This window comes from Corynebacterium matruchotii (assembly GCF_011612265.2).
Taxonomy (GTDB): Bacteria; Actinomycetota; Actinomycetes; order Mycobacteriales; family Mycobacteriaceae; genus Corynebacterium; species Corynebacterium matruchotii.
Genome location: NZ_CP050134.2, coordinates 461374 through 519044 on the forward strand (window position 1 = coordinate 461374; position 57671 = coordinate 519044).

Sequence of the window (57671 nt, forward strand, 5' to 3'; positions counted from 1 at the left end):
GGCTACAACTCACCACGTCCGTGATTATCGAGGCGTTCCTGGTGGGGATTATTGGGTCTGGTACGGGGATTGGTGCCGGCATGGGATTGGTGCGGGGGATCCAGTTTGCCCTGAAATATTTCAATATGTCGATTCCCGAGGTGGGGTTGGGGCTCACCACCACGTCGGTGGTGGGGCCGCTGGTCCTAGGGGTGCTCGTGACCCTGATGAGTGCCTGGTCGCCGGCCCGGCGCGCGGGTGCGGTGCACCCGGTGGAGGCGATGCGGTCGACAGAAACGGCGGCGGAATCGCCGTTGAAGCTGCGGACGTTTTTGGGGTTGGTGCTGCTCGCTGCGGGTGGTGCGGCGGTTGCGGCCGCGGTGCGGGCGTCGATTGCGGATTATGACACGCAGACGCGGGCGTTGGCGGTGGGGGCCGGTGCGGTGTTGGTGACCATCGGGGTGTTTATGGTGGCGCCGGCGTTGTCGATCCTGGTGGTGGGGATCATTGGTCGGCTGTTGGGGCTGCCGTTTCGGGCGGTGGGCAAGTTAGCGGCGACGAATTCGCGGCGGAATCCGCGGCGCACGGCGACGACGGCGTTTGCGTTGACGTTGGGGGTGGCGTTGGTGACCACGATTGGGATGCTGGCAGCGTCGATGCAGCAGTCGGTGAAGGATTTGGTGAGTTCGGGGGTGCGGGCGGACTATGTGCTGTCTAGCCCGGGCGATGGGCGGTTCCCGATCCCGGACGATGCGGTGCAGAAAGTGCGAGAGACCGCCGGGGTGGGGGAGATTACGGGGTTTTCCCGGGTTCCGGTGTCGGTGGGGGTGACGCCGGATTCGTTTATGGTGGCCAATGGCATGGCGAAAACGTTGGTGGCGGATAATGATTTGACGAAAACCCTGGAGTTAGAAGGTGTGAGCGGTTCGATGAATTTGGCGGATCCGAACGTGTTTGTGGCTTTTGATGATTATGCGCATAAGCAGGGTTGGAAAGTGGGGGACATGGTGCCGGTGAAGAATTTAGCGGGGGATGATGTGGTTGAGGCGAAGCTCATCGGCACGTATGAGGAGAACCAGGTGATTGGGGATGTGGTGTTGTCGGCGTCGACGGTGGCGAATACTCCGTATGCGCGGGAGCAGGTGTTGACGTGGCTGATGGTGGTGGGCAATGGCGAGGTGTCGAAAGAGCAGTTGCGGGCGAATTTGCAGGCGGCGGTGGCTGATTATTTGGTGGTGCAGGTGCAGGACCGACAGGAATATGCTGGTGAACGGGCCGCGATGATTAATCAGATGCTATATATCCTGTATGCGCTGTTGGCGTTGTCGGTGTTGGTGGCCACGTTGGGCATTGTGAATACGTTGGCGTTGAATGTGATTGAGCGCAGGCAGGAGATTGGGATGTTGCGGGCGGTGGGGATGCAGCGTCGGCAGATTCGGTTGTTGATTACGATCGAGTCGGTGCAGATTGCGTTGTTTGGTGCCGCAGTTGGCATTGGGGTGGGGGTTGGTTTGGGCTGGGCGTTTTTGAAGGTGCTGGCGGGGGAGGGCCTGAGCGCGTTGGTCATTCCGTGGCCGCAGCTGGGGTGGATGTTTGGTGCTTCTGCGGTGGTGGGTGTGATTGCGGCGTTGTGGCCGGCTAGCCGGGCGGCGAAGACCCCACCGTTGGATGCGATCGCCCACTAGCATGCTTGTCGACGGTGGCCTCACGGGTTAGGTCATCATGGTTCCGATGGTGAGGCCAAGTTGAAGGGCTGCCAGCCCGCCGATGATGGTGGCGGTGAGGTAGCCGGCGAAGAGCCGGTAGTTATGGGTTTTCAGTAGATGGCCTAGTTCGTTGGCGAGGGTGGACCAGGTAGAGAGGGCGCCGGCGAAGCCGATGCCGCCGGCCGCGTAGGCGAAGGAATGCGCTTCGAATAGGTGTGCGATTATCCCGAGGGTGAGGCAGGCGCACATGTTTGCGATAAGCGTACCAAGGTAGGGTGGCAGGGCTTTGCCTAACAGATACCGGGTGATGCCGCCGAGGATGCCTCCGGCGAAGACGAGGATAATGGTCATGATGCGTGCCACCGGTGTCGGAGGGCGTCGCCGATGGCCCAGGCGCCCAGGCAGCTAGTGATGGTGAGCACACTGTAGCTGAGTGCGGCGGGCAGGCTGGTGGTGGCGGTGGTAAGCGCGAAGGTGGAGAAGCTGGTGAAGCCGCCGAGGAGACCGGGGGCGAAGAATTTTTGGGCGACATCGTTGGGGAAAACCCAGGTGGCAATGAGGAAACAGCCGATCGCATTGATGATAATGAGCGCCGTGGGGGCGTCGTAAAGCAGGGGCGTGAGCTGCATGCGTAGGGTGGCGCCGCACCCGGCACCGAGGCCGACGGCGAGTGTTTGTTTCATAGTTATGCAGCTTAATATGTGTGACTTTGTGCTGGAACTAGTGCGCGGGGGCGGAAAAAGGTAGAAGATGGAAAGTAGCTGTAAATTTTTCGTTTCTGTGAGGAGTTTTTTGTATGGCTCATGAGCGTGCCGGCCAAGTTGCATTGCCGGAAGACCTTATTGATATTGCGGAAGTGGTGACGGCGTACTACACCCGGGTTCCGAATCCCGATAATCCCGACCAGCAGGTGGTGTTTGGTACATCGGGGCACCGGGGGGCGTCGTTGGATAATGCGTTTAACGAGAACCATATTTTGGCAACCACGCAGGCCATTGTGGATTACCGTAATGCGCAGGGTATTGGTGGCCCGATTTTTATTGGGCGGGATACGCATGCGTTGAGCGAGCCGGCGCAGATTTCCGCCATGGAGGTGCTGTTGGCTAATAACGTGGAGGTGCTTGTCGACGACCGGGGCCGCTATACCCCGACGCCGGCGGTGTCTCATGCGATTTTGGCCTATAATTCGCGCCTGTCGGGTGGGGTGACTGGCACCGATCCGAAGCGTGCCGACGGCATTGTGATTACGCCGTCGCATAATCCGCCGCGGGATGGTGGGTTTAAATATAATCCGCCCAATGGTGGCCCGGCCGACACGGATGCCACGGACTGGATTGCGGAGCGTGCTAATAATCTGCTGCGCGGCGGCCTGAAGGACGTCAAGCGAGTGAGCGTGTCTGGGGTGTTGGATCCCAAGGCCACGAAGTACAACTATATGGACACCTATGTGGCGGATTTGCCGAATGTGGTGAATCTGGATGTGATCCGGGAGTCCGGGTTGAGCATTGGTGCGGACCCCATGGGTGGTGCGTCGGTGGATTATTGGGGGGCGATTGCCGAGGCCCACAAGCTGAATCTGACGGTGGTGAATCCGCTGGTGGACGCCACATGGCGGTTCATGACACTGGACACGGACGGTAAGATTCGGATGGACTGTTCCAGCCCGAATTCCATGGCGTCGCTGGTGCGGAACCGCGACAAGTACGACATTGCCACCGGTAATGATGCTGATTCGGACCGGCATGGCATTGTGACCCCGGATTATGGGTTGATGAACCCGAACCATTACCTGTCGGTGGCCATTGATTACCTGTTTGCGCACCGGCCGGGCTGGTCGACGGATGCGGTGGGCAAGACCCTGGTGAGCTCGTCGATGATTGACCGGGTTGTGGCCGCGCTGGGTAAGAAGCTGGTTGAGGTGCCGGTGGGCTTTAAGTGGTTCGTGCCGGGGCTTATCGACGGTTCCATCGGGTTCGGCGGTGAGGAATCCGCCGGTGCCTCCTTCCTGCGCCATAATGGGACGGTGTGGTCGACGGACAAGGACGGCATCATCCTGGACCTGTTGGCCTCGGAGATCACCGCGGTGACCGGCAAGACCCCGTCGCAGCGTTATGCGGAGTTGGCCAGCGAGTATGGTGCGCCGGCCTATGCACGTACGGATGCGGATGCAACCCGGGAGCAGAAGGCCATTTTGAAGGCTCTGTCGCCAGATCAGGTGACCGCCACGGAGTTGGCCGGTGAGCCGATCATTGACAAGCTGACGAAGGCACCGGGTAACGGGGCACCGTTGGGCGGCCTGAAGGTTGTGACGGAGTCCGCTTGGTTTGCGGCTCGTCCGTCCGGCACGGAAGACAAGTACAAGATTTATGCTGAGTCGTTCCGTGGCGCGGAGCACCTTGCCGAGGTGCAGAAGGCTGCGCAGGAACTCGTGTCGAGCGTTTTGGGTGTCTAAAACATTCGGCCAACTGAAAGGGCAAAGGGCCGTGACTGCCTAGCGCATGTGCTGCTGCCGCAAGGGCGCTGCAAGCCGCGCTAGGCATGAGCCCACCATCATAGTTTGTTGATGTATTAACTTTATGGTGGTGGGAAACAGGGGGAATGAAGCTGCGGTTTTGCCTACATGTTCGCCAAAGCTACCAATGAATAGATAAGCTTGGTGCTTATGACGAACGCGCAATCCACAATCGTTGCCGATGACAACGACATCGACGACACCTCTATCGAAGCAGACGCTGTGGAAGAAAAACCGCAATCCAATCGCACCACCCTGGTGCTGGACATCATCAGTTTTCTCTCCCGCTTCGGGCTGGCCGCCACCTGGATTTGGGCGGGATTCCACAAGGTAGGCAGTGTATTAGAAACCGGCCAATCCATCCAGGCGTATAAAATCTTCACCCTGGAATGGTCCGTGTTCCTGGCCCAAATCATTGGCCCCCTAGAGCTCATGGGTGGTTTTATCCTGCTCATCGGGGTGTTTTTCCGGCAGGCCGGTTGGCTGTCAACCATCGTGTTGATGCTGTTCATCATCGGTATCGGCCAAGCATGGGCGCGCGGCCTGGTGATCGACTGCGGCTGCTTCGGCAAACAAGACCTGACCGACGGCGGCATGGACTACCTACAAACAATCCTGCGCGACGTGGTGCTGATTGCCATGTCCCTGTGGACCGCGTACCGACCATATCGACGATTCGCCATCTACCCATAGTTGTCTCGCGTTATTATCGGTGGCGCCCACGGATGTTTCTCTGCCGGTATTCACAGAATTATGTCAGCATGCTCCTAGCAAAAGGGAAGCATAACTGGCATAATTCTTAGTTTGAATTGACATCATCCCCCAACCCCAACAAAAGGTGGAAAAATACATGAGTTCCAAGACCACAAAACGAGCCAAAATCCAAAGTCCCAACGAAAATGGTTCCGGGTTCATCTGGGCCATTATCGCTGTCGTGCTCGTAGCTGTTGCGGTCATCGCCTACGTGATTATTTCCGGCAATAAGTCGCAAGAAGAAAAATTTGCCGAAACATATAACGAAACCACCGCCTTTAATAACAAGGTTGATGGCTCGGCAGTGCAGTTGGTTTCCGACAAGGCCGACAAGGCCAAAACCGTGGACATTTACGAAGACTTCTCCTGCCACTACTGTTCCCAACTGGCCAAAGAAACCGACGCGGACATGAAGAAGCTCATAGAAGATGGCAAGGTGAAGGTGAACATCCGCACCATGAACTTCCTGGACAAAGGTGAGATCGGGCACTCCAATAAGGCCGGCACCGCCGCCTACACCATTGCCAAGGATGATTCCGCGCAGGTGTACTGGAACTTCCGCACCATGCTCATGACTGAACAACAAAACATCTGGGGCAAGAAAGAACTCAAGGATCTCGCCGACATGGCCAAGATCCTTGGCGCCAAGGATGAGACCGTGAAGAAGATCGCCGACGGCACCTACTCCGACGAGTTTAAGAAGATTGCTGACGACAACGCCAAGAAACTAGAAAAAGATGGTGACGGCCAAGTATCCTCCCCACGCGTCTTTATCGACGGCAAGGAGATCAAGGAAAACGCCACATGGCCCAGCCAAATCAAGTAAAAAATAGTCGCTGCCAGTGGATTTGTCGGCAACCAGTTCTGTGCGGTAACCTGTAATCCGTTGCTGAAAAGCACGGGGCTATGGCGCAGCTGGTAGCGCATCACACTGGCAGTGTGGGGGTCACGGGTTCGAATCCCGTTAGCTCCACGTTTAACCCCCAGGTTCACATGTTGGACCTGGGGGTTTTCATTGTTTTACCTGGTCTTCACGAGAAGTCTAGACGGGATTAGGGGCGGTTGGGTAGGGTTGAAAATGGTTTTACTTACTTTCAGAAAGCAGTCATGCATGCTAATGCTCGGGGAAGTTAATCTTTATTTCCCTAACCGTTGAATAAACTTCAAGCCTCAAAATATTAATTCTCTAATTGTTCTAGGGAGAGCCATGGCATATTCAATATATAATTTTTTGCGAAATACTAAGGAAGAAACCAAGGCTTTGGATCAAATGGCCTCGTATATTCATCACAACACCGATATGAAGGTCTATCTCTTCCTTACTTTGGAAAACTATGCCGAATTTGAGGCGATACAAGAGCATTATCATGGGCGCGTCGTATGGGCTGTCAATGCCGCTGATACAGGCCCCTTTGGGGCTCTGGACCCTTATTCGTTTGACGGGCTTGTGGAATTTGATGGTAAAGATGTCGATATTGATCCTGGTGGCGCGTTCTACTCCACAGATTTTTCGTTTGATGGTTTAGCCATCATGGCTGATATGGTTGATTTCCCCGAGAAAGTCAAGGAAGTTTTAGTCTCAGATGCTGCTGATTTCCCGGAATCTTTCGATGATTATTTACTTATGGTTCAGGAACAGGATGATGATCCAGATCCCATTGAGGCTAAGGTACTAGCAGCCGGCGCGTTATTGGTGTATTCGCTAAATATTTCTGACACGGTGCAAGGTGAGACTCCGGGAGAGTTGTTTCTTTCAGAAAGCGTGTGTATTGGTGATGCACGTGGGGAAGCGTTCATGTACCAATTCTTCGACCCCAACGATGCTGACCGATAACTACCGGCAATGAACATATCGCAGTAGCCTATTTAGCCTGTCAAGCGTCAGGTTTTGTGGGTACTTGTAGGAAGCTTATTCAGTCGCTGGGGGAAATAGGGTTCGGGTGGCGGTAACATTACGTCAAGCACACTTAAGATGCTGCCAGTGCCTCTGGAGATGGTTGCTTGGGAGATTGCAAAAATGCCGGCTAGGGTTTGTTGCCGTACATTTGGTGGTGCGGCTGGGTTTCCCAACAGCTGAATAAGCCTCAAAATATAATTTTCAGGAGGGAGCTATGGAGTATTCGCAACATAGGTTTCGGCGAATTGTAGCAGAGAAAACGAAGCCGTTAGAGCAAATGGCGTCATACATTCACCAGAACACTGATATGAAGCTATATTTACTCCTTACTCTGGAGGACTATGCTGAATTTGAGGCTATACAAAAACACTATTATGGGCGGATTCAGTGGGTTGTCAACGGTGCTGAAATAAGCCCTTTTGGTTCCATACTTCCGCCTTCATTTTATGGCTTGGTCGAATTTGATGGAAAAGACGCCAACATTAATCCCGCCAAAGCGTTTTATTCTACCCGTATTTCCTTTGATGGTATGGTCATTCTGGCTGATACGCCCGATTTTCCTGAAAAAGCGAAAGAAGTGTTTTTCGCAGGTGAATTCCCGGAAACTTTTGATGAATATTTACTAGCCGTCCAAGCGGAAGAAGGCAATCATCCTATTGAACCTGATTTATTAGCAGCTGGTGCGTCATTAATTTATTCTTTAAATTTGTCTGACACCATAACGGGTGATGCTCCAGGGGAAGTATTTCTTTCTGAGAGCGCATTTATTAGTGATGCGCGGGGTGAAGAGTTAATGTACCAATTCTTCGATCCTAACGACACTGACTACTAAGCACCTGTGATGAACATGCTTCAGCATGGTAGTTTCCCAGGATATGCCGGCGCGGGAAGCAGGAGTCAACCCGATTCCAAAGGTTCGTCTTCGAAGGCAAGCTGCTTGACCAGGTAAGTGAGGGGCTCCCGGACTCCTTTACTTCCCGCTATTCCGGCATACCTACAGATGTTGAGCACCTTTGGGCGTCGTCAAGCGGGGGAAGTGAAACGTTACTCCAGCTCAACCGGGCCGGTAATACGGATCTCTTCGGTGTCCAACCGCTCCTGAATCGAATGCAGCACATTCATGTCGATCACGCCCTCGTTACGCAGGCGCTTGAGCACCTCACGCTGGTGACCAATGATCGCCAGCCGGAGCATCCGCACCTGGCCCTGCAACGTTATGGCCTGCAGCTCCTCGGGGGTGAGATCGGGATTATCCTGCAAAAACCGGCAGGACTCAATGCCGGTATCATGCTGGAAATCCAGTTCGTAGCGAACATACGCCAACGCCTCTGGGCCGACATCATTCTGGGCGGCAAGATCCTCCAGGGCATCATAGGCCTCCTTATTCATGGTACCCACCGCGTTGAGGGTTTCCTGGTGTTCAGTGTCGTCGGCGGGAATCTTCGCCCACCGAATAATCGCCGGCAGAGACAGGCCCTGCACCAGCATCGACACCATGACCACGGCGGCCACCATGAAGATAATGAAGTCCCGGTTCGGCACCAACGTACCCACCGACAACGCCACTGCCAGGGACACGCCACCGCGCAGGCCAGCCATGGTGCTCACCACCCGATCCCGGTAAATCTCGCTCCGCACCTCAGGGTCCCGCATCGCAGCCCGGATTAGCCGGCGTAATTCATGCCGTTCGCGCAGCGGACGCTGCTCCTTTGCCTGCTCGGCCCGGTACTGTTCCTCGGCGCTAGCCTTAATGTCCGACAGCATGGCCGGCCGCATAAACAGGAACCGCACCAACAGGCTGACCAGCCATATTGCTGCCACCATGATGGCCGCGTGTGACTGCGAATAGGCGGCATTATTGTGCGCAACCTCGCTAATGTTCTGCCATGCCTCCGGCAGTTGCACGCCGACCAACACGAAAATCGCACCATTCATGAGGTACGACATGTAGGCCCAAATGGGCAACCCATAGAACCGATTCTGCGGCTTAATGGTGTCCACACCGTAATACGTCAGGTAGAACGCGGAAACCACCACCGCCACCACGCCGGAGCCCTTCATTCCCTCGGAAATCTCGATGGATTCCGAGAGCAGGAAAGCGACAAACGGAATCGTCATCATATAGATCACAAAGTTCATGGGATTGGCGATGCGGGCACGCAGCCGGTTTGCTACCCAGCCCACGGCTAGTCCCACCGCAATGCCGCAGAGGAACGAGAACGCCAGCATACCACCCGCGTGCGACACCGACAGATCCGTGCCGCCCGCAACCTGGATGGCCAGGGCAAACACCACCAGCGTGGTCCCGTCGTTAATGAGCGATTCTGCTTTGAGCACCGTGATGGAACGCTTGGGCAGTTTCCCGTTGAGCGTGGCCACGGCCGTAGCATCCGTCGGGGCCAGGGCCGCACCAATGATCAGCGCGGTACCCCAGTCGATATGGAAGAAGTGGGTGAGCACCCCAGCCATGGCGAATGCCGTCACAATGACCAGCACGGTACCAGAGGTAATGATCGCGCGGAGACTTTTCCGTACCTCCCGCAGCGAGGTGTTGCGCGCCTCCCAAAACAGCATGATCGGCAGGAATATTTCCAAAATCACATATGACGGCAGCCCAACCTCCCGCAGCTCATGCATGGCGGGCAGCAGCGCCAACGCCAGCCCGAGGAAAATAAGCAGGATCGCCGGAGTGACGCGGATCCGGTGGGCAAGCGTGTTACCGAGGAAAATCGCTGCTGCTAAGGCAATAATGATTTCAAGCACGATATATCCTTGTCCGAATAGATACGTTCATAATTCGATATACACGTTACCGCTTGACGACGCCCAAAGGTGAGGCACGCCACCAACACGGAACAACCATGGATGATCATCGGCTTCACGCCGGTTGGGCTAGTACCACTCTTGTGCTGTCTCCTGTTGGCCCTGCCATGGTAAGTCGAGCTGGAGTTTGGTTCGTAGCCGGACCAGTTCATCCCTACTGGATCGAGAAAGTCAAGCTCAGCAAGTGTGCTGCGCCGGGGTGCGTGCTGCGATATTGAACAAGTCAGGTTCCTAACCCAGCTTAAAATCCAGATATCGCAGCACAGTAGTAAGCCGCACCACCATCATGATTGCTCGCAATCGTTACAGCCACCCGGCTGCTTCCAACCATTTTCGGTAATGCTTCTGGCTTTGCCGATCCCGAATCTGGGCAGTGGCGAGCACCATGGCCAGCGGGGCCTTCGGGAACGGTCGTTTCCCCTTACTCAACCGGTGTAGCTGATGCTGCACCTGCACCAAACTCGCATACGAATTAATAGCCTTATCCTTAAACCGGGGTGTGGGCATTGTTGGTGCCGTGGCCTCCCGAACCCGCCACGTGTTCGGCAGCCCCGGGTCCAGCGACAACGCCGTACCCATGCCCACCATATCCACCTCGGTCGCCAACACCCGCTCCGCGGTGGCGCGCCGGGTGATCCCACCGGTCACCATGATCGGCATGGGGGCAACCTTAGCGATCTGCTCCGCGAACGTGAGGAAGTACGCCTCCCGATCCAAGGTTCGCTGATCCTTGGCGACCCCCTGCATGCCCTGCATAGCGGGGCTTTCGTAGGTGCCACCCGACACCTCCACAAGATCCACACCCAGGTCACCCAGCATGCGGACTACTGCTGTGGCGTCGTCAACATCAAAACCGCCGCGCTGAAAATCCGCCGAATTCAGCTTCACCGCTACCGCGGCACTATCCTGCACGGCCGCCCGGATTCGGGTAATGATCTCCCGAAGCAGGCGGCTACGATTCTTCAAGTCGCCGCCCCACCGGTCGGTTCGCCGATTCACCAGCGGGGACAGGAACTGCGACAATAAATAGCCGTGCGCCGCATGCACCTGCACCCCATCGAAACCGCTCTCAATCGCCCGGGTTGCGGTGGTCACAAACATGCCGATGACTTCTTCAATCTGCTCTTCCGTCATGGCGATTGGGGTAGCAAAAATTTTCGAATGGGCACCCATGTTCACGGGGATTGCCGACGGCGCGAGCTTAATGCCAGGCAGGCTGGCTGGTACCTGGCGGCCCGGGTGGTTAATCTGCATCCACACCTTCGTGTCGGTCGTGCCATTTGCGTGGGCGGCTGCGGCCCACTCCTGGAATGGTTCCAGTAGGCTGTCCTCGTTGAGGATAATGCCGTCGCCATTGGTGACGGCCCGGTAATCAACCATGACGTTCCCGGTGATGATGAGCCCCACCCCGCCGCGCGCCCACGTGCGGTACAGGTTGAAAATCCCCTGGCTGGGCAGCATGTTTTCGGTGCCCAACTGTTCCTCCATTGCGGCCTTAGCCAGTCGGTTCGGCAGTGGGCCACCATGCTTGAGAGGCAGCGGTTCGAAGATCGAGGTCATAAACGGTGTCCTTACTATTAGGGGGTGTCGGGTTCAGAATGCCTCGCGGGGTCGCCAGGCGGAGGCACGTTGTTAGCCGATATCGTCGAGCAGGCAGTGGGCGAGGGCTTCGCTGGACGCCGGATTCTGCCCAGTGTACAGGTGGCGATCCTGCACAATGAATGGTCGAAACGGGATGCGCGCCTTGTGGTAATACACGTCGATTTCCGCCAGCCTATCCTCCAAATACCAGGGGATTTTCCTACCGAAGGGGTTCAGCTTCTCCTCCACGGTGGATGCTCCCGTGACCTGGTAGTCGGCGAACGGCGACGGCGCGCGGGGATTGTGCGGATTCTTCGCCGCGAGGATTGCCGCCACACCATGACCCAGCAACGCCAAGGGCTTACCGGATCGCAGGCGCCGGGTAAGCAGACTGCTGGATGTTTCATCGAAAGCCAGATCCACCATGACCCCATGGCCGCCCGGGTAAAACACCAGATCATACTGGGTTTCATCCACCCGATCCAGCGGAATGGGGTGCGTGAGATCCGCCGCGATAGTGTCAAGATAGGCGGTGATTCGCCTGCGGTGACCGGGCATCCCGCCAGCAATGCCGAGACTAAACCTCTCTGCTGTGGGCGCGACACCACCCGGGGTCGCAATATCAATGCTCCAGCCCGCTTCGCTGAAAATACGGTGCGGCATGGCCAGCTCCTCCGCCCAATAGCCGGTAGGGTGGCGAGTGCCGTCGGTCAACTCCCACATTCGCGCGGCAGACACAACGAAAAGCACAGAAGTCATACAACAAAAGTGTAATAAGCATCAGTGCTTTACGCTTTACGACGGGTGGGTGGGCGGAGTGGCTGGGGTGGGGCGTAGCCTAGGCTCTACATAAAATAATGTGTTTTATACCACCATTATTGGGGGATTTCCTGCACATCTTGGTGCACGTGTGCACCACCGTTGACAAACGTGTTAAATCCTTTTATTCTAAAGGCAGCTCATCTACCATGTGTTGAAGGAGTATCCGAGGCCGTTTGTTTGCAAGCGGCCTCCGCTTTGTCAAACTTCCCAAAAGTTATCATGCTCTCTTGCTAACTTTCTTTGTGTATGTTTTTGCGAAACAGAATATGCTGTTATCAATAATGTGTAGTCCGTTCTTTCCTCATATACAACAACGTAGGAAAGATCACTTTTTGCTAAAAGGTATCGTACAGCACCATTCCGAGATGACTTCCACCATTTAATAGGATCTTCTGTGGGATTTGGATAATGATCTTTAAACTCTTCATATGCTTCCCTGATCCAATGAAGTCTGCGGCATCTTTCAAAGTTAATTGTTCGTGTTTCAACTCTTCCATGACCACTGGATATAATATGCCAAAATGTTCGGTGATAATTTCGGACCTCGGGTAGTCGACGAAGAACAACAGGTTTGTTGTTGCTTGGCCATATTAAGTTTGCTTCTACTAGTTGCGCTTTAAAAAGTTGGTAAAGGTTATGGAGGTAATAATCTTGATCAACATCTAAGTCACGAAAATGAGGGGAAAGAATAAAAGGCATATTGTTGTCTTTACCGAGGTTGGGGTTGCCAGACAAATACATTGAACTTCTCTTCACTGGGCAAGGTAGATTTTGTAAGTACGTAACCAGAACGGTCTTTAATCCTGTCAACTAGTGCGAGTTTTGCCTTATTTGTCAGTGTAATTTTTGCCTTGTCTGTATAGTTCATTCGGTTCGCATAGTTGACTGCACCTAAGATTAAATCTGCTAACTGTAGCTGGATTACATGGTGGGATTCAACTATTTGAATTTTCTGTATGATCTTTTTGTCAAAGTCATGGCAACTATTGGCAATGACATCATGAAGTTTTTGGATTTTCGCTCCACCACGAGTATCTTTTTTGTCTAAATATATGTTTGTATGTGCAGAAGGTTTGAGTAATCCTCTGATGAGGTAAAACATCATTTTGTAGTACCAATCATCATGCGTTTGATTAAACTTCTCATGCTGAAGATTGTCTTTTGAGGCGACAACTACTCGGAAACCTAGATCGTCATCATCAAAGAAATAATCAACTAAATCTTTGTAGAACTCTAGTTTCCCATTAGAAACTTTTGTCCACTTGATCTCGAAGTTGTGATCCATCTGGTGCTTTTCTTTAATCTCGAAGAGTCTTTTTGCTATCTCCCTTGTTTTAGATTGTGGGCAAGAGATACCGCCCAATACGAGAAAGGGCATTTTGTCAGCGAGGAGGTGAGTGCTTTCGTCGCAGTAAATGTTAATTGCTTCCATGGTTAGAACATCTTCAATCGGACTAGGTGAATAACTTATTTTAGATGCTAGCACTTATGTGGAATTTCTCCCGCATAGACTGCACTCCACTAAGCTAAATGCGTGCTTGCTGCTATTGCTGAAACACCCGGTCCCATCGACACCGTGGTAATCCGTGATGTCCCCGAACCTGGGGAACTCCGCTCCGGGGAAGTGGTGGTGCGCATGCTGGTCAGCACCTTCAACCCCTCCGATGCAGTGACGGTCTCCGGTGCATATGCGTCCCGCACCACATTCCCCCTTGTCCCAGGTTTTGAAGGCGTTGGCATCATCGACCGCATTGGCCCCGGCGTCCCTACCAGCGCACTTGGCCGACGAGTGCTACCCATCGGTTCACCCGGTGCGTGGCAAGAATACAAACGCATCGACCATTCCTGGTGCATCCCCGTTCCCGACGACATCCCCACCGATGTTGCATGCTTCGCCTACATTAATCCCCTCACTGCATCCCTCATGGTCGAACGCTTCTGCGACGGGATACAGTCTGTGCTTGTCGACGCTGCTACGACCACCATTGCTAGTCACCTGAAAACCCTATTGGAACAGCGGGGCATAGAAACGGTGACGGTGAGGCGGACGTGGGGAACGGTGGGCGTCGATAAGCAATTCGATGTTGCTTTCGACTGTGTTGGTGGGGAGATGGGTCGTAGGGTGGCGAAGGCGGTCAAACCCGATGGTGTGGTTGTGCACTATGGTTTGTTGTCGGGTGAGCCGTTGGGGGAGACTAAGCGGCGGGTTGAGATGTTTCGGCTGCGCGATGTGGTGCATGCGTGTCCGCGTTCGGAGTTGCCGGAACTATTTGCGGACGTATTTTCACAGCTACGGGCGGGGCGGTTGCGTAGTCGGGTAGTGAAGGAAGTTGATTTACGGGATGTGCTGGCGGCGTTGCAGGAGTATCAGCCGCGGGAGGGAAAATTGCTCATTAGGATTGGGCATTAAAGGAGGGTATTCATGGCGGCAGAACTGTTTCCGGTTGGGGAATTTTTGGTAGAGGAACTTGCAGCTCGTGGCTTGGTCTCTACGATGATTATTTAGCGTGGCAGGGGACTCAAAGTGCGAATGAATAGTGCGTATCATTCATGACTGCTCTTGTTTGTTTACTACGCTTGTAAAGTGCAGAGCCACTGATGAGCAGGGGATAGTTGTGTATTTGATGGGCTAGATCGAGGGTTGCGATCGTGCTTATCAATGGGTGATTGTCAAAAGGAAGCGCATGCTAGGAACCATATGGTTGCCGCCTATTTCTCGTGACTATGGTGCAGGGCCTTGGAGCAGCAAACGGTAACAATCACGCTTTGCAACATGACGAGAATATAGATTGGCAGTATTATCAGAGGTATAGTTTTCGTGACAAAGAGGATGATGCCACACACTACAGTGCTAATGCTCATCCAAATGATAAAGAATTTCATGGCAGAGCGACTGTTTAAGGCCATGACGGCTATGATTCCCCACAACACAATGGCAATGAAAACCGATAACAAAAATACTATGCCGGAGAATCTTCCATAAGCGGGGTGCCATATCGTGTCTTGGTCACCAAAATCGCTGGGAGCCCACACAGCATTGGCGACAACGGCAAATAGGTACCAGGAAAGACGGTAAAGTTGTGGCATTCGATCAGGATTGCGTTTCTTGAGGTATGTGAGGAAGCAGGTCATTATTGTGCTCTGAATGATGATAATGATGAGCATATAGGGGATAGCCATGATGAAAAATAATCCCAGCCAGCCATCAAGTCCTGAGCCAAGTCGGAATATGAATCCCAGAGAAACTGCTAGGACACTACCACCAGTCCACAGGAGAAAATACTTCAGGCTGTTTATGATGCCCTGTTTGTGTTGATGTAGTGGGTTGTCATGATTTGTGCGTGAGGTCATGGTTTTACTGGCTTCCTATGAGGGCAGCTATGGCGATCCATAATCCGATGGTGCTGAGGGTGGATATTTGAGTAGCAAGGTGTGAGGACTTATGTGGAGGATTGCGTGAACCACTACTTGAAAAATCGGAGGTAGTGATGCAGAAAATAACACTGATTGCAACAGCGAAGAGAACCCAGGAGAGGATGCGAATTTGCATCATCTGGCCAGGGTTTGGTCGGTGCATGTTGGCGAAGAAATAGGTCATGGCTAGGCTCTGGAGAATAACGCCAGCAAAGAAAGGGGAGCGTAGGAAATAATTAATGATGTGAGTGATGCGGATGGCAACCTCGTTAATTTTGGGGGTTTGGTTGCTGTGACTGATAATGCCAGCGAGAAGAATCCCCAGGATAAGCGCTAATATGCTCATTCCAGTCCACTGGAGAAAAAATTGCAGATTAGCATCCATGACGTTCCCGCCTCCGTTTCCTATGAGGGCGGCTATGGTGGCCCACAACCCGATGGTGATGAAGACGGATAACTTGAACATCAGAATTGAAAGGTTGCCCGAATCAATGCCGAGTGACTTGCCGATAGTTTCATAAAATGGATTCCACACCACTCCCTGATCGGTCCCATCCTCTAACGCCCACAAAGCATGGATTACGGCAATAACGAGAATCCATGAGAATGCGTAGATTTGTGATATCTGGTCGGGGCCTGGTTGGTAGGTGACGAACAGATAAGTCATGGCCAAGCCTTGAATAACAAGACCAGCGAAAATTTCTGAGCTGGCGAATATGATAGAAAAGAATCCCCATCCGCTTATGCCAGAGATGGTTCGGAGATAGAATCCCGCGGTAAACGCTAGGATACTGGCACAGGTCCAATATAAGAAGAACTTCATGCCAGTGTTGACGTTTTTATCTAGCAGAAAATATCCCAGGAGTAATGCTATGCAGGACCCACCACCAACACAGTGGAAAAATATGGTAGGTATATCATAATCGTAGGTTTTGCGTTTTGTTCCCATACAATTCTCCTTAGCTTCGTAAATTTATTGTTTGACCATGATGATGGCTATAGCGATCCATACCCCTATGGCACCGAAGGCGGATAGCACGGTAATGAGCTTTGTGAATTTCGTAGAATCAATGCCGAATGATTGGCCGATAAGGCTATAAGGTGAGTCCCTGCGGTCGCCTCGTATCCAGAAGATATGAATGACAGTGGCAAAGAGAACCCATGAGAGAATATGGATCTGTGTCATTCGGTCGGGGTTTGGCTGGTGGATGGCAAATAGGTAGGTCAGAGCCAAGCTTTGAATGATAGCGGCAATATAAATAGGAATGTATTTTATATTGTTGGAATCCTTCTTGTTTGTGAAAATAGAAGTAGATTGAAGGAAATATCCAACAAGAACTGCCAAAATACTGATGCAGGCCCAGCGTAGGAAGAACTTAACAGTGGTGTCCACGTCATCTTTAAGCATGAAGTATGCTGGGAAAACTGCTAAAGGAATCAAAGGATAAATGAGCCGGATAAAGACAGTGATTAGTAAGGTAATCAGCTCGTAAAAGTCATCTCGCTTCTCCATGATGCTTCTGCCTTCATTGCTTTGCCATGAGGACTGCTATGGCGATCCATAGGCCAATGGTGCTAAGAGTTGAGATGATGGCGATTGGACGTGGAAATTTATGTGGTCGATTGTCTGTGTTCAAATCTTCAGATAAAAATTTGTAGGTGGCGCCGTAAAACATACTGGTTGCGGTTGCAAAAAGGATCCAGGAAAGAATATGGATTTGTGACATTTGGTCAGGGTCTGGGTGGTGCATGTTAGCGAAAAGATAGGTCATGGCCAGACCTTGAATGATGAAAACCGCAAAGAAGGGGGTGGACAAGGGGTAGATTGCGCAAACAAGAATACCCATGACGGCATCGGTGGGTTTGAAGGTGCGTTTACGGATATGGCTGACAATGTTGACAAGGCCGATACTCGTGATGAGCGTTAGCATGCTCATTCCGGTCCATTGGAAAAAGAATTTGGTGTTGGCATCCATGGTGTTCCCGTTTCCCTTTCCTACGAGAAAGAGAGCTATGGTGATCCATAGGGCAATGGTGCTGAGGGCGGATAAAATGAGTACCAGGGCTGAAAACTCACTTACGTCGGTACCAAAAAATTTACTAATAGGACCATAGAGTGGGTGCGTACTTTTGTCGTTGTCATTGCTCTCGCTCAATGCCCAAATGGTATGGATTACAGCTAGGACGAGGACCCATGAGAGCGTGTAGATCCGTGACATCTGGTCAGGACTTGGTCGGTAAGTGGTGAAAAGATAGGTTATGAACAGGCTTTGAACGATAATGATGACCAAAATGAGCGGGGTAGCTACCATATAAACGAAGGTCACAACTCCACCAAGACCAGAAATAATTCGAAAATATATTCCTACAATAACTGTCAGAATTCCGACGCAAGTCCAGCATAAGAAGAACCTGGTGCCAGTGTTTATAATTTTATCTAGCAGGAAATATCCCAAGAGTAGTGCTATGAAGGACCCGACACCAACATAGTGGAAGAACTTGTTGATCTCACTGAAATGATAAGATTTATGTTTTTTATTCATGATGATGTTGTTCCTACCTTCATAACATTTATTGCCTGACCATGAGGGTCGCTATGGTGATCCATAGGATGCTTGCCCCAAAAGCTGATAGTGGCATGACGAGTTTTGACAATTGTGCGAAATTAATACCAATTGATCGGCTAATGGCTTCATAGGGCGTATTTTTGAAGTCGCAGCCCCATACCCAGAGAGTGTGGATAATGGTGGCGAAGAGGATCCACGAGAGCATGTAGATCTGTGACATTTGGTCGGGGCCTGGTTGGTAGGTTGCGAACAGGTAGGTCATGATGAGACTTTGGCCGATGGCGCCAACGAAGACAACCAGGATGTGTTTTTCGGCAGGGAAATCATTATTACCCATTAAACTAGCAATGAACTGGAGTAAAACTCCGATAGTAACTGTCAAAATACTGGCACAGGTCCAGCGGAGAAAGAAATCAGTAGTGGCGTTCACGCTGTTTTTGAACATGAAGTACGCTAAGAAAAACGCTAAAGGACTCAAAATACAGATCAGCAAAACGAATAAAATGATTACACCGCGGATTATGTTGATAATTGATTTCGGGGAAAGTTTTTGCTTCTCCATGATGCTCCTTGCTTTGCCATGAGGGCGGCTATGACGGTCTACGGTCTTATGCTGATGATGGCAACCCAAACCACCCACTCTTACGCGGACTCGAACCGCTGCCGACCATCATCTTTTCGAAAAATACACTCTCCATATACCTATTCTACAGCAATGAAATAGCTGGTCAGATCAATTTTTTGCATGTCTGTTGTCGGAAGGGTGATATCTGAAGTCTCTGGTGAGTACACTAGGTTGATGAATAAGAATAATCCGCCGCTCACCCTTGACCAGCTACGCGATGGTCAGCGGGTCCGCGGCATTGTTCCAAACCAGACGGTCACTATCAAACATGTGGATCGACTCGATGATGTTACCGCCGAGGTAATTTACTGTGATGAGGCTGGGCATTACTCGCCGGTTATCCTCACCCCGGATCGCCTCGCCAGAGTGGAAATCGTTACCGAATCGGGCGATATACCTGCTTTCGACGGTAACGCCGACGATTTCCGGCTCGTCGCCGAGGCACTGCGCATCACCTATGCGGCCCGTCATGATCCCATGGTTGCCGTTAATAGTTCCGACGTCGACCCGCTGCCGCACCAGATTCGGGCCGTGTATGAGGAGCTGCTGCCTAGAGTTCCCCTGCGGTTTTTGCTTGCCGACGACCCCGGCGCAGGAAAAACCATTATGGCCGGCCTCTATCTGAAGGAACTTATTCTGCGCTCCAGTTGTGAGCGTGCCATCATTGTGGTGCCTGGTGGCCTAGTGGAGCAGTGGCGGGATGAGCTCGCCCAAAAATTCGACCTCCACTTTGAGGTTTTCAATGCTACCAGTGACGATTCCACCGGCAAGAACCCCTTTGAAGCGCATCCCTACCTCATCGTGCGTATGGACCAGATTGCGCGCAATGATCGCCTGATGCGGTTGCTGGAGCAAGTGAAGTGGGATGTCGCTATCGTGGATGAGGCGCACCGCATGGCCGCCCACTATTCCCTGTGGGCCGGGGAAATCAACGCTACCAAACGGTTCAAGCTGGGGCAGTTACTGTCGGAAACTGCCCATAACTTTCTGCTCATGACCGCCACCCCACATTCCGGGAAGGAGGAAGACTTCCAATCGTTCATGTCCCTGTTGGACAGAGACCGATTCGAGGGCCAATACCGGCAGGGCATTCACCGGACGGACACCAAGGGCCTCATGCGTCGCATGGTGAAAGAAGACCTGCTCACGCTCGATGGCCGGCCCCTGTTTCCCGAGCGGCGGGCCTACACCGTTCCCTACGAGTTGAGTCGTGCCGAGCGCGATCTATACGAGCAGGTGTCCGATTATGTGCGCGATGAAATGGGCAAAGCTGACGCCATTCAGGATGGGAAGCGTCGCAACAATGTGGGGTTCGCGCTGATGGTGCTGCAACGGAGGTTGGCGTCGTCCCCGGAGGCGATTTTGCGGTCGTTAGAGCGTCGTAAAGCAAAACTGCGACGAAGCCAGAGAGAATATGATGCCCCTAATGACTACGACAGCGCCGTGTCGGAAACTAATTGGGCGGAGCTGGAACAGCAGGTCGACGAGGTGGTGGATCGTGCGACCGCGGCCCAAGACCAGGTGCAGCTCACGCACGAAATCGCCGTGCTGGACGGGCTCATTGCGACGGCCCGGCGGGTGCGCAACCAGGACGAGGACCGGAAGTGGGTGGAGCTACGCAAAATCCTGGAAAGCAAGGTGCTGACCGGCACGAATGGGGAAAACCGCAAGATCATTATCTTTACTGAACACCGCGATACCCTCACCTACCTGGAGGATAAAATCACCACCCAACTGGGCAGCACCGACGCCGTTGTCACTATTCATGGGGGCACGCCGCGGCATCTTCGCCAGGCCATCCGCGAACAGTTCGCACACGACCCGCGCACCCTCGTGCTGCTTGCTACCGACGCCGCCGGCGAGGGGCTCAACCTGCAGCGCGCCCACCTCATGGTCAACTACGACCTGCCCTGGAACCCCAATCGCATCGAACAAAGATTCGGCCGTATTCACCGCATTGGTCAACGCGAGGTCTGCCACCTCTGGAACCTGGTCGCCCACAACACCCGCGAAGGTGACGTGTTTAACCGACTGCTCGAAAAAATCGAGGTCATGTCCGAAGCCTACAACGGCAACCTATTCAACGTGCTGGGTGACACGGATTCCTTCGATGGTCGCCCCCTCAAAGACCTGCTTATCGAGGCTATTCGCTACGGCGACCAGCCAGAAACCAGGCAGTGGCTCGATAAAGTCATCGACGCCAGCGTCTCCAAAGGGCTTGATGAACTCCGCGCCAAACGCGCCCTCAGCGAAGACATATTCAGTAGCCGCGAACTCGACCAAGTGCGAAACACCATGCGGGACGCTGAGGAACGCAAACTTCAACCCGGATTCATCCGCTCCTTCTTTATTCCCGCATTCAAACGTTTACGCGGATTGATTGATAAACGAGAATCCGGTTGCTACAAGGTCACGTATGTGCCGCCACTGCTTCGGGACATTGCCAGCCGCCAGTACGAGTGCGTCACCTTCGATGTCGATTACAAGCACCCCGCCGGTACCCACCACGATGCCGCCCTCATCGCGCCGGGACACCCGCTGCTCGACGCGGTACTGGTCCGCACTACCGAAGACCTGAAACCAACCCTGGCCCAGGGCACCATTTTCGTGGACCGGAGCAGTAAACAACTCGCCACTCCGGCGCTGCTCTACATTGTGGAACAGCGCATCACCGCAGGTGGGGACAAGGACACGCTCTACCATCATTTCGACTACCTGCTGGTCCCTCAAGACGGCGACACCAATGTGAATGTCCCAAATAATGGGGGCGTTACCGTGACCACGACACCGCCGTTCCTCGACTACGACACCCCCAAGGAGGAAGAACGCGCCATCATCCAGAACCTCATGCGCGACCCTATGCTCCGATCCTGGCTGCGCAAGGATCACGGCAGGACCGTGACATTGTGGGCGACCAGGGAAGGAATACAGCCGCGCATGAAAGAACTGGAGCAGCAACGCCGCCGCGAAACCCAGCGGGTGTGGGACCAAGTAGAAAATCGGCTGACCACCGAAATTAACTATTGGGAACGAATGATCAGCGAGCTGCGGTACCAGGAGCGAAACGGGCACGCGAACCAACGCCTCGGATCCAAGGACGCGGCAGCCAAGGTGGCTGACCTGGAGCAGCGACTCGAACTGCGGAAACGCGAGAAAGAACAGGCGTCATGGTTGAATGCGGGAACACCCCTGATTCGCGGTGTGGCCCTGGTGATTCCTGGCCACCTCATTGACGCACACTCGGCGCCCAACGCGAAGAAGCAGGCGGCAACGTTCGCTAAGGAAACCCAGGAGGTGGAGCGCCGGGCCGTGGAAGCCGCCCTTGCTGCCGAGCGGGCCCTGGGTCGGGTGCCGGAGGAAATGCCGCGCAATAATCCCGGCTTCGACATTCGCTCCACCGACCCTGCCGACCCGCTTGCCCACCGGTACTACCTGGAGGTCAAGGGTCGCATCGCAGGATCGAACACGTTTACGATCACTAATTCGGAGATTAATTTCGCCCAAAACCATAAGGACACCCACCGCCTGGTGTTAGTGTCCGTACACCCCGATGGGCCCGAGTTTGATGAGGTGCGCTATGTCATGCATGCGTTCGATGACATGGAGGCGTCCATGAGCACGCATTCCCGCAACGAGAAATGGTCCCACTATTGGGGGCAGGGTGGTGCACCAGTATAGTTATTGTTCAGCCACCTGATGATCCCTAAGGAAGACCGACATGACCACCGTGAAGAAGAAACTGATCGAGACGTCACTACCGCTCGAAGCCATTAATGCGGCATCCGCGCGCGAGAAATCCATCCGCCACGGCCACCCCTCTACGCTGCATTTATATTGGTCCCGCAAGCCCTTAGCCACAGCGCGGGCCGTGCTTTTCGCCCAGCTTGTCGACGACCCGGCGTCGCGGCCCGGCGAGTTTCCCACGGTGGAATCCCAGGATGCGGAACGCGCCCGCCTGCATGCTCTTATGGAAAAACTTATCATTTGGGAAAACAGTAATGACGAGAAGCTCCTGGAGCAGGCCCGGGAGGAGATACGCAAGAGTAATGACGGGAAATTGCCTGCGGTTGTGGACCCGTTTGCGGGTGGCGGCTCGATTCCCCTAGAGGCACAACGTTTGGGATTGGAGTCGCACGCCAGCGACCTGAACCCATTGGCGGTGCTGATCAATAAGGCGCTCATTGAGATTCCCCCGAAGTTCGCCGGTTGGTCACCGGTGTTCCCCGGGGTTGCGGAGGAACAATCATCATGGCTGCGTGCCGAGGGGCTGGCCGCTGACGTGCAACACTACGGTCAGTGGCTGCGGGACGAAGCAGAGAAACGTATCGGCCACCTATACCCGAAGGTCACGGCCCCCGGCGGCACAGAGCATACCGTGATTGCTTGGAAGTGGGCCCGAACCGTCATCAGCCCCAACCCCGCCAACCCGATCGAAACACCATTGGTGAACTCCTGGTGGTTGAGCAAGAAGAAGGGCAAGGAAGCCTGGGTGAAGGCCACCGTCGTTGACGGGCAAGTACAGTACGAAGTGCAGCATAATGCGGATGGGCCGAAGAAGGACGAGGATGGGACTATTAAGCATGGTAAAGGTGCTTGGACGGTGGGGGATGGGACGCCTTTCAGCTACGATTATGTGCGCGAATCAGGGAAGAGAGGCGAGATTGGTGCGCACCTCATTGGTATTGTTGCTGAGGGAAACCCAGGTCGGTTATATCTTTCACCCACACCAGAACACATACAGGCTGCCAAAGTTGATGCCGGAGATGCCGGCATTATCGGTGAAATTGCCGCTAATCCTCGATGGTTCTCGCCACCCGCATACGGAATGCGGGAATTTTCCGACCTCTTTACTAACCGCCAACTTGTGGCTCTCACCACCTTGAGCGAACTGGTTTCTGAGGCGCGCGGTAAGATTCTTGAAGATGCATTAGCTGCAGATATTCCTGCAGGCGAACGACTGGAAGACGGGGGCGTGGGGGCTGAGGCGTATGCTGATGCAGTAGCGACGTATTTGGCATTTGCGCTCGATAAATTGGCTGATTTGAATAATTCATTAGTGGGATGGGAGCCTAAAGCTCAGTGTCCTCGCCATCTATTTGGAAGACAATCCATTCCTATGGTTTGGGATTATGCAGAAGCTAACCCTCTATCAAAATCATCTGGTTCTTTCATTACGATTATTCAAGGAATTTCAAAAGCAATGAAAGCTCCGTTTTTTGGTGTTTCTAGTAGTACGAGTAATAGTGTTTCCCCGGGAAATGCGATGGCTCGCGAGTATAAGGATTTGATTGTTTCAACTGATCCTCCTTACTATGACAATATCGGATATGCAGATCTGTCTGATTTCTTCTATGTTTGGCTTCGGAAATCATTGCGCACGATTTATCCTTCCGTGGTGGGGACCATGCTCACGCCCAAGGCCGATGAGTTGGTGGCTAACCCGTATCGGCATGATGGTAAACAAGGTGCGGAAAAATTCTTCGTCGAAGGCTTCAACTCTGTATTTCGCCGCATTCGGGAAGGCGAAGCTAACCCCGATGTGCCCATGACCGTGTACTACGCTTACAAGCAACAAGATCGTGGTAAAGATGGTACCTCATCCACCGGCTGGCATACCTTGCTAGATGGACTTATCCAATCAGGGTGGGAAATCACCGCCACTTGGCCCATGCGTAGCGAAGCAAAAAACCGATTATTGGCACATGGCACCAACGCTCTCGCGTCCTCTATCCTTCTGGCCTGCCGGCCTCGCCCTGCTGATGCTCGGGCCGTGGCGCGCCGGGCCTTCGTGGCGGCACTCAAATCCGAGCTCCCCGAGGCATTGCGCACTCTCATGCAGGGCGCCATCGCCCCCGTGGATTTGGCCCAAGCTGCCATTGGGCCAGGGATTTCCGTGTTCTCCCGGTACGCCAAAGTGCGGGAAGCTGACGGGTCGGACATGAGCGTCAGGGGTGCGCTACAACTCATCAACGCCACCCTCGACGAGGTATTGGGTGAGCAGGAATCCGACCTGGATTCAGACACCCGGTTCGCGGTGCGGTGGTATCGCCAATACGGGTGGGCGGCTGACAGCTCCGGCATCGCCGACCAGCTGGCCCGCAGCTCCGACACCTCCCTTGCCGAACTGCAACGCGGTGGCATTTTCGAAGCCAAGGGTGGTAAGGCCCGGCTGCTGTCGCCAACCCAATTGAACGAGGCGTGGGATCCCGCCGCGGACGAGCAGGTGAGCGTGTGGGAAGCCACCGTGCGGCTGGCCGCGGTGCTGGCGAAAGACGGCGTGGACAAGGTCGCGGAACTCCTGCCCGCGGTGGGGGAGAAGGTGAGCCTGGACGCGGTGAAAGAACTCGGCTTCCTGCTGTTCCACGAGGCGGAGAAAAACAAAGACACCGACGACGCCATCCTGTTCAACGGCCTGGTGAGTTCCTGGGGTGACCTCAACGAGCAGGCTCGTCAGATTGTGGCACATCCGAAAGCCCACCAAGAAGCCCTCACATTCGAAGAAGACTAGGACACAATGAATCATGGCACTCAATAACCGGGAACGCATCACCAGAGCATTCGACCTGCTCCAGGAGGGGCTGCATGACCTTGTGGACGAGGTGATGACCAGGTATTTTCACACCAGTGATTGGCCAGAACGGATGGCCGCCCAGGACGCGCAGCGTTACGGCCGGGAGCGCCGCAGGCTGGAGAAAACCGACCCGCAGGTGCAGCTGCGGGCGATCACTGAATACGGTCGGGAGTTCAGCAGGGAACTGTCCCGCGGGCAGCAAAGTTTAGCGTCGGAACTGCGGGATACCCGAAACGAGTGGGCGCACGGCGGTGCATTCAACTCTGACGATACGAGCCGCGCCCTGGACACGATCGAACGCCTGTTGCGGGCGGTCAACTCGATGGATTCCGCCAATGACGTGCGTAAACTACGCGAAGACCTGCAGCGTACGGTGTACGAGGACCGGACCCGGAAGCGGTCAAAGCCCACGAACACGGCGTCGATAAGCGCAAGTAAGGGGCTGAAACCGTGGCGGGAAATCATTCACCCGCACGACGATGTGGCGCGCGGCGACTTTACCGCGTCCGAATTCGCCGCCGACCTCTACGACGTGAGCAAGGGGCAGGCGAGCAGCGAATACGGCGACCCGATCGAGTTTTTCAGCCGCACCTACCTGACCGAGGGGCTGCGGGACCTGCTCACCCGTGCTTTGCGACGCCTTAGCGGGGACGCCAACGCCAGTCCGGTGGTGAATCTGCAAACCAACTTCGGTGGCGGCAAAACCCACTCCATGCTGGCCCTTTACCACCTGTTTAGCGGCACCAAGAAGGACGATTTTCCGCAGGAAATACAGGACCTGATTCAGGACGCCGGCAACCCGGAACTAGACACTTTGGGGGTGCGGCGCGTCACCCTGGTGGGCACGTATTTGCAGGCTGGCTCGCCAAGCATCAAGGAAGACGGCACCGAGGTGCACACGCTGTGGGGCGAGCTCGCGTGGCAGCTGGGTGGTCGGGAAGCTTACAACATTGTTGCCGGTGCGGACAGGTCCGGCACTAACCCCGGCGAAGCATTGCACACACTCATTAGCGCTCACGGACCGGTCCTCATCCTGATCGACGAATGGGTGGCGTACGCGCGCCAACTCGTCACCGATAAGGAACTGCCCGCAGGCTCGTTCGATACTCAATTCACTTTCGCGCAATCATTAACGGAGACCGTGCGGGGCATCCCCGGGGCAATGCTGGTGGTGTCCATCCCCGCCTCTGACGGTGGGAAAGACGGGCGCGGTACTGACATCGAGGTCGGCGGCACCAATGGGCAGCTCGCCCTCGAACGGTTGCAGAACGTGATCCGGCGCGTTGCTGACCAGTGGCGACCCTCAAGCCGGGACGAATCCTTCGAAATCGTGCGCCGGCGACTCTTCAAAGAACCCGACGCGCAAGGCCTCGCCGACATCGCGGTGGTGGCCCGCCAATTCGTCACCATGTACCGCAATAATGCGCCCTCATTCCCGCGGGACGTGGCCACCACCAACGACTACGAACACCGCATTCGGGCCTCCTACCCGCTGCACCCCGAACTGCTGGATCGGCTCTATGAGGACTGGTCCACCCTGGAGCGGTTTCAACGCACCCGTGGCGTGCTCAAACTCGTGTCTTCTATCGTGCACGAACTCTGGGTCAATAATAATGATGCTGCGCCGCTGATCTTGCCCGGCAATGTGCCGTTGTCCGCCACCCGGGTGAATACCGACCTCACCCAATACCTGGAAGACCAGTGGAAACCCATCATCGACTCCGACATTGACGGCGTTGGCTCCACCGCGCAGCGTATCGACGCGGACCGTCCCGCGCTGGGAGAACGGTCGATCACGCAACGCATCGCCCGCACCATCTTCATCGGGGCGGCCCCGCGCAGCAAAACCTCACACAAGGGCCTGGACAAGCAATATTTGTGGTTGGGCACCGCAATCCCTGGCGATCCGCTCGGCAACTTCGGCACCGCGGTCGAACAGATTTCCCAACGCTCCACCTACTTCTACGAAGAACAAGGCTTGTACTGGTTCGACACCCAGCCGTCGGTGGCGAAAGCCGCGCGCGACCATGCGGAACAGCTGCGGGAAGACCCGGACACCGCATGGAACGAAATCGTCCGCAGGTTGAAAGCCGCGGAGGGCAAAGGTCGGGGTTTCTTTAGCCACATCCACATCGCGCCCGACACTGCCGCCGATATTCCCGACATGGATACTGTTCGGCTCGTGATCGTGCACCCCCGGCTGCGGCGTCGCAAGAAAGATGGGGCGGAATCCGAGGTAGTCAAGTGGATTCGCGCCGCGGTGGAATCCAAAGGTGCGGCACAACGAACCCACCGTAACACGCTGGTATTCCTGGTTGCCGACTCCGACGAGCTGGAATGCCTCGAAAACACCACTCGCAACTACCTGGGGTGGAAAATGGTGCAAGACAGCGCGGAACAACTCAACCTGTCCAAGCAGCAAAGCAACCAGGCCGACAGCTGGGTGAAACGACTCAACGACACCATTAACAGCAACATTCGTAGCACCTACATGTGGATGGTCTACCCCGAACAAATTGATCCCACCCGGCCCTTTGAACTGGCAGCCGAAAAAACCTCCGACTCTGATGGCAAAACACTCACCGAGCGCGTGTTCACCAAGATCAAGCGTGACGGCCAACTGATTACCGAACTCGCCCCCACCATGCTGGGCATGACCCTGCACAGCGAATTGGGTGCGCTATGGGATCGCGTGGATGACATGACCGTCGGTGACCTGTGGGGATACTTCACCCAATACGCCTACATGCCCCGCCTGGCCTCCCGAACCGTGCTTGACGACGCCCTCCGGTCGGTCATCGACGTCATGCTTATGCCAGGGGAACAGTTCGCGCTGGCCACGGGGAAGGACAGTGGAGATTTCGGGCAGGGTCTGGGCGGCCTGGGTGCGCGGAGTGGTCTGGCTGCCGGGGCTGCCAGGGAGGGAGCGGCCCATTATCAGGGACTCATCCTGCCGCCATCCAGCGCCGCCACCGCACCAGTCATTACCGACAACACACTTGTGGTCAAGTGGGAAGTGGCCAAAGCACAGGCTGACGCCGAAGCCGCCGAAGCAGAACTGGCGGCGCAGCAGGCTGCCGCGGAGCAGGGGAGTGGAGCTGAGGGGTCGAGAGACCAAGCGGTATTGCGGGGTGACCTATCAGATGGGGAAACTCTTACGGCTTCTTACCATGGTGAACCATCTACTGTTGGGACGCGACCATCACCAAACGCATCTGTTGGTTCTGGCGGGCTTTCTGGTGGCCCGACGGTCGTGGAGTTACCGGACACCCACTACACCGGCTCCGTCGTCATCAACTCCGACCGGTACGTGCGCATGGTCAACAACATCATCGAAGAAGTCATCGACCGGCTAGCCGGCAGCGGTGCCGACCTTGAAATAACCATGAACATCCACGCCACCAAACCCAAAGGATTCACCGAAACCGAAAAACGCATCATCAGCGAAAACTCCCAAACACTCAAATTTGGGTACTACGGGTTTGAGAGGGGGTAGTAGCTAGGGTAGGGAGATTATGAGTGAGTAGGGTCGGGGTGCCGGTTGCGGCCCCGGTCTTGGCTCAAGTAAAAGTAGGGTGCCTGCGCGCTGGTGATTGTGTGGGTGTGTGGGCGCCCTGCGCTTACTGATGAAATTGGAAAAACAATTCGCATAAGTGAATGGAGGAATTTATAGTATGAATATATATGAACATCATGAGGTCTTAGGGTGGTTTTTCTTACCGGAAAAACCAGATAACAGGGTGCCAGTTGTTTTGGAATGGGATCCAGCCAAGGGGGCTGAGATCGAATTAATGGGTGGATTATGCCCCGGGTTTTCCGATAAAGATGTCCCTGCGGACCAAATGCGTAGGTTTACCTCATTAGAAGGAACGAGTAATGCCGATTTTGGTATTATCACACTTGCTGAGGAGATCTCATCTATTCCGGTGATATTTCTTAAAACGAGGGAAGGTAAAAAGTATTCGATTTGGGATGCTCAAAGAGGCAATTATTCGGTTGGCCTTTCATCGGTAAGAACTAAAGAAGAGCATTGGCATTCAGTGCAAGTATATGTGGATGGTCATATTCTGCCTGAAGAAAAGATCTTCACAAAAGCTACTTTTTACATTGATGAATTGTATTATTTAGTCAATGAATGCCAAATTTGGCAGCCAAAGTGGTGTCCAATGGAGAAGGTAGGGCGACCGGGAGAAAAACCGGAAAATGGAACATCTTTAATGCCTTACATGTTACTTGTTACAGGTGGCTTCCAGCCGGGAATATTTGAGGGAAGCACAGAAGATACGCACTATTCCATAAACTTATCAACGACTCGTCCATGGGGGCGTGAAGCTACTGAAGATACTCCTTGGCTCAACCTTAACTCGATACTGAAACGCCAGCGTCACGGTTTAACGCTTACGATCTCTGCTGAAGCAAGTGTCAGCATTACACTCCGAAAGAATACGGAAGAACCAAAAGATTTAGTAGGGACTGCTTCAGATTTAATTGATAAGTTTGTGCCAATATATGATTTGATGCGACTTGCTATGTTCCAACCTTGTGGAGTGGCCAACATTCAACTACAGCAACATGATAATGAACATGGAAGTTTACTGGTGAATTTGGGTGAAGTTGCAAGACCAAATGAACATCATGAACAGCTAGATGTGGTTTTCACTCTCAATGATATTTCTCTGGAGAATTTCCTAAAGGAGCGAGAGCGTTTAACGAACAACTATGGGGCTTTTGATTCTTGGAATATCTTGATTAGTTTTTGTGGTTATTCCTCTAACTATATGGAAGAATATATAAGTCAAATTCTTGCAGCAATAGAAAGTTTCCATAAACGATGCCTTCTTGGTAAAAAGGGAAACTTGAAAGAGAGATTAGAAGATTTGTATTCTCTTTTGCCGCAGAAGATTCGGAATCAAATTAAGTTTGACGATGATATTGAGATATGGGCAGAACTTGCGGCAAATGTTCGTCACCGAGCGGCACATGCTGGGCCACAAGATGGACGAAACAACAATACTATCTCAGATGAAATAAAGCGTTATGTCGGAACTCTATCAATATCAGATCGCAATGCTATTGCGGTATCCGCACATTTAGTAACATATCTTGTTTTGCTGAATGAATTAGGTGTTTCATCAGAGGCAATCTGTAATGCGCTAAATATACATCCCAAAATTTCGACCATGGTGTATTACTGTTCTAAAGTCCGTCCGTTACTGGAATCCATAAAGAATCTACCAACTTCATAATCGTTGCCCCGCACCAGCGGGGCAACGATGCGTCGTAAAGCTTGAGCAGGTGTTTTCTAGCGTAAGGCGGTATTATAAGAATCACTACATGGATGTTTAGGTGCTTCTATGACTAAGGCGGATGAGTGAGATAGTGTCGGCAAACGATGACATAATAGAACTGGTCCAGAGCCATGCTGATGGTGACGACAAGAAGTTCTACACCATAGCAATGCAAATAGCTGCAAAAGCTGCACGCTTGGGGCATACCCAGTTTGCGCAAGAACTGCGGGATTTGGTGACAGAACTGCGTCGAAAAACTCATCACGAAGCGCAGCTGGCGACGATTAAAACGCGGGGTGAGCTGGAGTCCTTCGCCACAATCAGTTATCCCGACGTTCGGCTCAACAACATGACACTGTCGCCGGACAACCAAAAGCAGCTGCATAACGTGGTGGTAGAGCAACGCCAACGGGACAAACTGATGCTTTATAACCTACGGCCAGTGCAACAGTTACTATTTATCGGGCCTTCCGGCACTGGGAAAACGCTGGCTGCCAAGGCACTTGCGGGTGAGCTCAATCTGCCGCTTATCTCGGTTCGGCTTGATATGCCTATAGGGGATGCTGCGACAAAACTACGCAGCATTATTGATATATCCCAGGAGACCAGGGGAGTTTACCTGTTTAACGAGGTTGATGCGATCACTGCTGACGGTGGCGGGGCACGGCAGGCAATCAACCTGCTTCTGCAATTCGTGGAAGATGATTACTTGAACAATCTCATCATTGTGGCAACAAATCACCCACAATCGTTTGGGTACGCAACGCTTCGCAGATTCGATCAAGTCATCAAGTTTGAACTGCCTAGTGGGGACGAAATTCGGTCGGTGATTGAAAACCGGCTTGCGGTATTTACCCCAATGAAAGCCTCATGGGAGCCCATCGTGGCGGCAGCAGACGGGCTAAGCCACGCGGACCTGGCTGTGGCGGCCACAAACGCAGTTAAACGCGCAGTCCTCAACGGAAAAATCGGCAAAAGCGCCGGGGACTTTGAGGAATGGACAGAATACCTATGCCACGAACTGGAAGAACGGAGGAAGTTTGGGAAGGGGGAGGGAGTTTAGGGGGTTTGGCTTCCATGGGTGGAGGAGTCGTGGATGAGGGCACTTGATGTTTGGGCCTGGCGTCTAGGTGGTGCGTGAGTTTGTGGGTGGCGGGTGACATTGGGGTTGGGATTGGGGGCCGATCAATGATGATGTGATTTATTGAGTGAACGTTTCGTGGGAAAATGCACGATATACTGGGTTAGAAGCTTTGTAGAGTTTCTTGTGGATAGACAGATTGGAAACGCAAGATGAATGATGATTCTGCTAATGAAGCCCTTGAATTGCTCAAGCAAGAAGACATGATTTATGACAGTTTTGTTAATGATGAAGATGGGTGGACTGTTGTTTATGATGAATGGTACAACCAAGATCACTCTAATGGGGGTAGATATGCTTATTTCGCCCAACCCAATCAGTGTGAGAAAATTATTAGCCATGATGAATGGGATTTGAGATGCGATGAAGGATTACCTGGCTTCGTGGTAAATCGTCAAAATGGTGAAGATATATTAACTTATCGTCGAAATAATAAAGCTCCAGAATTTGAACCTCTCATTATTGTGCAAGATTTTCATGGGGTTGAGCCAAATTCTCTATTATTATCTGAAGAATTTCGTCTCCTGATGAATCTTTGGCAAGATCCAGAATCTGGGGATTTTTATATGATTAGTGATGATGATTCTAAAGAATTGACGGTTCGATTTACTGCTGAGAAGGTGGAGATCCGTACTTCAATTCTGTGTTGTTACCAGGCGGCGCGGCAGCTAGCTCTTGTTTTGGTTACTGATTCTGTTGTTTATACGCAATTTCGTGTGCCGGCTGAATCATTGCAAAATCTTTCTTTTATAAAGAAAACAAAAGATGGTTTAAATCGTGTGTCCTTAAGTGTTGTTAATGATAAAACACCTGGTAATGGCAGTTGTTCTCGTGTTCTCATAAAGCGAATTTTACCTCCACCGCCACAGGAAGAATGCGGAATTTGGCCATTTGAGAACAAACAAAAAAAGTATCTAGAATTTATTATTGGTGAGGATAAGTATGGCCATCCAATAGAATATACCTGTGATCCTGATAAGCTTGCTAATTATTTCGGTAAGAATCCTGATGCGCCGCATTATCTTACACCGGTCTTTTTTAAAAAAGATGTTTTGCAGCGTTACTATGATGACTCAAAACTATATAGTGTTAGTGATGGGTATCTTGCGTGTGCGCGGAAGTGGAGAGTTCAAATTGACAATAACAACCTAAATGTCGTTTCTGTGTTTCTTGGAGATATTGGGCGCTATATTCCATCTGGCCATCGGCAGCATTGGTTAAGTTATAATGTTCCTCCGATTTATAGTATGAGCGAATCGGGTATACGTCGTTCATTTTTGGGGCAGTTTGTTGAAAGTGATAACCCAGAGCATCAGTTTAAACATAAATACTCTGAGCTTCAGAAAGTATGGGAACAAGCTTGGGGCTGGCGACTACACCGGGAGCCTGCCAAACAAGATGCCGGAGCGATAAAGCGTCTGCGAGTTCCGCTCAATGAAATAGAAGCAGAATTTAAGCAGCAGTTACTCAACCTTGCTTTAGTCTTGGTTGACCTTCTTAACGAGAAATCTATTGTCAAGCAGTGCCCAGAAGCCAAAGATGAAAAAGGAGGCATCTCTAAGTTGGAATACTTCCTCAAACACTATTCATATCCTCACGTTGAACGGGATATCTCGGTATTGCGGACTGTTCAGACGATGCGTTCTCGAATAGCTGCCCATGCCTCCGGGAGCAACGGACAAAAATATCTTGATGAACAACTGAATGGTAAAACCACTCAGGAATACTTCGTGTTGCTGCTGGAGAAAGTAGTGACCATGCTGGATAGTCTTATCGCATTTGCGGTTGATAAAGCAGAACAGTCTAAAACTTAAACCATGCAGAAGTGTGGTGGGTTCTGGTTTTAGGCCGAAGCTCACCCCGGATCAGGGCTTAGGTAGGGATTCTCCTACTCACTGATCTTCAGTATCGAGGCGCCAGAAGTCGATGTTGATCTGTGGACTCCCATTAATGTGGCCAACAAGGTGACTATTGAAGTGGAGCAGTAAATGTTGGTGAGTCAGTGATGCTTCAGGCATGCTTATTCATCACAAAAACCTAGCGCTCTTTGAACTATATATTCCATTTGGCTACCACCCGCAGCTGTGTCAGCTGCGGGTAATTTTATTCGCGGCGGGGGCATTAATCCTTCTGGTTATATCCACTGTAGTATGGGAGGTAGAAAGGTGTTCTCGCAAAGAAAGATCAGAACATAAGGTGTGTAACAGACATGACTGACCATAACCACTATGGCGGTGACCCAGAATCCCTGCTATCCGTCAGCTATCCCAATGCGCAACTCAGCGACTTGGTGCTCACAATAGAAAACCGTCGGCGACTCTGGAACGTTGTCATGGAACAACGACAATGGGACAAAATCACCTTCCACGGCCTACAGCCGGTCCGCCGACTCCTGTTCACCGGCCCGCCCGGTACTGGGAAAACGTCGACAGCCCAAGCCTTGGCGGGTGAGCTTGGAGTGCCGCTCTACACGGTGCGACTCGACCTGCTCACCACCCATCCCAAGGATGAGGGCGAGGCGGAATTCCGGCAGGTGCTGGACACATTGATGCAAACCTATGGCGTGTTCGTCTTCGATGGGGTGGCCGAGTTTACCGAGGATAACCGGTGGATTCTGGTCATGCTCCAGCAGTTCCTGATGCAGGACACGTCGAAAAGCGTCATCATTGTGGCAAGCAATCGCCCCCGGCTGCTTGACGGCGTGATTTTTGAGCAGTGTGACCGCATCGTGAACTTTGGGTTGCCCACAAGCGACGAGGCGCGGGCGATCATCGAGGGGCAGCTTGCCATGTTTGACCTGCGGAATATCTCGTGGGCGTCGGTGCTGACCGCGGCAGACGGGCTCAGCCATGCGGAAATTTCCACAGTGGCCGGTAGCGTCGCCGAGCACGTCATGCTGACCAATGCCCCTGTTTCCTGGGCGCGGCACCTGACCGCAGAATTGGGGCGAGCACGGCAATAACCTTGTAACCTGCGGAAAAGCTTCCGCAACAGTCGGCGTACCCGTGGCAGGAACGCTGTGACAAAGAAGCCTTGAGCGTGTTAGCGTGCCGAGCGTCGAGAAATGTCGAGCATGCTTGAGCAAGAGGTGCTGCTATTTTGCCTGGTTAACGGGCTATAGACTGGCAGGGCTTAGGCGTACGATAAAACATTGCTACCTTCACGGATCTCATCGGTGATAGCACTGGTGCATTCCAGGAGAGATTGGACGAACTCATCTGCCTTCTTATCGGCCTGACCTGTGGTTTCGGCAGGAAACGTGAAAGTGATACAAAGGCGATGCAACGAGGCTGGAGAAATATCGGGTGTGATACCTGCAAAAACAGGATTCTGCGAAAGCACCTGACGAACGAGTAAAATTGCCTCCGGGGTGGGGAGCGAATCGTCGAGATACACAAAGATCTTTAATTTGAAATCCATTGTCATTACCTGTGTGACTTGAATAGCTGTGGTTATTACCAGCAATTATAGAACGGTTGATACCTGGGGTGAGTGGAGTGAAATGTTACAGTAGGAATTGGTGTGTTCCCTATGCGGGTTGAGTGTGGGGAACACCTTCCTCGTCGCTGCGCGGTAGGCCCGCGCGCGTGCGGGTGGACCGTGTAGCTGTTTCGGCGAGCGGACCGCCTAACGATGATGGAGGATTGTCATGGGTAAACACAATAAACACCCTGATCGATCACCCGGTCGTAATAATAATAATGATCTTGCAGCCAATGAGCGGTCCAAAGCAAAATTGGCGTACAAGATCATCATCTTTGCGACCGCAACAGTGAAACTCATCACTGAGATACTTCACTGTATAGGGTCGTAGACCCGCAACCCTTACCGGGAAAGGGCAACCGACCTGGTAGGGGTTGTTTTATATTAGTAGCAAGGATACTATCCTTAGCTGCCGCCCCCACTATATCACGAAACCCGACCGATTCGCCCAGAGCATACCTTCCCAAACGCTGTAGTAGCCCCCATCAAACCTTCGCTCCCCACCGACCCCATTAATATTCGTCATTGCTATTTATCCCTCCGGGAAAATACGATTTTGGTATGGACAAAACCCTGCTGCAAGGACTCATCACCGCCCACCTATTCATGGAAAACGGGGACCTTGCCGGGGCCAAACGGGTCCTGACCACCCTGCCTCCCGAATATTATGATGATCCACGCCGGCTGCTCATGCTCGCTCGGGTGGTGTGCCTGGAGGTGCAAGAACCGGAGGACTTTGCTGAGGCGATAACCATATTTCGGCAGGTAGTGCGCGCTGGGTCGCGGGATGCCTCGATACTCGTCAACGTGGCGGCGCTGGCGCTCAAGATCGGATACCGGGACGAAAAACATGCTGCCTGCGAGCGGGTGGCCGACCATCGGTTGGCCTTGGACGCGGTTCGTCAAGCAATCGCCGTCGAGCCCAAGCTGTCGGTATCATATCTGATTGCCACCCGGTTGATTATTAACCTGACCCTATATGCGGTGGGCGGTGCGGAACTAGAATCCCTGGAGGCGGAGGCCAAAGCACATCTGGGCCAGGCGGAGACCTTGGGCGCGGACCCGGCGGCGGTGGCGACACTGCGGGTGGCGTTGATGCTGGTTCTGGGCCAGCTGGATGCCGCCCGGGAATTTCTGACGGATACCCACCCGCAACCCCGAGCTGTGGCGGTGTTGCGGGACTATCTGGCGGAATTGGACCGGCCGCTCACCGATCGGGACCGTGCTGACATGGCGCAAATGTGGGCGGAGCTGCGGGAATTCCTGGCATCGTTTCCCCACTTCATGGCGCGCATGGGCCTGTCCGAAGACGATGAGTTCGCCGACCTGCGGGGCTGCATGCTCATGCAGGCCGCCCTGGACCTGCTCGATGACGACTATGGCGCATTCCCCATGCTGCTTCCCCCGGAGGGCCGGCAGCTGCTGCACAATTTTCACAAGCACACAATCATTGTGAAAGGCATGGCGATGGTGGCATGGCTCAGCCTGCCGCTGCTCTATTTGCCCGCCACACTTCGATTGTGTGCTGCCATTGTGGGGGTGGTGGGTATGCTCGTGGTCGCCAGGCTGTGGGATCGTCGGCTTCGGCGCGATGCCGCCCCATTGGGTTACGCACAATTATTGCGCGGGAACCTGCTCCTGCGGTTGGCGTTACGCCTGTCGCAAGTGGTTCCCGCGCTGTGTTTCGTGCCGGTTGCACGCACCGCGCTTCAGGGTTTCGGGGACCCCAACGTGATGACGCTCGTTGGGCTCCTCATGTTCTTTGCGCCGATGTTTCCCCTATATTTGCTGCGAATCGCGCTGCGTCAGGCGTCGTAAAGCTTATCGACGAGCCCGCCACGCGCCGGCGGCCGCTAACCCGAGACCAACCGCGATCCAGCACACCAGGACGGTGACGGGTTGCCCCATGGCGGCGCCGTCGAAAAACGCGGAGGAGCGAATGGCGGTGCCGGCGGCCCCAAGCGGCAGGTATTGGCCGAGCGTGCCCCACGGGCTGGGCAGCCAAGCGGCGCCGGTGGCTAGGCCGGACAGCGGGTTGGCGACGAACAGCATTAGGACGGCGCCCAGGCCGATGCCCGCGAACCCAAGCAGGGAATTCAGGCCCAAAACGGTGAGGGAAATCGCGGCGATGCCCAGCATAATGATGGCTGTGGTGGGCCAGAAGTTTGCGTCGAAAGCGTCAAACCCGAAGTACAGGGTTGCCGAAGCGATGAGGCCGCCCAGGATTGCTACCCCGATTGCGCCAATGATCTGCTTGCGGCGGGACTTTTTAAACACGGTGCTGAAGGCGACTGCTGAGGACATGCCGCCGAAAATCATGGGCAGTGCCAGCATGCTGATGGCGGAACCGGACGGGTCCTTCGCGGTGAGGGGTGCGACGTCGGTGTAGTGAATGGGCTGGCCGGTTTGGGACAGGCCCTCGCCGATCTGCTTCAAGATGGTGGAATAGGGGGTGCCGGCGGCGCTGGCCGTCACAATGGTGATGCCGTCGGGACCTGCGGTGATGGCGCCGATAGCCTCCCGGTTTCGCACGGCCTCGGTGGCTTCCTCGGCGGTGCTGTAGCTGGTGACGGCGAAGGCGTCAGGAGATTTGGCCTCCAGACCCTGGGTGATTTTGGTGGTCACCATGTTGGGGCCGCCGACCGCGAGCGGCAAATCCTTTGCCCCGGAGTTCAGCAGTGGCGTGACGAATGACAACAACATGAGCAGCAGAATGGTGCTCAACCCCAGGATGAGGCCGGCGAGCTTGAGATATTGCTTGCTGGCCGTGGTGTTTTCGGCGGCGTTGGTGTTGATAGTTGCCGTGGTGGGTTCGGCTGTCTTTGCGCTGGTGGGCGCGGTTGTGATGGACATGGAATGGTCTCCTTCGATGCCTTGAAACTATCTTTAGTGGAGCATTTCGTTCCGATTTATATGGAGCATAACGCTCCGTATAGTAAAATGCAAGCGTAACGAGAAACACCGAGCTTATTGCGGAAAACTGGGAAGGATAGCTGCACGCCATGCGGAAAGATGCGCAAGAAAACCGACAAGAAATACTCCGGGTCGCCAGATTCCTCATCGCCCAACAAGGGTCAGACGTGTCCCTGCGCACCATTGCGTCAACCGCTGGCGTGGGCATCGCCACCCTGTACCGCAACTTTCCCACCAGGGAAGACCTGCTGTTGGGCATTGTGCAAGAAACCGCGGAAGAGGCGGAGGCTGCAATAGCGGAATGCTTGGAAACCTGGGACGCGGACCCCGAGCAGGCGTGGCGGAACTACGCGCATGCCGTTGCCCGGCAGAAGATCGCCACGTTTGCCATGCGCATGGTCGAGACCCCCGGCATAGAAGAGATCGTCGAGCAGATCAAGGCGACACGCGCCCACGTGCTGGGCCAGGCAGAAGCAGTGCTGGATCGGGCGAAAGCCGCCGGGTTCGTTGGCCCCGACATGACTGTTCTGCAATTCCAGATCGGGTTAGCCATAGTGACGCGGCCCCTGCCGGACACTCCCTTCTTTGATCTGCCCGAAGGGCGCGAATGGCTTATCGACGTCTACCTCCGCGGGGTGCGGGCGGAGTAGGGGAGGGGGAACTCCAGCTTTAGTGAGTAAGGTGGTGCAGTACATTCTCTAAGCTCTACTTCCTTCGGGAGTTGTGGGGATTCGGATCGTTCAGGGTGGAAAAGGAGCTTGAAAGTAACGCTACAGCCTGAGCTCCGAATTCTTCCAGGACGTTTAAGAGTTCCATAATCCCGAAACCCAAGCTCAGCACATGTGCTGCAGGGTGGTTTTCTGTTATGGGTCTCTTGGGAGCGATGGTAGTAGATGCTCTAAGCTCCACTTCCCAAGAAAGCCAGGGTTCCTGAGGTGCGTTGGGCGAGTTTTGGAGCTTAGGCAAAATGCTACAAGCTGGGCTTCATTGGTGCTGAGCTTGAATTCTGGGTAGCAGATATCCGAAACGCCTGGTGGGGGAGAGCGGTAAAACGCAAAGTCCAGCTCAGCATTTGTGAAGCCTTGCGTGATCTTGTCATTACTACGAATCCTAAAAGGCTGCACATTATCTAAGCTCCACTTTCTTCGGGAGTTTTAGGGACTTAGATCATTCAGAGTGGAAAAGGGAGCTTAGAAGTTGTGCTATAGCTTGCGTTCTGAATCCTTCCGGAGTGTTTCGGAGCTTCATAGTCCCGAAACCCAAGCTCAGCACATGTGCGGCAGAGGAGCCGGGGAAGTAGCGCGGTTGCTCAGCTTGATTTCCCTCCCGGATACCTCTTCGGGCCCAGGTGAACATCGCAGTTTTTACGGAAGTCAAGCTTAGAAGAAGTGCGAACTTGGTTGAAGGCGTTGATAGTAGATGCGCTAAGCCCCACTTCCCAAGAAACCTGGGGTTCCTGGGGTGCGTTGGGCGGGTTTTGGAGCTTAGATAAAGCGTTACAGGTTGGGCTTCATTGGTGCTGAGCTTGAGTTTGGGGTAGCGGAGGTTTGAAACGCCTGGAGCGCCACCGGGAGGAAACGCGAACTCCAGCTCAGCACTTATGCTGTTTCGTGGGTGTCCAAGCGCTGGCAGGGTTGCATAAGGCCTAAGCTCCACTTCTGGAATAAGGCTGCAAGAGTGTTGAGCTGGAGTTTGTCGGTGGAGCATAGGGCTGCGCATTCTGCACGGCAACCCCTCAACCCAAGCTCGGCACTTGCGTGGTCGCTACATGATCCTCATGGACCTGCGCCTGTGGAGCGCGAAGCTCGTGGTCTCGGTCAGGTTAACCGTGAGCTCTCCGCTGGAGGTTTTCACCGTCACCAATCCTGGGTATTCCTGATTATCAAGCTGTTTCACCAGCGCTTTAGCCTCGCCACCCTCCAAGTCGAAGGTTTCGCCGCAATAATAAAGAGTAATTTTCATCCATGTCACCTCTTTTCTCAAGCTATAGATCCCTATTTTAGCAGGTGGTGGTGGTCGGCAAGGGTGAAAAAGTAACAAGTCAGATGACAAAAAGGTGGGGGATACCCACCCAAAACCATGGGGGCCAAGCGGTCACTCCGTTTTCCATTGCGTGCGATAAAAAATTCGGGTCCTGCCTTGTAGACTGAAGGATATGAGTGATATCAGGATTGAGCATGTGGCCGTCTATGTTCACGACCTAGAGGCTATGCGGGAGTTTTACCAAACCTACTTTGGGGCGAAAGCCAACGACCAGTACCATAACCCCACCACCGGGCTGCGCACCTACTTTCTCACCTTCGGCAGTGGGGCGCGCCTGGAAATCATGAACCGGTCTGGCGTGGATGTGCCGCAGCAACCCCAGCAGGTGGGGTGGGCGCATGTGGCCTTCTCCCTGGGGTCGAGGGAAGCCGTCGACAAGCTGGCGCAAACCCTGGCGGATGCCGGATTCATCGTGAGCCCGCCGCGGGTGACGGGGGACGGCTACTACGAGGCGGTGGTTCAGGACCCAGAGGGGAACGCCGTCGAAATCACCGCGTAATCCCTAGTCCAGGGGGATGGCCTCTTCGGTTTTTTCGATCAGTATAGACACGCGGTCATCACGGATAAAGGCGAAGCCGCCGCTGGTTTTGAACCGCATGTCACTGTTGTCGATACCAATGATGTGGGCAATGCCGTCGCCAAGCATACTCACGTATGGAACGTGCCCGGGGTACACGCCGAAGGTGCCCATCTGGCCGGGGATAGTGGTAAATGAGGCTTTACCTTCCCAAATAATGCCGTAGGGGGCAATGAGCCGAACGGTGAGATATTTATCCATGCGCGGTTATCCTTCATATAAAACAAAGCTAACTCCCCCATGGTACCGCCGTTGTGGGCGGCAAAATGTCCGATCACCTGCGGCACTACATGGGGGTAATGTCCGTGAGCTGTGGCGACGTCATGAGAGTTTGATTTGTCACAGGGGGTTGTTCACCAGGTGAAGAGCGATTCGGTATTGTGGTCGACAGCTTCGAGGAGGGGGCGGATGATTTTTGAGCCGGGAATGCTTTTATACCGGTGGAATTTGCCGGTGTTGTCGGGCCAATAAAGGGTCCATTTACCAGTGGTTTTGGTATAGCGGAATCGGGCAACGAATCTTTTCATCCGCGTAATTTCGGTGGTTTCAGTGGGGATGATATCGACACGCACAACTGTGACGTGGATATTCGTGGTTTGCGCTTCGAAATGTGACAGCGCCCCGTGTCTGCTGTGTTCTTTAAGCGCGCACCATTTTTGGATGTATTTCACATCGAGTTCGGGTAACACCATGATTTTGATGGTACCGGTCCTTGCTTTACGACGCCCAGGGCTGTTAAACCGTCCAACTGGACAGCAAGCGGCTGATGTGTTACAGTCTAATCAGACGGTTAAAAAGACCGATAAGATCAAACAGTAAGGAGCAATAATGTTTCCCCCAATGACACCACCCCCTTTCGGCTGGAATGGTCCCGACGATGATCCCCGTGACGGCGGTCGTGGCCCGCGTGGCCCTCGCGGTCGCCGAGGTCGAGGCCCACGCGGACCCTGGGATGGCTCCCACCCAGGGCGTGACTTCCGCGACGGACTGGAGGAAGAAATCCGCGAATACACTCGCCGGGTGAAGAAAGAAGCCCGCGAATACCAGCGTCTCCTAGAAGAAGAAGCCCGCGAATATGAGCGCATGATGAAGGACGTGGCCCACGAGTACCAGCGAGTCATGGATGAAGCGGGCCCAGAAGTAGTAGACGAAGAACCCGAGGAGCGTCGCCGCCGCCTTCACGACGAAGCCCAGGAACGTCGGCGTCGCCTCCACGAAGAGGCCCAGGAGCGTCAGCGTCGTCTTCACGAAGAAGCTCAGGAGCGCCAACGCATCCTTCACGAAGCGGCCGAGAACCGTCGTCGTATGCGGGATCACTATCATGATCGCCCCGGTCGGCCGGGCCGCCCAGGACGCCCTGGCCGCGGCTTCCGGGACGCCGAACACACCCGCCGCAGTGTGCTCGACGCAGCCATCCGCAGCCTCATCACCGAAGGCCTCGGTGTATCCATCCAGGCCATCGCCACCGCGGCAGGCATCACCAAGAGTGGGCTCATGCACCACTTCAATAACCGCACCGAACTGCTCGTCTCTGTCGCCGAAGACGCCATCGAAGACTTCCGCAACCAAGTCAATGACAACATTGACCTGGCGGAAAACCGGCCCGGCAAACTGCTGCGCGCCTACATCCGAACCCTCTTCGACAACCTCGAATACCAAGACTCCTACGATCCGGCGCAGCTGTGGAGTGTACTCGCCCCCATGCCCGAAATCACCGACCTGCTTATCGACGATGCCGCCCGCTGGCGCGACGACTTCATCGCCGATGGTCTCAACCCTGATCGGGTGACCGTTGCCATGCACGCGGCCAAGAGCTTCGTTCACGAGGCCCAGCTAGATCCGGGTATCAGCACCGAAAGCATTGCCCGGGCCAAGAGCGTGATCCTGGCGCTCACCAACGAGACTGGGCCCCTGGTGGATGTCTCCGACGCCGAAAACTCTTTCGATGATGTCGAGGAAGCGGAAGTGGAAGTGGAAGAACTAGAAAGCGCCACCGACGACAAGGACTCCGACAAAGAGTCCGGCGACGACTCCAAGGACTCTTCCGTATAACCTTAAACACGTGACTGATAACACCACCCATTCACAACGATCCCGGAGGGCCATCCTCTGGTCGTATGTTCGACCACACCGGAAAACCCTGGCCTTCGCCCTCGTCCTGGGCCTAGGGGCCTCCGCGGTGAACCTCGCAAACCCACTGGCCACCCGGTGGGTGCTTGACTCCCTCAGTGCGGCGGAACTCAACCTAGTTCCGCCGCTTGCGGCATTGACCAGCCTCATGATTCTCGGTGCCTTCCTGCACTGGTGGCAAGCTATCACCCTCGGAAGCCTGGCGGAAACCATCGTGTACGACGCCCGCAGCTCCATGATCCACCGCTATCTCACCGGCAAAGTGCTGCCGCTCACAAGCCGGCCGGCAGGTGAACTCACCACCCGGGTTACCAGCGACTCCGTCCTCCTCAGGGAAGCATCGTCAGCCTCCCTCGTGGAGCTTATCGACGGCACCATCATGCTCATCGGCAGCCTCATACTCATGGCGGTCCTCGACCCCATCCTGGTGCTCACAACCGCGATCACAATAGGTATCGTCGTGGGAATCTTCATCCGCATGACCCCCGCCATCGCCCGCGCCGAACAGCAAGGCCAAGACGCTCTTGGCGTTCTCGGCGGCCAACTCCAGGCGACACTACGCGCCATCAAAACCGTCAAAGCCGCAGGCGCCCAAGGCCGACAAGAAACAAAACTCTTGGGCCTGGCCACGGAATCCCGGAAACAAGGCATCATCGCGGTGCGCCGCCGGGCCCTCACCGGGGCAACCGCCATGACCGGCGTGCAAATAGCCCTCATGATTATCCTGAGCGCCGGCGCCTGGCGCGTCGCCCTCGGGGACATGACCGTGTCCACACTCGTGGCATTCCTCCTCTACGCCCTCGGCATCGTCGGACCCATCGAACAAATCAGCGGCAGCATCACCCGGCTGCAATCCGGCATGGCCGCGGCCGGCCGCATCCAGGAACTCGAAGACATCGACTTCGAACGTACCCACGCCGACGCCAAGGCGTCGACAAGCGAAAGCGGCGACACCATAGTGGAATTCGACCAGGTAACAGCCAGATACACCCCAGGCGGTGCCCCCATTCTTGATGGGGTGAGCCTCGCCGTGCCCCGGGTCGGCCATACCGCCATCGTCGGGCCTTCCGGCGCCGGAAAAACCACCATGCTCTCCGCCATGCTTGACTTCATCCAACCCGAACGCGGAGAACTCCGCCTCAACGGTACCCCCTACCCGGGGCTCGCCCCCGATGAAATCCGTGCACACTTCGCCTACGTGGAACAAGAAACCCCCACCCTGCCCGGCACGTTGCGCGACAACCTCACCCTCGCCAACCCTGGCGCCACCCCGGAAGACATCGATGTGGTGCTGAAAACCGTGCGACTCGACGAGCACGTGGCCACCCTGCCACAAGGCCTCGACACCGAACTCACAGACACCAACGTATCCGGCGGCCAACGACAACGCATCGCCCTCGCCCGGGCGCTGCTGGCCAAACCCGACATTCTCCTGCTCGACGAAGTGACCGCCCAACTCGACGGCATATCCGAAGGCGCAATCCACGACGCCATCACCGACTACGCCACCCGACACGCCGTCGTCACCGTCGCCCACCGACTCTCCACCGTGGTCGACGCCGATAACATAGCGGTCATGCAAGCCGGCCGCATTATCGCCCAAGGCACCCACCACCAACTCATGACCGACAACCCTCTCTACCAACAACTCGTAGCAGCACTTAGCCTGGACAAATGATCACCATTCACACCAACCCCACCATCAACCGACCCCAACTCGCCCGACTCTTCGCCGACGGCTTCATCGACGACCCCGTGTGGACCGCCATCATGCCCACCCGGCGACTCCGCCGGCACCTCATCCAAGCGGAAATCAACGCGGGCCTGCGACACGTGGGAACCGGCCGAGCACTCGACGTCGCCTACCTCGACGACCGCGTCGCCGGGGCCCTGCTCCTCACCCCACCCGAAGACGGCGCCGAGCCCCCACCCGGCATCATCGAACGGGCGATGGCCAGCGTCGAACAGTTCGTGCCCGCACTGCGGCGCGGCATCAAACACCAAGAAGCAATAGACCAGTATCAACCGGAAGAACCCCACTGGTACCTCACCGATATTGTGGTTTCCCCCGACATGCAAGGGCATGGGGTAGGCAGTGCGCTACTGGAGCATCGGTTGGAGCTTTCGGGGGACGACCCAATATTTCTTGAGGCAACCACCGCTGGCAGCGCGCGGCTATACCAACGTCACGGATTTCACCCCCTGGCAACGGTATCGGTTTTGCCACGTACCGAGTCGGTTGTGATGTTGCGAAAATCCTAGCGCTACCGGGTAAAACTCGGTAAAACTTGAGGGTATGGCAACCATTGAAATCCTCAGCGCCGACCAAGCCCTGGCGAATTTGAGCAACCACAAGCTGGGGCGCATCGTGATGCACAGCCGCGACGGCCTAGAGATCTTCCCCATCAATTACGTCACTGATCGAATAAACCTCTATTTTCGCACCGCGCCGGGCACGAAACTGTCCGGCATCATGACCAATAGTGATGTGGTTTTCGAAGTGGATCATGTGGAGGCCAACGAAGCATGGTCCGTAGTTGTCAAAGGTGATGCCGAACAGGTACGCGATTACAGCGAGAAATGTTATATTGACACACTGGATCTTACCCCCTGGGTGCCCACCCGTAAACAAAATTATATTCGCATTACACCACGGGAAATCAGCGGTAGAAGCTTCCGACTGAGCAATCAAATCGAACGGTACTAGTAGGCTAAAAGGGTAGCACCTATAAATTACCGTATCGAAAGCTCATTCTATTGTGACATCTCACGACGTACCCTTATCAGATGTAGCGCAAGGCGAAGTCTTTACCAAACACGTTGACCAGCCAGATTCGGCCTACGCTGAGGCCGCCGGTCTCAATTGGCTCGGGGCGGCATCACCCCAGGTAGTGAAGGTCGTGGCAGTGAGCGACCACACCATCAGCACCACCAAAATCACCCCGAAGCGACCCACCAGAGCCGCTGCTGAGGCCGCAGGCGTGGAACTCGCCCACATCCACCTGGCCGGTGCCCCCGCCTTCGGCAGCCCGCCGCTAGGCTGGCCCGGCCCCAACTTCATCGGCACCCAAATCCAGGCCTGCGAACCAGACCCCGACTGGGCGCGGTTCTACACCACGCAACGGGTGCTGCCGTTCTACCGCAAGGCTATGGATGCCGGAAACATCCACGACCCAGAAAGAACCGTCGAACGCGCCTGTGAACTCATCGCCGCGGCGACCTGGGAGAGTGCCCACGTGGCACCTGGTGTGGCCGGCCGCATCCACGGGGACCTGTGGTCCGGCAACCTGCTCTACGGGCGCCCGGTCAGCAAAAACGTGCTCACCGAAACTGCCCTGGACGATGCCGGCGCTGACAACGGCGAGGTCGATGGTGACGGGGTCGAGCCGTTCTTCATCGACCCGGCAGCGCACGGCGGACACCCCGAAACCGACCTGGCCATGCTCGCCCTCTTCGGAACCCCATTCATCGAAGACGTATTCGAAGGCTACCAGTCTGTTCGGCCCCTGGCTGACGACTGGCGGGACTTCATCCCCGTTCACCAGCTGCACCCACTCGCCGTGCACGCCTTCACCCACGGCCCCAGCTATGGCCACGAGCTGCTGCGGTGCGCCACCGACGTGGTGCGGCTCCTGGGCTAACCTGGCGGCGAGTTACCGCGATTGCCGCCACCACGTGTCCTGCGGAATCACCGGCAAATGCCGCTTATGGTGACCGATCTGCCACAGGTGTTCGATGCGTGCCTGCGCTTCCGCGGGAATGAGGCCCGTGTTTTCCACATAGGTGTCGATGTCCGCATAGGTCACCCCCAGGGCGTCCTCGTCGGCGAGCGCCGGGCGGTCCTCCTCCAGGTCCGCGGTCGGCACCTTCCGCCACGTGGATTCCGGCGCACCCAGGTGACGCAGCAGCTGGGCGCCCTGACGCTTGCTCAAACCGAAAAGCGGCACCAGGTCGGCGGCACCGTCGCCAAATTTCGTGAAAAAGCCCGTGACGTTCTCCGCCGCATGATCCGTGCCAATGACCAGGAGTTTCTTCTCGCCCGCGAGCGCGTATTGGGCAATCATGCGCTCCCTAGCCTTGATATTGCCCTTATTGAAGTCCGTGAGCTTCTCCTGCCCCAGCGCCTCGGCCACGGCCCGCGCCTGGGCGTCGGTAGTCTCCTTAATATTCACTGTGACCGTGTGGTCCGGCTGGATGAATTTTAAGGCGATCTCACAATCCTCTTCGTCAAATTGCACCCCGTATGGCAGGCGCATGGCCCAGAATTCCGCATCGGTGCCTACCGCCCGCAGCTTTTCGACGGCCAACTGTGCCAGCTTGCCGGCCAATGTGGAATCCTGGCCGCCCGAGATTCCCAATACAAAGCCTCTGGCATGACTGTAGAGCAGATAGTCGGTGAGGAATTGCACCCGATGGGTGATTTCTTCCTCCGCGTCGACGCGGGGCTTGACGTGGAGAAAATTAATGATCTCTTGTTTGATATGTGCCGCGTGGTCCATGGCTTTTATCCTAATCAGATTGGGTATTTTTGGTGTTTGTGCCCCAGGTGCGATACCATAGTTGCTCGTGTCCTTGGCTGATTGATGCCAAAAGTTTAATCAAGAAAGGAGCGCCCGATGAAGGTCCGTAAGTCACTTCGGTCGCTAAAGAACAAGCCGGGCGCCCAGGTTGTGCGTCGTCGCGGCAAGGTCTATGTGATCAACAAGAAGGAACCCCGGTTCAAGGCCCGTCAGGGTTAATTCGGGGGTGCCGCACGGCACCAAAAATACATTGCAAGCAACCGCCTTTTGGGGTTGAGTGAAGTAAAATCACCGCCCAAAAAGGCGGTTGTTTTGTTCGAATGATGTTTGGTTTGGGGGTGGTAAAAATAAGGGCGCTTCGAACGGGGTATCGGCGAAAAAATCGGGGAATTATCAGGATTGCCAAGCCGTAACAGTAAAATGTTATTAAATTTTTATTTAAATGATAAATGGGTAATTTCCTGCTTAAAGGGTGTCATGTGCAACCCTTAGCATTTCCACTACCTACTAAAACTAAAAAGAAGCTGAGTGATTAATGTCACCTTTTGAGCGGTTGATAGGGATTGAGCTGCGGCAATCTCGTGTTGGCAAAATTTAAGGCTCTCGCAAGGTCGGCGTCAGGCCGTGCGGCAACGTCAATATGTGGGGTGTAGGCTGATGCCCAGCTGGGGATATCATTCCGGTAACTACTATATATCGGGTTTCTTGCACTAAAACACCACAACGTATAGTGTCTTTTGGTGTCGCCACATGACAGACAGCACCACGATCGAATGTTGTTTTGAAAATCACATGGCGGACACTAGGTACTTATCTGTTCAACACTTGTTGAGCTTCCGATATTCGAACATTGCTGAAGGATTTTTAAAGCTATGTCTATTAAGCTATTCACTAAGCCAGCATGTATGCAATGCAACGCAACGAAGAAAGCACTCGACCGTGCCGGTTTGGATTACGAAGTAGTAGACATCAGCCTTGATCCAGCCGCCCGCGAATACGTGCTCTCCCTGGGCTATATGCAGGCTCCCGTCGTTGAGGTAGACGGCGACCACTGGTCCGGCTTCCGGCCAGAACGCATCTCCAGCCTGGCCAGCACGGTTGCGTAAGCCCACATCACATCTTAAGGTCGCCCTCTAGCATGAAGTGCATTCGGGGCGGCTTTTCGTTTGCCAGAAAGGTGACCAGCCCCCATGCTCGTCGTCTATTTTTCCTCAGCCACCCGTAATACCGAACGGTTCGTCGAAAAGCTCGACCTGCCCAGTAAGCGCATACCACTGCGTAAAACCGAACCGCCCCTGGTGGTGGACGAACCCTACGTGCTCATTTGTCCCACCTACGGCGGTGGGGCGTCGATAAGCGGCGCGACGAACACCAAGCCCGTGCCGCCGCAGGTCATCCGGTTTCTCAATAACCCGCACAACCGAAACCTCATTCGTGCCGTCATAGCCAGCGGAAACTCCAATTTCGGTGTGGACTTCGGAAAAGCCGGAGACCTCATCGCTGCGAAATGTCACGTCCCTTACGTGTATCGTTTCGAACTCATGGGACTACCCGAGGACGCCCAAGCGGTTCGCGCTGGGCTCCTCGACAATGCGGAACAATTAGGACTTTTACCGCTCGGCTAAGCCTGTCGGTACCTAAGCGCGCCGCCGCACCCATTACGCTTAACCCAAACCAACTACGTCAGTGAAGGTGTATTTGTGACCACAACCTACGGTAAGTCCGTGGCTGAACCGGCCAGCGAAAAAGAACAGCTCGACTACCACGCGCTGAACGCCCTGCTCAACCTGTACGACTCCAATGGGCAAATCCAATTCGGCAAGGACCGGGAGGCCGCCAACCAGTTCTTCCTCCAACACGTCAACCGCAACACCGTGTTCTTCCACGACCTGGAAGAAAAAATGGAATACCTGGTCGAAAACAAGTACTACGACCCGGAGGTGCTCGCCCGCTACGACTTTGACTTCATTAAAGATCTCTTTAAGCAGGCCTACGCCCATAAATTCCGGTTCCGTACCTTCCTCGGCGCCTACAAGTACTACACCTCCTACACGCTGAAAACCTTCGACGGCACCCGCTACCTGGAGCGCTTCGAAGACCGGGTATGCATGGTCGCTCTCGGGCTGGCCGACGGCGACACCGAGCTGGCCCGCCACCTGGTTGACGAAATTATGACTGGTAGGTTCCAGCCCGCCACCCCCACCTTCCTCAACATGGGCAAAGCGCAACGTGGCGAACCCGTGTCCTGCTTCCTGCTGCGCATCGAAGACAACATGGAATCCATCGGGCGGTCCATAAACTCCGCCCTGCAACTCTCCAAACGCGGCGGGGGAGTGGCGCTGCTGCTCAGCAACCTGCGCGAGGCCGGCGCCCCCATTAAACACATCGAAAACCAGTCTTCCGGCGTCATCCCCGTGATGAAACTCCTCGAAGACTCCTTCTCCTACGCCAACCAGCTTGGGGCCCGCCAAGGCGCAGGTGCGGTGTATCTCAACGCCCACCACCCGGACATCCTGAGCTTTTTGGACACCAAGCGGGAAAACGCGGACGAAAAGGTGCGGATCAAGACCCTATCGCTCGGCGTGGTTATCCCCGATATTACGTTCGAATTGGCCCGCAATAATTCCGACATGTACCTGTTTAGTCCCTACGATGTGCAGCGGGTATATGGCAAGGCATTTGCCGACATTTCCATCACCGAGCACTACCAAGAAATGGTGGAAGACCCCCGAATCCGCAAGAAAAAGATCAATGCCCGGGTGTTCTTCCAAACCCTCGCCGAGATCCAATTCGAATCCGGCTACCCCTACATCATGTACGAAGACGTGGTCAACCGCGCCAATCCTATTGCCGGCCGCGTCAACATGTCGAATCTGTGTTCGGAAATTTTGCAGGTGAATTCGCCCAGCACCTACCACGACGATCTCACCTACGATGAGGTGGGGGAGGATATCTCCTGCAACTTGGGCTCGCTCAATATCGCCATGGCCATGGATTCCCCCGACTTCGCCCAAACCGTGGAAACCGCCATTCGCGGGCTGACGGCCGTGTCCGAACAGACCAGCATCCATTCGGTGCCCTCCATCCGCAAAGGCAACGAGCACGCTCACGCCATTGGCCTGGGGCAGATGAATCTGCACGGCTACCTGGGGCGGGAACGCATCCACTACGGTTCCGAAGAGGCGCTAGACTTCACCAACGCCTACTTTGCGGCCGTGCTCTACCAATGCCTGCGTGCTTCGAACAAGCTTGCGCAAGAGCGGGGGCAGTCGTTTGGTGGCTTCGAGGATTCCGAATACGCCTCCGGTGCCTATTTTGATCGGTTCTCTCCCGCGGACTTCGCGCCGAAAACCGCCAAGGTGCAGGAGCTTTTCGACGCCTCCAGCATCACCGTGCCCACCGCCGCGGAGTGGGATGCGCTCAAATCCGATGTTATGACCCACGGGCTATACAACCGTAATTTGCAGGCGGTTCCGCCCACCGGTTCGATCTCCTACATCAATAACTCCACCTCGTCGATCCACCCGATCGCCTCCCGGATTGAAATCCGCAAGGAGGGCAAGATTGGCCGGGTGTACTATCCGGCCCCGCACATGGACAACACCAACTTGGAATACTTCCAGGACGCCTACGAGATCGGCTATGAGAAGGTGATCGATACCTATGCCGCGGCCACGAAATATGTGGATCAGGGGCTATCCCTGACGCTGTTCTTCAAGGACAACGTGACCACCCGTGACATCAACCGGGCCCAGATCTATGCGTGGCGCAAAGGCATTAAAACCCTGTACTACATTCGGCTTCGCCAGGTTGCCCTAGAGGGCACCGAAGTTGAGGGGTGCGTATCCTGCATGCTGTAGTCCGGCGGTAGGCTGAGACACGTGAGTAGTAATAGTAAATGGTCTATTGGTTCAACCGATTCCTTCCTCAGCCTCTGGTCGGATAAGTCCATATTGTCGATCGGCTCCAAGGGGTCGGTGTTATCTATCGGATCAGTGGGTTCGGCCTGCTCTGTGCTTTCGGTGGGGTCCTGCCTGTCCATAGGCGGGGTGTTGTCATGTGCCACGATCTTCGGGATTTTGGCCTATGGGCGGCGTCGCTCATAGGCGACGCCGGTGCCGGTAGGTGGGCGTCGATAGGCAAATAGAAAACCCGCACTGTTTCGCAGGGCTGGTGCAAAAACAGTGCGGGCTATCGGGCTGCACTATGAGTGCTGGAATTTAGCGCTTGGCCAGTTCGTTGTCGATGAAGAGAACGCCCAGGCCCTCGCCGGCAAAGTTGAGGCGGTCGAGGATGTCGCTCACGCTGGACTCTTCCTCGATCTGCTCCTCCAGGAATTCGTCCAGCAGCGGACGGGATTCAAAATCCTTGAGGGAATCGGAAAGAACGGAGAGTTCGCGGATCAACCCGGTCACCTTCTGCTCGTGGGCCAATGCTGCCTCAAAAGCGTCCTTGGCGGAAGCAACGTCAACCTTAGGCGGAGCGATGTCACCGATCTGCGGGGTGTAATCACGGTCCAAGAGGTGCTGGGCGAACTTCTGGGCGTGCTCCAGCTCCTCGGCGTGCTGCTTCTTCATCCAGGATGCCATGCCGTTGAGGGACAGATCCTCAAGGATGTAGGACATTTGCAGGTAAACCATTGCGGCTTCCAGCTCGGCGGTCACTTGATTATTCAATGCGGCTGCGAGTTTTTCATTGATGCTCATGGTGTGAGAGTGTAACGAGTATCTTTTCGGTTGTCAGGTAAAGTTAGCCCAGCTTAACCCGGGTTTTCAGGTATTGGATATCCTAAGTTAAGTACCTATTGGCGGAGTGGTCTTTAAAAGTAGACACCTATCTAAATGCTGTGGTGAACGCCGGTTTTTACCCAATTTTGGGGTCAAATACCGCGGTGAACAGGGACTAAAAGTGTACCGATTCTTAAGATAGGTAAACCTAAAAATGATCCAGTGATATGTGATGTAAATCATATATTTTTGGTGAGGTTGGCGGAAAATTGGCCGCGAGAATACGGTGAAAGACGCGGTTATAATCGAAGTCTCATTCAGCTACGAAGGAGTGCGTTTTGCTCAACAGTGACGAAGATCAATACCTAGCCACCCACAAAGAACCAGTGCACGCCGTCAATTGGAACACCATCCCTGATGAAAAAGACCTGGAAGTGTGGGATCGGCTCACTGGTAACTTCTGGCTGCCGGAAAAGGTGCCGGTCTCTAACGACCTGAAAAGCTGGAGCACCCTCAATGAACTGGAAAAACAGACCACGATGCGGGTCTTTACCGGTTTGACGTTGCTGGATACCATCCAGGGGACCGTGGGTGCGGTATCCATGTTGCCGGATGCGGTGACGCTGCATGAGGAGGCCGTGCTGACCAATATCGCATTTATGGAATCCGTGCATGCGAAAAGCTACTCCAATATCTTTATGACGCTCGCATCGACAAAAGAAATCAATGAGGCGTTTCGGTGGAGTGAGGAAAACGAGAATCTACAGAAGAAGGCCAAAATCATTTTGACCTACTATGACGGCGCCGACCCGCTGAAGCGGAAAGTGGCCTCCACGCTGCTGGAATCCTTCCTGTTCTATTCGGGCTTCTACCTGCCCATGTATTGGTCTAGCCACGCCAAGCTGACCAATACCGCCGACATTATTCGCCTGATTATCCGCGACGAGGCGGTGCACGGCTACTACATTGGCTATAAATTCCAGCAGGCTCTGGCAAAAGAGTCGCCGGCGCGGCAGGAAGAGCTCAAGGAATACACCTTCGACGTGCTCTACGAGCTTTACGAGAACGAGATCGCCTACACCGAGGACCTCTACGATCCCCTGGGCTGGACCGAGGACGTAAAACGGTTCCTGCGCTATAACGCCAATAAGGCGCTGAATAACCTCGGCTATGAGGCGCTCTTCCCTGCCGACGAATGCCAGGTGTCGCCCGCGATTTTGTCGGCGCTCAGCCCCAATGCGGACGAAAACCATGATTTCTTCTCCGGGTCCGGCTCTTCCTATGTGATCGGCAAGGCCGAGAACACGACTGATGAAGACTGGGACTTTTAGGGATTTTTCACCCGTTGCATGGCGGCGGTGTGCTTGCCGACGCCCGGTGGTTGGCCATCGATGGCTGGCCGATGAGTTCTATGTACTCCACATTCGTTACTTGTCCTTATTGGGGGTAATTACCATGGGCTAATGGGGGTAGCGGGCATGTGGGGGCTCCCGGATGGGTACACCCTTGTGTGTCTAACCTTCCGGGGGTTCCCTAAAAAGGTGTAATCTTATAGGTGCACCCACATGGTGTTAATCGAATGAGGTTAACCAAGTAGGGGTAACTGACAGGGTTTCCCTAAAAAGGGGCGAAAAGGGGCAAATGGTCGAGCTTCAATCTTTGGGTTGACACATACCGGGGGTAATAAAACGGACATTATGCGGCAAAAATCGGAAAAACCCGCGAAAAATAATGTGTTAAAAGTCACATTCAAAATGTGGGAAAAATAGGTCATTATCGAGTTTTAGCCTATTGCCAATGAAAAACCGCTGGATTTATACCTTATGGCAGAAAAAGCCTTTTCCAACGACGAAAATAACAGGTAGCATGCGGGAAAAGCACACCCAAATGAGGTGGATTATCATTACCGATCTCCCCTAAAATGAGGAAGCGTAATTTTGAGACACATTCCCTAATGATTCATTAACCACATATAGGTGTGGTGTGTGTCTTAGTGAAAGTCAGGAGGATCGTATGACCGCTGTGGCACCGCGGCAGGAGAATTACTCCCAGCCCACGCGGCCCGCACCGACTGGTGAAGCCCGAATTGGCTCGCTAGCCTGGAAAATGCTCACTACCACCGACCATAAGCAGTTGGGCATCATGTACATCATCATGTCCTTCTCGTTCTTCTTCCTCGGTGGGTTCATGGCACTACTTATCCGTGCCGAACTCTTTACTCCCGGATTGCAGTTCCTATCCAACGAACAGTTCAACCAGCTGTTCACGATGCATGGCACCGTCATGTTGCTGCTCTTCGGCACCCCCGTCGTGTGGGGGTTCGCCAACTACATTCTGCCACTGCAAATCGGCGCCCCCGACGTGGCATTCCCCCGGCTGAACGCCTTCGGTTTTTGGATCACCCTCATCGGTGGTATCGCCATGCTCGCGGGCTTCCTCACCCCGGTGGCGCCGCAGACTTCGGCTGGACCATGTACATGCCCCTGGCGGACTCCATCCACTCGCCCGGCGTCGGCTCCGACATGTGGATCATTGGTGTGGGCGCCACCGGTGTCGGCACCGTGCTCTCCGCCATCAACATGATTACCACCATGCTCACCATGCGTGCCCCCGGCATGACCCTGTTCCGCATGCCCATCTTCTGCTGGAACATCTTCGTGGCCTCCGTAATCGTGCTCATGATCTTCCCACTGCTGCTCTCCGCGGCACTGGGTGTGCTCTACGACCGTAAACTCGGCGGCCACATCTATGACCCGGGCAACGGCGGCGCCGTATTGTGGCAGCACCTGTTCTGGTTCTTCGGCCACCCCGAGGTGTACGTGCTGGCCCTGCCGTTCTTCGGCATTGTCTCCGAAATCGTCCCCGTGTTCAGCCGCAAACCAATGTTCGGCTATGTCGGCCTAGTGTTCGCCACCCTCTCCATCGGCACCCTGTCCATGGCGGTGTGGGCCCACCACATGTTCGTCACCGGCGCCATCCTGCTGCCGTTCTTCTCGTTCATGACCTTCCTGATCTCTGTGCCCACCGGTGTGAAATTCTTCAACTGGCTCGGCACCATGTGGAAGGGCCACATCTCCTGGGAAACCCCCATGATGTGGTCGGTTGGCTTCCTCACCACCTTCCTGTTCGGCGGCTTGACCGGCATTATGCTGGCATCCCCGCCCCTGGACTTCCACCTGGCGGAATCCTACTTCCTCATCGCCCACTTCCACTACACCCTGTTCGGCACCGTGGTGTTTGCCGCCTGCGCCGGCGTGTACTTCTGGTTCCCCAAGATGACCGGGCGGATGCTCGACGAACGCCTCGGCAAGGTGCACTTCTGGATCACCTTCGTCGGTTTCCACGGCACCTTCCTCATCCAGCACTGGGTGGGCAACATGGGCATGCCCCGCCGCTACGCCGACTACCTGGAATCTGACGGGTTCACCACCCTCAACCAGATTTCTACCGTGTTCTCCTTCCTGCTGGGCATGTCTGTCATCCCCTTCATCTGGAACGTCTTCAAGTCCTGGCGCTACGGCGAAATCGTGACCGTTGATGATCCGTGGGGTTACGGCAACTCCCTGGAGTGGGCAACCTCCTGCCCGCCACCACGTCACAACTTTGTGTCCATGCCTCGCATCCGCTCCGAGCGGCCCGCATTCGAACTGCACTACCCGCACATGGTTGAGCGCATGCGTCGTGAAGCACACACCGGCCACCACACCGAGCCGGTGACTAAAAAGCCAGCGGCGGTCGCCAAATAACCAACACCGATCCTGACTGACTTCCCTTACAGCGGGCTAAAGCATTATAGGCTTTAGCCCGCTGTATTGCGTCGAAAAGCGAAAAACATGGCACAATAACGCCCGTGACCGAAACAACCGAACAATTCACCGTGGAACTCCAACCCGGGCTGGTGCCCGCCGTAGTCACCAGCATCGGCAACGACCAGCCGGGGGTGACCGCCGCGTTCTTCCGCGTGCTCGCCGCCAATAACGTGCAAATCCTCGACGTGGAACAGGCGCCATTCCGCGGGCACCTGTCGCTCGCCGCCTATGTGGGCATTCCCGCAGGCAGCCACGAACGGCTGAAAACCGGACTGGCGGACACCCTCAAAAGCCACGGCCAAACCGTCACTGTGGAACTCCAGGACCGTGTGTCCTCCTCCCGCCCCCGCTCCACTCACGAAATCGTTATCCTCGGCAACCCGGTATCCGCCAGCGATATTGCCCGGGTCGGCCAAACCCTTGCCGACTATAACGCCAACATTGACACCATCCGCGGCATCGCTGACTATCCCGTCACCGGCCTGGAGCTCAAAGTCACCGTGCCCAACCCCAAACCCGGCGGTGCCGTGCCCCTACGCAAAGCGCTCGCGCAGCTCACCGGGGAACTCAAGGTCGATATCGCTATCGAACGCGCCGGCCTGATTCGCCGCTCCAAACGCCTCATCTGCTTCGACTGTGACTCCACCCTCATCACCGGCGAAGTCATCGAAATGCTGGCCGCCCACGCCGGCAAAGAAGCCGAAGTCGCCGCCGTGACCGAACGAGCCATGCAGGGCGAACTCGATTTTGAGCAATCGTTACGGGAACGGGTGCGCACCCTTGCCGGCCTCGACGAACGCATCATCGCCGAAGTCGCCGCCGACATCACCCTCACCCCGGGCGCCCGCACCACCATCTCCACCCTGAAACGCCTCGGATACAAAACCGCCGTGGTGTCCGGGGGATTCATCCAGGTGCTCGAAGGCCTGGCCGCCGAACTCGAACTCGACTATGTTCGCGCCAACACCCTAGAAATCGTTGACGGCAAACTCACCGGCAATGTTCTCGGCAGGGTTGTGGATCGGGCCGCCAAAGCCGAATTCCTCGCGGAATTCGCCGCTGACTCGGGCCTGGCCATGCACCAAACCGTGGCGGTGGGGGATGGAGCCAACGACATTGACATGATCTCCGCCGCAGGCCTGGGCATCGCTTTTAACGCCAAACCTGCATTGCGCGCAATTGCCGACACCGCGGTGACCTCCCCATTCCTCGACGAGGTGCTGCACATGCTGGGCATCACCCGCGCCGAGATCGACGCCGCCAATGAGCAGGCCGGCGCCGAAATCCGCCGCAACCCCCTGCCGGAGCCCAGCGCGCCGAAAGCACACGCCACAGATGGAGGCCAGAACTAATCCCATGACCGCCGAAACTAATCCCCCAAACCTAGACGTGGACCTTGACGTCACCAGCCCCGAATTTAAAATTGCACACGATCGACTTGTGGAGGTATTTGCCCACCGCTCCGCCCGCGGCACAGAAAACCCCGACGAGCCGGACACCGTCCAGGCCATGCAAATCGCCCTCAACCTGCCCAAGCAACACCCGCCCAGCCGGCATGACCTGCTGGCCGCCGCGGCCCAAGCCGTCGTCGCCGTCTGCCTCAACCCCCAGGCCGGTACTGATGGCGAGTGGTCCGCCGCCCTGAACCGCTGGTACGACCACCGCATCCGCAAGGTCACCCGGCGCGCCCGCAACACCGGTTGGCAGGCCGTCCAAAACCTCCCCGGGGTCACCAGCAGCGTTCATGGCGCGCAGGCGCGGGCCTTTATTCCCAGCGCCGTGCATGAGGT

At 54.9% G+C, this 57671-nt stretch carries 48 protein-coding genes, 1 tRNA gene and 1 pseudogene (2 of these 50 only partly in view); 31 read left to right on the top strand and 19 right to left on the bottom strand.

Annotated elements, in window-relative coordinates:
• Nucleotides 1-1664, top strand: the 3' portion of a protein-coding gene (locus tag HBA49_RS02065; RefSeq protein ID WP_040432096.1) for an ABC transporter permease. It extends 943 nt beyond the left edge of the window; 1664 of the gene's 2607 nt are visible here — the last part of the coding sequence; the start codon falls outside the window, past its left edge; its stop codon occupies nucleotides 1662-1664.
• Nucleotides 1665-1691: 27 nt separating this feature from the next.
• Here HBA49_RS02065 and HBA49_RS02070 read toward each other — a convergent pair whose 3' ends face one another.
• Together HBA49_RS02070 and HBA49_RS02075 are read right to left on the bottom strand one after the other, a co-directional pair.
• The gene (locus HBA49_RS02070; RefSeq protein ID WP_005526475.1) at nucleotides 1692-2036 is read right to left on the bottom strand and encodes a fluoride efflux transporter FluC; all 345 of its coding nucleotides are present in this window, start codon (nucleotides 2034-2036) and stop codon (nucleotides 1692-1694) included.
• Nucleotides 2033-2368, bottom strand: coding sequence for a CrcB family protein (locus HBA49_RS02075; RefSeq protein WP_005526439.1), 336 nt, complete (start codon nucleotides 2366-2368; stop codon nucleotides 2033-2035). The genes HBA49_RS02070 and HBA49_RS02075 overlap by 4 nt, the downstream gene beginning before the upstream one ends.
• 113 nt (nucleotides 2369-2481) lie before the next feature.
• Here HBA49_RS02075 and pgm point away from each other — a divergent pair, with 113 nt between their 5' ends.
• From pgm to HBA49_RS02105, 6 genes are all read left to right on the top strand, one after another.
• Nucleotides 2482-4137: a phosphoglucomutase (alpha-D-glucose-1,6-bisphosphate-dependent) gene (gene pgm, locus HBA49_RS02080; RefSeq protein ID WP_005520572.1), complete on the top strand. Its 1656-nt coding sequence runs from the start codon at nucleotides 2482-2484 to the stop codon at nucleotides 4135-4137.
• Nucleotides 4138-4347: 210 nt separating this feature from the next.
• On the top strand, nucleotides 4348-4890 hold the full coding sequence (locus tag HBA49_RS02085) for a DoxX family protein (RefSeq protein WP_005525614.1): 543 nt from the start codon (nucleotides 4348-4350) through the stop codon (nucleotides 4888-4890).
• Between the two features lie 157 nt (nucleotides 4891-5047).
• Nucleotides 5048-5776: a DsbA family protein gene (locus HBA49_RS02090; protein ID WP_005526068.1), complete on the top strand. Its 729-nt coding sequence runs from the start codon at nucleotides 5048-5050 to the stop codon at nucleotides 5774-5776.
• Between the two features lie 74 nt (nucleotides 5777-5850).
• Nucleotides 5851-5923: transfer RNA gene (locus HBA49_RS02095), tRNA-Ala, on the top strand.
• Nucleotides 5924-6157: 234 nt separating this feature from the next.
• Nucleotides 6158-6784 carry a hypothetical protein gene (locus HBA49_RS02100; RefSeq protein WP_005525972.1) on the top strand — a complete coding sequence of 209 codons (627 nt, stop codon included), beginning with the start codon at nucleotides 6158-6160 and terminating at the stop codon, nucleotides 6782-6784.
• A gap of 277 nt (nucleotides 6785-7061) precedes the next feature.
• The gene (locus tag HBA49_RS02105) at nucleotides 7062-7679 is read left to right on the top strand and encodes a hypothetical protein (RefSeq protein ID WP_005525928.1); all 618 of its coding nucleotides are present in this window, start codon (nucleotides 7062-7064) and stop codon (nucleotides 7677-7679) included.
• 212 nt (nucleotides 7680-7891) lie between these two features.
• Here the strand turns inward: HBA49_RS02105 and HBA49_RS02110 are convergent, their stop codons facing one another.
• From HBA49_RS02110 to HBA49_RS02130, 5 genes are all read right to left on the bottom strand, one after another.
• Nucleotides 7892-9610, bottom strand: a complete 1719-nt coding sequence (locus HBA49_RS02110; RefSeq protein ID WP_005526396.1) for a cation:proton antiporter — start codon at nucleotides 9608-9610, stop codon at nucleotides 7892-7894.
• 363 nt (nucleotides 9611-9973) lie between these two features.
• Entirely contained in the window at nucleotides 9974-11230 is a 1257-nt protein-coding gene (locus tag HBA49_RS02115) for an NADH:flavin oxidoreductase/NADH oxidase family protein (RefSeq protein WP_005526495.1), read from the bottom strand.
• A 72-nt stretch (nucleotides 11231-11302) separates the two neighbouring features.
• A complete protein-coding gene (locus HBA49_RS02120) occupies nucleotides 11303-12010 on the bottom strand; it encodes a type 1 glutamine amidotransferase domain-containing protein (RefSeq protein WP_040431994.1) in 708 nt (235 codons plus the stop codon).
• Nucleotides 12011-12271: 261 nt separating this feature from the next.
• Nucleotides 12272-12772 carry a hypothetical protein gene (locus HBA49_RS02125; RefSeq protein ID WP_005520652.1) on the bottom strand — a complete coding sequence of 167 codons (501 nt, stop codon included), beginning with the start codon at nucleotides 12770-12772 and terminating at the stop codon, nucleotides 12272-12274.
• A gap of 10 nt (nucleotides 12773-12782) precedes the next feature.
• Nucleotides 12783-13505 (bottom strand): DUF3800 domain-containing protein, encoded by a 723-nt coding sequence (locus HBA49_RS02130; protein WP_005520653.1) that lies wholly within the window; start codon nucleotides 13503-13505, stop codon nucleotides 12783-12785.
• Nucleotides 13506-13607: 102 nt separating this feature from the next.
• Between HBA49_RS02130 and HBA49_RS02135 the strand changes: the two genes are divergently transcribed.
• Nucleotides 13608-14483 (top strand): zinc-dependent alcohol dehydrogenase family protein, encoded by an 876-nt coding sequence (locus HBA49_RS02135; protein WP_005526090.1) that lies wholly within the window; start codon nucleotides 13608-13610, stop codon nucleotides 14481-14483.
• A 299-nt stretch (nucleotides 14484-14782) separates the two neighbouring features.
• On the opposite strand, the gene HBA49_RS02140 is transcribed toward HBA49_RS02135, so the two are convergent.
• From HBA49_RS02140 to HBA49_RS02160, 5 genes are read right to left on the bottom strand one after another with little or no spacing between them, the layout of a single operon-like run.
• Complete coding sequence (locus HBA49_RS02140) at nucleotides 14783-15424, bottom strand: hypothetical protein (protein ID WP_005525918.1); 642 nt, start codon at nucleotides 15422-15424, stop codon at nucleotides 14783-14785.
• A gap of 4 nt (nucleotides 15425-15428) precedes the next feature.
• On the bottom strand, nucleotides 15429-16436 hold the full coding sequence (locus tag HBA49_RS02145; protein ID WP_005526127.1) for a hypothetical protein: 1008 nt from the start codon (nucleotides 16434-16436) through the stop codon (nucleotides 15429-15431).
• Nucleotides 16437-16460: 24 nt separating this feature from the next.
• Complete coding sequence (locus HBA49_RS02150) at nucleotides 16461-17000, bottom strand: hypothetical protein (RefSeq protein WP_005526319.1); 540 nt, start codon at nucleotides 16998-17000, stop codon at nucleotides 16461-16463.
• A 13-nt stretch (nucleotides 17001-17013) separates the two neighbouring features.
• Nucleotides 17014-18030: a hypothetical protein gene (locus HBA49_RS02155; protein ID WP_005526037.1), complete on the bottom strand. Its 1017-nt coding sequence runs from the start codon at nucleotides 18028-18030 to the stop codon at nucleotides 17014-17016.
• A 28-nt stretch (nucleotides 18031-18058) separates the two neighbouring features.
• The gene (locus tag HBA49_RS02160) at nucleotides 18059-18616 is read right to left on the bottom strand and encodes a hypothetical protein (protein ID WP_050773711.1); all 558 of its coding nucleotides are present in this window, start codon (nucleotides 18614-18616) and stop codon (nucleotides 18059-18061) included.
• A gap of 237 nt (nucleotides 18617-18853) precedes the next feature.
• Between HBA49_RS02160 and HBA49_RS02165 the strand changes: the two genes are divergently transcribed.
• The 7 genes from HBA49_RS02165 (at nucleotide 18854) to HBA49_RS02195 (ending at nucleotide 34641) form a co-directional block, all read left to right on the top strand.
• On the top strand, nucleotides 18854-22357 hold the full coding sequence (locus tag HBA49_RS02165) for a helicase-related protein (RefSeq protein WP_040431991.1): 3504 nt from the start codon (nucleotides 18854-18856) through the stop codon (nucleotides 22355-22357).
• Between the two features lie 40 nt (nucleotides 22358-22397).
• The gene (locus HBA49_RS02170; RefSeq protein ID WP_005526568.1) at nucleotides 22398-25187 is read left to right on the top strand and encodes a DUF1156 domain-containing protein; all 2790 of its coding nucleotides are present in this window, start codon (nucleotides 22398-22400) and stop codon (nucleotides 25185-25187) included.
• Between the two features lie 13 nt (nucleotides 25188-25200).
• Complete coding sequence (locus tag HBA49_RS02175) at nucleotides 25201-28746, top strand: DUF499 domain-containing protein (protein WP_005526420.1); 3546 nt, start codon at nucleotides 25201-25203, stop codon at nucleotides 28744-28746.
• Between the two features lie 178 nt (nucleotides 28747-28924).
• A complete protein-coding gene (locus HBA49_RS02180; protein ID WP_005525955.1) occupies nucleotides 28925-30496 on the top strand; it encodes an ApeA N-terminal domain 1-containing protein in 1572 nt (523 codons plus the stop codon).
• Between the two features lie 121 nt (nucleotides 30497-30617).
• A complete protein-coding gene (locus tag HBA49_RS02185) occupies nucleotides 30618-31601 on the top strand; it encodes an AAA family ATPase (protein ID WP_050773710.1) in 984 nt (327 codons plus the stop codon).
• A gap of 230 nt (nucleotides 31602-31831) precedes the next feature.
• Entirely contained in the window at nucleotides 31832-33493 is a 1662-nt protein-coding gene (locus tag HBA49_RS02190; protein WP_005525547.1) for a hypothetical protein, read from the top strand.
• 395 nt (nucleotides 33494-33888) lie between these two features.
• Nucleotides 33889-34641 carry an ATP-binding protein gene (locus HBA49_RS02195; protein ID WP_005526005.1) on the top strand — a complete coding sequence of 251 codons (753 nt, stop codon included), beginning with the start codon at nucleotides 33889-33891 and terminating at the stop codon, nucleotides 34639-34641.
• A 170-nt stretch (nucleotides 34642-34811) separates the two neighbouring features.
• Here HBA49_RS02195 and HBA49_RS02200 read toward each other — a convergent pair whose 3' ends face one another.
• Nucleotides 34812-35099, bottom strand: a complete 288-nt coding sequence (locus HBA49_RS02200; RefSeq protein ID WP_005526525.1) for a hypothetical protein — start codon at nucleotides 35097-35099, stop codon at nucleotides 34812-34814.
• 624 nt (nucleotides 35100-35723) lie between these two features.
• Here HBA49_RS02200 and HBA49_RS02205 point away from each other — a divergent pair.
• The gene (locus HBA49_RS02205) at nucleotides 35724-36980 is read left to right on the top strand and encodes a tetratricopeptide repeat protein (RefSeq protein WP_005526490.1); all 1257 of its coding nucleotides are present in this window, start codon (nucleotides 35724-35726) and stop codon (nucleotides 36978-36980) included.
• A 3-nt stretch (nucleotides 36981-36983) separates the two neighbouring features.
• On the opposite strand, the gene HBA49_RS02210 is transcribed toward HBA49_RS02205, so the two are convergent.
• Entirely contained in the window at nucleotides 36984-38015 is a 1032-nt protein-coding gene (locus HBA49_RS02210) for a hypothetical protein (protein ID WP_005525764.1), read from the bottom strand.
• A 149-nt stretch (nucleotides 38016-38164) separates the two neighbouring features.
• Between HBA49_RS02210 and HBA49_RS02215 the strand changes: the two genes are divergently transcribed.
• A complete protein-coding gene (locus HBA49_RS02215; protein WP_005525554.1) occupies nucleotides 38165-38725 on the top strand; it encodes a TetR/AcrR family transcriptional regulator in 561 nt (186 codons plus the stop codon).
• A gap of 1114 nt (nucleotides 38726-39839) precedes the next feature.
• Here the strand turns inward: HBA49_RS02215 and HBA49_RS02220 are convergent.
• Nucleotides 39840-40037, bottom strand: a complete 198-nt coding sequence (locus HBA49_RS02220) for a hypothetical protein (protein ID WP_005525991.1) — start codon at nucleotides 40035-40037, stop codon at nucleotides 39840-39842.
• A 193-nt stretch (nucleotides 40038-40230) separates the two neighbouring features.
• On the opposite strand from HBA49_RS02220, the gene HBA49_RS02225 reads away from it, so the two are divergent.
• Complete coding sequence (locus HBA49_RS02225; protein WP_005526163.1) at nucleotides 40231-40617, top strand: VOC family protein; 387 nt, start codon at nucleotides 40231-40233, stop codon at nucleotides 40615-40617.
• Between the two features lie 3 nt (nucleotides 40618-40620).
• Here the strand turns inward: HBA49_RS02225 and HBA49_RS02230 are convergent, their stop codons facing one another.
• Complete coding sequence (locus HBA49_RS02230; protein ID WP_005521295.1) at nucleotides 40621-40896, bottom strand: FoF1 ATP synthase subunit delta/epsilon; 276 nt, start codon at nucleotides 40894-40896, stop codon at nucleotides 40621-40623.
• Nucleotides 40897-41048: 152 nt separating this feature from the next.
• Nucleotides 41049-41387 (bottom strand): DUF3024 domain-containing protein, encoded by a 339-nt coding sequence (locus HBA49_RS02235; protein ID WP_005521296.1) that lies wholly within the window; start codon nucleotides 41385-41387, stop codon nucleotides 41049-41051.
• A 148-nt stretch (nucleotides 41388-41535) separates the two neighbouring features.
• Here HBA49_RS02235 and HBA49_RS02240 point away from each other — a divergent pair, with 148 nt between their 5' ends.
• Genes HBA49_RS02240 through HBA49_RS02260 form a run of 5 tightly spaced genes read left to right on the top strand, consistent with a single transcriptional unit; the run spans nucleotide 41536 to nucleotide 46466 of the window.
• Nucleotides 41536-42747: a TetR/AcrR family transcriptional regulator gene (locus HBA49_RS02240; protein WP_162019708.1), complete on the top strand. Its 1212-nt coding sequence runs from the start codon at nucleotides 41536-41538 to the stop codon at nucleotides 42745-42747.
• 10 nt (nucleotides 42748-42757) lie between these two features.
• Nucleotides 42758-44503, top strand: a complete 1746-nt coding sequence (locus HBA49_RS02245; RefSeq protein ID WP_005525712.1) for an ABC transporter ATP-binding protein — start codon at nucleotides 42758-42760, stop codon at nucleotides 44501-44503.
• Complete coding sequence (locus HBA49_RS02250; RefSeq protein ID WP_005526010.1) at nucleotides 44500-45087, top strand: GNAT family N-acetyltransferase; 588 nt, start codon at nucleotides 44500-44502, stop codon at nucleotides 45085-45087. Before HBA49_RS02245 ends, HBA49_RS02250 begins: the two co-directional genes overlap by 4 nt.
• A gap of 34 nt (nucleotides 45088-45121) precedes the next feature.
• Complete coding sequence (locus HBA49_RS02255) at nucleotides 45122-45532, top strand: pyridoxamine 5'-phosphate oxidase family protein (protein WP_005526140.1); 411 nt, start codon at nucleotides 45122-45124, stop codon at nucleotides 45530-45532.
• Nucleotides 45533-45584: 52 nt separating this feature from the next.
• Complete coding sequence (locus HBA49_RS02260) at nucleotides 45585-46466, top strand: fructosamine kinase family protein (protein WP_005526223.1); 882 nt, start codon at nucleotides 45585-45587, stop codon at nucleotides 46464-46466.
• Nucleotides 46467-46478: 12 nt separating this feature from the next.
• Here HBA49_RS02260 and nadE read toward each other — a convergent pair whose 3' ends face one another.
• Nucleotides 46479-47324, bottom strand: a complete 846-nt coding sequence (gene nadE / locus HBA49_RS02265; RefSeq protein ID WP_005521316.1) for an ammonia-dependent NAD(+) synthetase — start codon at nucleotides 47322-47324, stop codon at nucleotides 46479-46481.
• Between the two features lie 117 nt (nucleotides 47325-47441).
• Here nadE and ykgO point away from each other — a divergent pair, with 117 nt between their 5' ends.
• The 4 genes from ykgO (at nucleotide 47442) to nrdE (ending at nucleotide 51205) form a co-directional block, all read left to right on the top strand.
• Complete coding sequence (ykgO, locus tag HBA49_RS02270) at nucleotides 47442-47564, top strand: type B 50S ribosomal protein L36 (protein ID WP_005511141.1); 123 nt, start codon at nucleotides 47442-47444, stop codon at nucleotides 47562-47564.
• A gap of 653 nt (nucleotides 47565-48217) precedes the next feature.
• Nucleotides 48218-48451 (top strand): glutaredoxin-like protein NrdH, encoded by a 234-nt coding sequence (nrdH, locus tag HBA49_RS02275; protein ID WP_005521318.1) that lies wholly within the window; start codon nucleotides 48218-48220, stop codon nucleotides 48449-48451.
• 84 nt (nucleotides 48452-48535) lie between these two features.
• On the top strand, nucleotides 48536-48970 hold the full coding sequence (nrdI, locus tag HBA49_RS02280) for a class Ib ribonucleoside-diphosphate reductase assembly flavoprotein NrdI (RefSeq protein WP_005525974.1): 435 nt from the start codon (nucleotides 48536-48538) through the stop codon (nucleotides 48968-48970).
• A gap of 75 nt (nucleotides 48971-49045) precedes the next feature.
• A complete protein-coding gene (gene nrdE / locus HBA49_RS02285) occupies nucleotides 49046-51205 on the top strand; it encodes a class 1b ribonucleoside-diphosphate reductase subunit alpha (protein WP_005525845.1) in 2160 nt (719 codons plus the stop codon).
• Between the two features lie 360 nt (nucleotides 51206-51565).
• On the opposite strand, the gene HBA49_RS02290 is transcribed toward nrdE, so the two are convergent.
• The gene (locus HBA49_RS02290) at nucleotides 51566-52051 is read right to left on the bottom strand and encodes a ferritin (RefSeq protein WP_005521323.1); all 486 of its coding nucleotides are present in this window, start codon (nucleotides 52049-52051) and stop codon (nucleotides 51566-51568) included.
• Between the two features lie 359 nt (nucleotides 52052-52410).
• Here HBA49_RS02290 and nrdF point away from each other — a divergent pair, with 359 nt between their 5' ends.
• The 4 genes and pseudogenes from nrdF to HBA49_RS02310 form a co-directional block, all read left to right on the top strand.
• Entirely contained in the window at nucleotides 52411-53403 is a 993-nt protein-coding gene (gene nrdF, locus HBA49_RS02295; protein ID WP_005526194.1) for a class 1b ribonucleoside-diphosphate reductase subunit beta, read from the top strand.
• Nucleotides 53404-54085: 682 nt separating this feature from the next.
• Nucleotides 54086-55818: pseudogene (gene ctaD, locus HBA49_RS02300) on the top strand (aa3-type cytochrome oxidase subunit I).
• Nucleotides 55819-55922: 104 nt separating this feature from the next.
• Nucleotides 55923-57233 (top strand): phosphoserine phosphatase SerB, encoded by a 1311-nt coding sequence (serB, locus tag HBA49_RS02305; protein WP_005526464.1) that lies wholly within the window; start codon nucleotides 55923-55925, stop codon nucleotides 57231-57233.
• Nucleotides 57234-57237: 4 nt separating this feature from the next.
• A protein-coding gene (locus tag HBA49_RS02310) for an aminoacyl-tRNA hydrolase (RefSeq protein WP_005525697.1) crosses the window boundary here: on the top strand, nucleotides 57238-57671 show its 5' portion. The gene runs 352 nt beyond the window's last position; 434 of the gene's 786 nt are visible here — the first part of the coding sequence; it begins with the start codon at nucleotides 57238-57240; its stop codon lies beyond the right edge, outside the window.

Bases quoted from the DNA above. Each gene is read 5' to 3' on its own strand.
- HBA49_RS02070 (WP_005526475.1), bottom strand. From the start codon at position 2,036: ATGACCATTATCCTCGTCTTCGCCGGAGGCATCCTCGGCGGCATCACC.
- HBA49_RS02075 (WP_005526439.1), bottom strand. From the start codon at position 2,368: ATGAAACAAACACTCGCCGTCGGCCTCGGTGCCGGGTGCGGCGCCACC.
- pgm (WP_005520572.1), top strand. From the start codon at position 2,482: ATGGCTCATGAGCGTGCCGGCCAAGTTGCATTGCCGGAAGACCTTATT.
- HBA49_RS02085 (WP_005525614.1), top strand. From the start codon at position 4,348: ATGACGAACGCGCAATCCACAATCGTTGCCGATGACAACGACATCGAC.
- HBA49_RS02090 (WP_005526068.1), top strand. From the start codon at position 5,048: ATGAGTTCCAAGACCACAAAACGAGCCAAAATCCAAAGTCCCAACGAA.
- HBA49_RS02100 (WP_005525972.1), top strand. From the start codon at position 6,158: ATGGCATATTCAATATATAATTTTTTGCGAAATACTAAGGAAGAAACC.
- HBA49_RS02105 (WP_005525928.1), top strand. From the start codon at position 7,062: ATGGAGTATTCGCAACATAGGTTTCGGCGAATTGTAGCAGAGAAAACG.
- HBA49_RS02115 (WP_005526495.1), bottom strand. From the start codon at position 11,230: ATGACCTCGATCTTCGAACCGCTGCCTCTCAAGCATGGTGGCCCACTG.
- HBA49_RS02120 (WP_040431994.1), bottom strand. From the start codon at position 12,010: ATGACTTCTGTGCTTTTCGTTGTGTCTGCCGCGCGAATGTGGGAGTTG.
- HBA49_RS02125 (WP_005520652.1), bottom strand. From the start codon at position 12,772: ATGCCTTTTATTCTTTCCCCTCATTTTCGTGACTTAGATGTTGATCAA.
- HBA49_RS02130 (WP_005520653.1), bottom strand. From the start codon at position 13,505: ATGGAAGCAATTAACATTTACTGCGACGAAAGCACTCACCTCCTCGCT.
- HBA49_RS02140 (WP_005525918.1), bottom strand. From the start codon at position 15,424: ATGACCTCACGCACAAATCATGACAACCCACTACATCAACACAAACAG.
- HBA49_RS02145 (WP_005526127.1), bottom strand. From the start codon at position 16,436: ATGGGAACAAAACGCAAAACCTACGATTATGATATACCTACCATATTT.
- HBA49_RS02150 (WP_005526319.1), bottom strand. From the start codon at position 17,000: ATGGAGAAGCGAGATGACTTTTACGAGCTGATTACCTTACTAATCACT.
- HBA49_RS02155 (WP_005526037.1), bottom strand. From the start codon at position 18,030: ATGAATAAAAAACATAAATCTTATCATTTCAGTGAGATCAACAAGTTC.
- HBA49_RS02160 (WP_050773711.1), bottom strand. From the start codon at position 18,616: ATGGAGAAGCAAAAACTTTCCCCGAAATCAATTATCAACATAATCCGC.
- HBA49_RS02165 (WP_040431991.1), top strand. From the start codon at position 18,854: ATGAATAAGAATAATCCGCCGCTCACCCTTGACCAGCTACGCGATGGT.
- HBA49_RS02170 (WP_005526568.1), top strand. From the start codon at position 22,398: ATGACCACCGTGAAGAAGAAACTGATCGAGACGTCACTACCGCTCGAA.
- HBA49_RS02175 (WP_005526420.1), top strand. From the start codon at position 25,201: ATGGCACTCAATAACCGGGAACGCATCACCAGAGCATTCGACCTGCTC.
- HBA49_RS02180 (WP_005525955.1), top strand. From the start codon at position 28,925: ATGAATATATATGAACATCATGAGGTCTTAGGGTGGTTTTTCTTACCG.
- HBA49_RS02185 (WP_050773710.1), top strand. From the start codon at position 30,618: ATGAGTGAGATAGTGTCGGCAAACGATGACATAATAGAACTGGTCCAG.
- HBA49_RS02190 (WP_005525547.1), top strand. From the start codon at position 31,832: ATGAATGATGATTCTGCTAATGAAGCCCTTGAATTGCTCAAGCAAGAA.
- HBA49_RS02195 (WP_005526005.1), top strand. From the start codon at position 33,889: ATGACTGACCATAACCACTATGGCGGTGACCCAGAATCCCTGCTATCC.
- HBA49_RS02200 (WP_005526525.1), bottom strand. From the start codon at position 35,099: ATGGATTTCAAATTAAAGATCTTTGTGTATCTCGACGATTCGCTCCCC.
- HBA49_RS02205 (WP_005526490.1), top strand. From the start codon at position 35,724: ATGGACAAAACCCTGCTGCAAGGACTCATCACCGCCCACCTATTCATG.
- HBA49_RS02210 (WP_005525764.1), bottom strand. From the start codon at position 38,015: ATGTCCATCACAACCGCGCCCACCAGCGCAAAGACAGCCGAACCCACC.
- HBA49_RS02215 (WP_005525554.1), top strand. From the start codon at position 38,165: ATGCGGAAAGATGCGCAAGAAAACCGACAAGAAATACTCCGGGTCGCC.
- HBA49_RS02220 (WP_005525991.1), bottom strand. From the start codon at position 40,037: ATGAAAATTACTCTTTATTATTGCGGCGAAACCTTCGACTTGGAGGGT.
- HBA49_RS02225 (WP_005526163.1), top strand. From the start codon at position 40,231: ATGAGTGATATCAGGATTGAGCATGTGGCCGTCTATGTTCACGACCTA.
- HBA49_RS02230 (WP_005521295.1), bottom strand. From the start codon at position 40,896: ATGGATAAATATCTCACCGTTCGGCTCATTGCCCCCTACGGCATTATT.
- HBA49_RS02235 (WP_005521296.1), bottom strand. From the start codon at position 41,387: ATGGTGTTACCCGAACTCGATGTGAAATACATCCAAAAATGGTGCGCG.
- HBA49_RS02240 (WP_162019708.1), top strand. From the start codon at position 41,536: ATGACACCACCCCCTTTCGGCTGGAATGGTCCCGACGATGATCCCCGT.
- HBA49_RS02250 (WP_005526010.1), top strand. From the start codon at position 44,500: ATGATCACCATTCACACCAACCCCACCATCAACCGACCCCAACTCGCC.
- HBA49_RS02255 (WP_005526140.1), top strand. From the start codon at position 45,122: ATGGCAACCATTGAAATCCTCAGCGCCGACCAAGCCCTGGCGAATTTG.
- nadE (WP_005521316.1), bottom strand. From the start codon at position 47,324: ATGGACCACGCGGCACATATCAAACAAGAGATCATTAATTTTCTCCAC.
- ykgO (WP_005511141.1), top strand. From the start codon at position 47,442: ATGAAGGTCCGTAAGTCACTTCGGTCGCTAAAGAACAAGCCGGGCGCC.
- nrdH (WP_005521318.1), top strand. From the start codon at position 48,218: ATGTCTATTAAGCTATTCACTAAGCCAGCATGTATGCAATGCAACGCA.
- nrdI (WP_005525974.1), top strand. From the start codon at position 48,536: ATGCTCGTCGTCTATTTTTCCTCAGCCACCCGTAATACCGAACGGTTC.
- HBA49_RS02290 (WP_005521323.1), bottom strand. From the start codon at position 52,051: ATGAGCATCAATGAAAAACTCGCAGCCGCATTGAATAATCAAGTGACC.